The organism is Streptomyces sp. FIT100, from assembly GCF_024584805.1.
Taxonomy (GTDB): domain Bacteria; phylum Actinomycetota; class Actinomycetes; order Streptomycetales; family Streptomycetaceae; genus Streptomyces.
Genome location: NZ_CP075715.1, coordinates 2,896,335 through 2,953,013 on the forward strand (window position 1 = coordinate 2,896,335; position 56,679 = coordinate 2,953,013).

General features: G+C 70.8%; 52 protein-coding genes, 1 tRNA gene and 1 other RNA gene (2 of these 54 running past the window's edge). 11 read left to right on the forward strand and 43 right to left on the reverse strand.

Annotation, left to right across the window (positions count from 1 at the left end):
• On the reverse strand, nt 1–716 hold the beginning of the coding sequence (locus tag KK483_RS12635) for an immune inhibitor A (protein WP_262005331.1). Its footprint begins 1,705 nt before the window's first position; 716 of the gene's 2,421 nt are visible here — the first part of the coding sequence; the start codon lies at nt 714–716; its stop codon lies beyond the left edge, outside the window.
• 428 nt (nt 717–1,144) lie between these two features.
• On the opposite strand from KK483_RS12635, the gene KK483_RS12640 reads away from it, so the two are divergent.
• The gene (locus tag KK483_RS12640; protein WP_262005332.1) at nt 1,145–1,462 is read left to right on the forward strand and encodes a hypothetical protein; all 318 of its coding nucleotides are present in this window, start codon (nt 1,145–1,147) and stop codon (nt 1,460–1,462) included.
• Here the strand turns inward: KK483_RS12640 and KK483_RS12645 are convergent.
• Together KK483_RS12645 and KK483_RS12650 are read right to left on the reverse strand one after the other, a co-directional pair.
• Nucleotides 1,448–2,242: an RDD family protein gene (locus KK483_RS12645; RefSeq protein ID WP_262005333.1), complete on the reverse strand. Its 795-nt coding sequence runs from the start codon at nt 2,240–2,242 to the stop codon at nt 1,448–1,450. The two genes, KK483_RS12640 and KK483_RS12645, sit on opposite strands and share 15 nt — an antisense overlap.
• A gap of 85 nt (nt 2,243–2,327) precedes the next feature.
• A complete protein-coding gene (locus tag KK483_RS12650) occupies nt 2,328–3,818 on the reverse strand; it encodes an RDD family protein (protein WP_262005334.1) in 1,491 nt (496 codons plus the stop codon).
• A gap of 278 nt (nt 3,819–4,096) precedes the next feature.
• Here KK483_RS12650 and KK483_RS12655 point away from each other — a divergent pair, with 278 nt between their 5' ends.
• Nucleotides 4,097–4,525 carry an SsgA family sporulation/cell division regulator gene (locus tag KK483_RS12655; protein WP_262005335.1) on the forward strand — a complete coding sequence of 143 codons (429 nt, stop codon included), beginning with the start codon at nt 4,097–4,099 and terminating at the stop codon, nt 4,523–4,525.
• A 14-nt stretch (nt 4,526–4,539) separates the two neighbouring features.
• Here the strand turns inward: KK483_RS12655 and KK483_RS12660 are convergent, their stop codons facing one another.
• Nucleotides 4,540–4,920, reverse strand: coding sequence for a VOC family protein (locus KK483_RS12660; protein ID WP_262005336.1), 381 nt, complete (start codon nt 4,918–4,920; stop codon nt 4,540–4,542).
• A 150-nt stretch (nt 4,921–5,070) separates the two neighbouring features.
• Complete coding sequence (locus KK483_RS12665; protein ID WP_262005337.1) at nt 5,071–6,462, reverse strand: FAD-binding oxidoreductase; 1,392 nt, start codon at nt 6,460–6,462, stop codon at nt 5,071–5,073.
• A gap of 108 nt (nt 6,463–6,570) precedes the next feature.
• Here KK483_RS12665 and KK483_RS12670 point away from each other — a divergent pair, with 108 nt between their 5' ends.
• Nucleotides 6,571–8,298: a lipopolysaccharide assembly protein LapB gene (locus KK483_RS12670; protein ID WP_262005338.1), complete on the forward strand. Its 1,728-nt coding sequence runs from the start codon at nt 6,571–6,573 to the stop codon at nt 8,296–8,298.
• A gap of 72 nt (nt 8,299–8,370) precedes the next feature.
• Here KK483_RS12670 and hppD read toward each other — a convergent pair whose 3' ends face one another.
• Nucleotides 8,371–9,516, reverse strand: a complete 1,146-nt coding sequence (gene hppD, locus KK483_RS12675; RefSeq protein WP_262005339.1) for a 4-hydroxyphenylpyruvate dioxygenase — start codon at nt 9,514–9,516, stop codon at nt 8,371–8,373.
• A 121-nt stretch (nt 9,517–9,637) separates the two neighbouring features.
• Here hppD and KK483_RS12680 point away from each other — a divergent pair, with 121 nt between their 5' ends.
• Entirely contained in the window at nt 9,638–10,117 is a 480-nt protein-coding gene (locus tag KK483_RS12680; RefSeq protein WP_262005340.1) for an Lrp/AsnC family transcriptional regulator, read from the forward strand.
• A 251-nt stretch (nt 10,118–10,368) separates the two neighbouring features.
• Here KK483_RS12680 and KK483_RS12685 read toward each other — a convergent pair whose 3' ends face one another.
• From KK483_RS12685 to KK483_RS12710, 6 genes are all read right to left on the reverse strand, one after another.
• Entirely contained in the window at nt 10,369–11,163 is a 795-nt protein-coding gene (locus KK483_RS12685) for a S16 family serine protease (protein ID WP_262005341.1), read from the reverse strand.
• Between the two features lie 155 nt (nt 11,164–11,318).
• Nucleotides 11,319–11,960: an IclR family transcriptional regulator gene (locus KK483_RS12690; RefSeq protein WP_262005342.1), complete on the reverse strand. Its 642-nt coding sequence runs from the start codon at nt 11,958–11,960 to the stop codon at nt 11,319–11,321.
• A 606-nt stretch (nt 11,961–12,566) separates the two neighbouring features.
• A complete protein-coding gene (locus tag KK483_RS12695; protein WP_262005343.1) occupies nt 12,567–14,357 on the reverse strand; it encodes a DEAD/DEAH box helicase in 1,791 nt (596 codons plus the stop codon).
• A gap of 170 nt (nt 14,358–14,527) precedes the next feature.
• A complete protein-coding gene (locus tag KK483_RS12700; RefSeq protein ID WP_262005344.1) occupies nt 14,528–14,896 on the reverse strand; it encodes a type II toxin-antitoxin system death-on-curing family toxin in 369 nt (122 codons plus the stop codon).
• On the reverse strand, nt 14,896–15,093 hold the full coding sequence (locus tag KK483_RS12705; RefSeq protein WP_262005345.1) for an Arc family DNA-binding protein: 198 nt from the start codon (nt 15,091–15,093) through the stop codon (nt 14,896–14,898). Before KK483_RS12705 ends, KK483_RS12700 begins: the two co-directional genes overlap by 1 nt.
• A gap of 33 nt (nt 15,094–15,126) precedes the next feature.
• Complete coding sequence (locus KK483_RS12710) at nt 15,127–16,578, reverse strand: MFS transporter (RefSeq protein ID WP_262005346.1); 1,452 nt, start codon at nt 16,576–16,578, stop codon at nt 15,127–15,129.
• A gap of 213 nt (nt 16,579–16,791) precedes the next feature.
• Between KK483_RS12710 and KK483_RS12715 the strand changes: the two genes are divergently transcribed.
• A tRNA-Cys gene (locus tag KK483_RS12715) sits at nt 16,792–16,863 on the forward strand.
• A gap of 369 nt (nt 16,864–17,232) precedes the next feature.
• Here the strand turns inward: KK483_RS12715 and KK483_RS12720 are convergent.
• The 16 genes from KK483_RS12720 to KK483_RS12795 all read right to left on the reverse strand — a co-directional run bounded on the left by KK483_RS12720 (nt 17,233) and on the right by KK483_RS12795 (nt 36,009).
• Nucleotides 17,233–17,889, reverse strand: a complete 657-nt coding sequence (locus KK483_RS12720) for a hypothetical protein (RefSeq protein WP_262005347.1) — start codon at nt 17,887–17,889, stop codon at nt 17,233–17,235.
• A 1-nt stretch (nt 17,890) separates the two neighbouring features.
• Nucleotides 17,891–20,206, reverse strand: coding sequence for a hypothetical protein (locus tag KK483_RS12725; protein WP_262005348.1), 2,316 nt, complete (start codon nt 20,204–20,206; stop codon nt 17,891–17,893).
• 13 nt (nt 20,207–20,219) lie between these two features.
• Entirely contained in the window at nt 20,220–20,645 is a 426-nt protein-coding gene (locus tag KK483_RS12730) for a hypothetical protein (RefSeq protein ID WP_262005349.1), read from the reverse strand.
• 124 nt (nt 20,646–20,769) lie between these two features.
• Nucleotides 20,770–21,324, reverse strand: a complete 555-nt coding sequence (locus KK483_RS12735; RefSeq protein WP_262005350.1) for a hypothetical protein — start codon at nt 21,322–21,324, stop codon at nt 20,770–20,772.
• A gap of 12 nt (nt 21,325–21,336) precedes the next feature.
• Entirely contained in the window at nt 21,337–22,578 is a 1,242-nt protein-coding gene (gene mycP, locus KK483_RS12740) for a type VII secretion-associated serine protease mycosin (RefSeq protein WP_313878893.1), read from the reverse strand.
• Between the two features lie 12 nt (nt 22,579–22,590).
• Nucleotides 22,591–24,063 (reverse strand): WXG100 family type VII secretion target, encoded by a 1,473-nt coding sequence (locus KK483_RS12745; protein WP_262005351.1) that lies wholly within the window; start codon nt 24,061–24,063, stop codon nt 22,591–22,593.
• A 37-nt stretch (nt 24,064–24,100) separates the two neighbouring features.
• Nucleotides 24,101–24,643, reverse strand: a complete 543-nt coding sequence (locus tag KK483_RS12750) for a hypothetical protein (protein WP_262005352.1) — start codon at nt 24,641–24,643, stop codon at nt 24,101–24,103.
• Nucleotides 24,644–24,771: 128 nt separating this feature from the next.
• Nucleotides 24,772–27,105 (reverse strand): xanthine dehydrogenase family protein molybdopterin-binding subunit, encoded by a 2,334-nt coding sequence (locus tag KK483_RS12755; protein ID WP_399013979.1) that lies wholly within the window; start codon nt 27,103–27,105, stop codon nt 24,772–24,774.
• The gene (locus KK483_RS12760) at nt 27,102–28,514 is read right to left on the reverse strand and encodes a 2Fe-2S iron-sulfur cluster-binding protein (RefSeq protein ID WP_262005353.1); all 1,413 of its coding nucleotides are present in this window, start codon (nt 28,512–28,514) and stop codon (nt 27,102–27,104) included. The genes KK483_RS12755 and KK483_RS12760 overlap by 4 nt, the downstream gene beginning before the upstream one ends.
• Entirely contained in the window at nt 28,511–29,389 is an 879-nt protein-coding gene (locus tag KK483_RS12765) for a xanthine dehydrogenase family protein subunit M (protein WP_262005354.1), read from the reverse strand. The genes KK483_RS12760 and KK483_RS12765 overlap by 4 nt, the downstream gene beginning before the upstream one ends.
• Nucleotides 29,390–29,733: 344 nt before the next feature.
• Nucleotides 29,734–31,398, reverse strand: a complete 1,665-nt coding sequence (locus tag KK483_RS12770) for a beta-N-acetylhexosaminidase (protein WP_262005355.1) — start codon at nt 31,396–31,398, stop codon at nt 29,734–29,736.
• 4 nt (nt 31,399–31,402) lie between these two features.
• Nucleotides 31,403–32,254 carry a carbohydrate ABC transporter permease gene (locus KK483_RS12775; protein WP_262005356.1) on the reverse strand — a complete coding sequence of 284 codons (852 nt, stop codon included), beginning with the start codon at nt 32,252–32,254 and terminating at the stop codon, nt 31,403–31,405.
• Nucleotides 32,251–33,441 carry an ABC transporter permease subunit gene (locus tag KK483_RS12780; protein WP_262005357.1) on the reverse strand — a complete coding sequence of 397 codons (1,191 nt, stop codon included), beginning with the start codon at nt 33,439–33,441 and terminating at the stop codon, nt 32,251–32,253. The genes KK483_RS12775 and KK483_RS12780 overlap by 4 nt, the downstream gene beginning before the upstream one ends.
• A 3-nt stretch (nt 33,442–33,444) precedes the next feature.
• Nucleotides 33,445–34,749, reverse strand: coding sequence for an extracellular solute-binding protein (locus tag KK483_RS12785; protein WP_262005358.1), 1,305 nt, complete (start codon nt 34,747–34,749; stop codon nt 33,445–33,447).
• A 225-nt stretch (nt 34,750–34,974) separates the two neighbouring features.
• Nucleotides 34,975–35,259 carry a DUF3039 domain-containing protein gene (locus KK483_RS12790; RefSeq protein ID WP_242337145.1) on the reverse strand — a complete coding sequence of 95 codons (285 nt, stop codon included), beginning with the start codon at nt 35,257–35,259 and terminating at the stop codon, nt 34,975–34,977.
• Nucleotides 35,260–35,448: 189 nt separating this feature from the next.
• Nucleotides 35,449–36,009 (reverse strand): YqgE/AlgH family protein, encoded by a 561-nt coding sequence (locus KK483_RS12795; protein WP_262005359.1) that lies wholly within the window; start codon nt 36,007–36,009, stop codon nt 35,449–35,451.
• A gap of 286 nt (nt 36,010–36,295) precedes the next feature.
• On the opposite strand from KK483_RS12795, the gene murA reads away from it, so the two are divergent.
• Nucleotides 36,296–37,636, forward strand: coding sequence for a UDP-N-acetylglucosamine 1-carboxyvinyltransferase (gene murA / locus KK483_RS12800; protein ID WP_262005360.1), 1,341 nt, complete (start codon nt 36,296–36,298; stop codon nt 37,634–37,636).
• Nucleotides 37,637–37,790: 154 nt separating this feature from the next.
• Here murA and KK483_RS12805 read toward each other — a convergent pair whose 3' ends face one another.
• From KK483_RS12805 to KK483_RS12835, 7 genes are all read right to left on the reverse strand, one after another.
• Nucleotides 37,791–38,072, reverse strand: a complete 282-nt coding sequence (locus KK483_RS12805) for an HU family DNA-binding protein (RefSeq protein ID WP_004571953.1) — start codon at nt 38,070–38,072, stop codon at nt 37,791–37,793.
• A 310-nt stretch (nt 38,073–38,382) separates the two neighbouring features.
• Nucleotides 38,383–39,816 carry an NAD-dependent malic enzyme gene (locus KK483_RS12810; RefSeq protein WP_262005361.1) on the reverse strand — a complete coding sequence of 478 codons (1,434 nt, stop codon included), beginning with the start codon at nt 39,814–39,816 and terminating at the stop codon, nt 38,383–38,385.
• A 372-nt stretch (nt 39,817–40,188) separates the two neighbouring features.
• Nucleotides 40,189–40,422 carry a hypothetical protein gene (locus tag KK483_RS12815; protein ID WP_262005362.1) on the reverse strand — a complete coding sequence of 78 codons (234 nt, stop codon included), beginning with the start codon at nt 40,420–40,422 and terminating at the stop codon, nt 40,189–40,191.
• Between the two features lie 4 nt (nt 40,423–40,426).
• Entirely contained in the window at nt 40,427–42,703 is a 2,277-nt protein-coding gene (locus tag KK483_RS12820; RefSeq protein ID WP_262005363.1) for a UvrD-helicase domain-containing protein, read from the reverse strand.
• Nucleotides 42,704–42,809: 106 nt separating this feature from the next.
• Nucleotides 42,810–43,739, reverse strand: a complete 930-nt coding sequence (locus KK483_RS12825; protein ID WP_262005364.1) for an anti-sigma factor — start codon at nt 43,737–43,739, stop codon at nt 42,810–42,812.
• Nucleotides 43,736–44,323 carry a sigma-70 family RNA polymerase sigma factor gene (locus tag KK483_RS12830; RefSeq protein WP_242337160.1) on the reverse strand — a complete coding sequence of 196 codons (588 nt, stop codon included), beginning with the start codon at nt 44,321–44,323 and terminating at the stop codon, nt 43,736–43,738. Before KK483_RS12830 ends, KK483_RS12825 begins: the two co-directional genes overlap by 4 nt.
• 112 nt (nt 44,324–44,435) lie before the next feature.
• The gene (locus KK483_RS12835; RefSeq protein ID WP_262005365.1) at nt 44,436–45,017 is read right to left on the reverse strand and encodes an ABATE domain-containing protein; all 582 of its coding nucleotides are present in this window, start codon (nt 45,015–45,017) and stop codon (nt 44,436–44,438) included.
• An 80-nt stretch (nt 45,018–45,097) separates the two neighbouring features.
• Between KK483_RS12835 and KK483_RS12840 the strand changes: the two genes are divergently transcribed.
• On the forward strand, nt 45,098–45,337 hold the full coding sequence (locus KK483_RS12840; protein ID WP_262005366.1) for a hypothetical protein: 240 nt from the start codon (nt 45,098–45,100) through the stop codon (nt 45,335–45,337).
• Complete coding sequence (locus tag KK483_RS12845) at nt 45,334–45,729, forward strand: type II toxin-antitoxin system VapC family toxin (protein ID WP_262005367.1); 396 nt, start codon at nt 45,334–45,336, stop codon at nt 45,727–45,729. The genes KK483_RS12840 and KK483_RS12845 overlap by 4 nt, the downstream gene beginning before the upstream one ends.
• A gap of 20 nt (nt 45,730–45,749) precedes the next feature.
• Here the strand turns inward: KK483_RS12845 and KK483_RS12850 are convergent, their stop codons facing one another.
• The 6 genes from KK483_RS12850 to KK483_RS12875 form a co-directional block, all read right to left on the reverse strand.
• A complete protein-coding gene (locus KK483_RS12850) occupies nt 45,750–46,904 on the reverse strand; it encodes a uroporphyrinogen-III synthase (protein WP_262005368.1) in 1,155 nt (384 codons plus the stop codon).
• 108 nt (nt 46,905–47,012) lie between these two features.
• On the reverse strand, nt 47,013–48,365 hold the full coding sequence (locus tag KK483_RS12855; RefSeq protein ID WP_262005369.1) for a NarK/NasA family nitrate transporter: 1,353 nt from the start codon (nt 48,363–48,365) through the stop codon (nt 47,013–47,015).
• Between the two features lie 106 nt (nt 48,366–48,471).
• The gene (locus KK483_RS12860) at nt 48,472–49,674 is read right to left on the reverse strand and encodes an acyltransferase (protein WP_262005370.1); all 1,203 of its coding nucleotides are present in this window, start codon (nt 49,672–49,674) and stop codon (nt 48,472–48,474) included.
• Nucleotides 49,671–51,794, reverse strand: coding sequence for a bifunctional polysaccharide deacetylase/glycosyltransferase family 2 protein (locus KK483_RS12865; protein WP_262009458.1), 2,124 nt, complete (start codon nt 51,792–51,794; stop codon nt 49,671–49,673). Before KK483_RS12865 ends, KK483_RS12860 begins: the two co-directional genes overlap by 4 nt.
• 72 nt (nt 51,795–51,866) lie before the next feature.
• Nucleotides 51,867–52,613: a hypothetical protein gene (locus KK483_RS12870; protein WP_262005371.1), complete on the reverse strand. Its 747-nt coding sequence runs from the start codon at nt 52,611–52,613 to the stop codon at nt 51,867–51,869.
• A 159-nt stretch (nt 52,614–52,772) separates the two neighbouring features.
• Nucleotides 52,773–53,744 carry a LysR family transcriptional regulator gene (locus KK483_RS12875; RefSeq protein WP_262005372.1) on the reverse strand — a complete coding sequence of 324 codons (972 nt, stop codon included), beginning with the start codon at nt 53,742–53,744 and terminating at the stop codon, nt 52,773–52,775.
• Between the two features lie 84 nt (nt 53,745–53,828).
• On the opposite strand from KK483_RS12875, the gene KK483_RS12880 reads away from it, so the two are divergent.
• Nucleotides 53,829–55,094, forward strand: a complete 1,266-nt coding sequence (locus tag KK483_RS12880; protein ID WP_399013988.1) for an MFS transporter — start codon at nt 53,829–53,831, stop codon at nt 55,092–55,094.
• Nucleotides 55,095–55,108: 14 nt separating this feature from the next.
• Here KK483_RS12880 and KK483_RS12885 read toward each other — a convergent pair whose 3' ends face one another.
• A complete protein-coding gene (locus KK483_RS12885) occupies nt 55,109–55,243 on the reverse strand; it encodes a hypothetical protein (protein ID WP_262005373.1) in 135 nt (44 codons plus the stop codon).
• A gap of 290 nt (nt 55,244–55,533) precedes the next feature.
• Here KK483_RS12885 and KK483_RS12890 point away from each other — a divergent pair, with 290 nt between their 5' ends.
• Nucleotides 55,534–55,662 carry a hypothetical protein gene (locus KK483_RS12890; RefSeq protein WP_262005374.1) on the forward strand — a complete coding sequence of 43 codons (129 nt, stop codon included), beginning with the start codon at nt 55,534–55,536 and terminating at the stop codon, nt 55,660–55,662.
• Nucleotides 55,647–56,324 carry a hypothetical protein gene (locus KK483_RS12895; protein ID WP_262005375.1) on the forward strand — a complete coding sequence of 226 codons (678 nt, stop codon included), beginning with the start codon at nt 55,647–55,649 and terminating at the stop codon, nt 56,322–56,324. Before KK483_RS12890 ends, KK483_RS12895 begins: the two co-directional genes overlap by 16 nt.
• A 67-nt stretch (nt 56,325–56,391) precedes the next feature.
• Here KK483_RS12895 and ssrA read toward each other — a convergent pair.
• Nucleotides 56,392–56,679, reverse strand: a transfer-messenger RNA (tmRNA) gene (gene ssrA / locus KK483_RS12900); it runs 82 nt beyond the window's last position.

The window sequence follows — 56,679 nt, forward strand, 5'->3', positions numbered from 1 at the left end:
TTGCAGTTGGACTGGCCGCAGTAGTTGGAGCCGTAGCGGGCCTCGTTGTACTCGACCTTGACCCAGTCGGAGACCGTGCCCTGGACCGAGTAGCGGCCCGAGGAGGTGCGCTCGTAGTAGGTCTTCAGCGAGTGCTGGGGATTCCCCTGCTTGTCCTTGCCCTCGCCGAAGTACAGGTCCTGGAAGTGCGCCTGGTCGTAGTCCTTCTGCCAGGCGGTGGAGTTGTCGACCTTGCGGTCCGGCTCGGCTATCCGGTTGTGCAGCGGGCCGGGCGTGCCGCCGTACTTCTTGACGGGCGGCTTGGGGCCGGAGCCGTCCGGGTCGAACATCGTGGTGTCGTCGACCTTGTCGCCGAACTCCACGAGGATGGTGAAGATCTTGTCGGTCTTCTCGCGGCCGAGCTCGACGTACTTCTTGTCGTCGAGCTTGACGACCTTGGACGCGCCGCGCTGCTGCACGGTCGCGTCCCCGGATATGACCTGTTCCAGCGCCGCCTTGCGCTGCTGCTCCTGCTGCTTGCTGAACGGGCCCTCGAGGTCGTGGTCCACATGGGCCTTGTCGTGGTCCTGGCCCGGGGCCGGGTCGTGGCGCTCGATGCCGGCGGCCGTGCCGTGGTTCTCCGCCTGGGCCAGGGTGAAGGCCGAGGCCGTGGCACCGGTCGCGGCGAGCGCCACGAACACGGCCGACGCTCTCATCACCCGTCGTCTGCTGGTCACTTGAAGTGTCCTCCCCCGCGCCCGCGTCACCGCGGAACCAAGGATGTGGGGTGGATCCGCGGGCGGCTGCGCGTCACAAGTGACGACATTCGACCGGAGTTAAGGAAGAAAAGACAGACCTTGACTTGCACCAGTCAACTGCACTATGTAGTAGCGCAGTTCCGGAATGCGGACGCGACGATCCGCGCACCCGGCGCCGTGAGCCGTCTCCGCACCGTCCCCCACGCCCCCTCGTGAGCTGTCAATGGGCGCACCGAACCGTCCGGTCGGCGGGATGGATGACTCCATGCGCCCCCCATGCACCGGTACCGTTGGTTAGGTCACGCTTACTACCGGTTCCTCTCGGGCATCCACCGTCGTAGAGTCGCCGGACAGAGCGACCCGTTGCGAGACCAACGACATTGCCGCTTCGAGGGACGGAACCCGTCATGCCGCGTCTGACTGCCGCACAGCTCGCCTACGGTTCGGCCACCGTCGTCCTTTCGACCGTCGCCATGCTTCTGCTCTCCCGCACCACGACAGGCGTCGGTATCGCCGTGATCGGGGTCGCCGCCCTCGCGCTGGGCCTGCTGGTCGCCGTGACCGTCCCGCTGCCGGTCAGGGCCAAGGCGAAGGCGGCGCACACGGTCCGTACGAACCGTGGCGCCGCCGTCGCGTCTGCCGCCTCCGTCGTGGAGGCCGCCCGGGTCCCGGTCGCCCACACGGGCGCCGAGCCGCGGGTCGGCCAGCCCTCACTGCGTCGTTGACACCACCACCGTCTTGGCGGCCTTGTCGTGCAGGCCCTGCCGGTACGGCTTGTCCACCAGGATCATGATCAGCAGGATCAGCGGCCAGAGGCACGGGCAGCAGATCAGCTGCGGCAGCCACAGCACCGCGGCGCGCATCAGCGACGAGCCGGTGTCCGGGGTGCTCCCGTCCTGGAGCATCGCGACGCGCAGTTTCATCAGCTTCTTGCCGATGGTCTGGCCGGTCCTGCGGACCATCAGGGTGTCGTAGCCGACGTACGCGATGATCGAGATGATCTGGAAGATCCACTGGCTGCCGGTGTTGACGTTGGTCACCAGTTCGTCGAAGTCGTTGGACTGCTCCGTGATCCCGTCGTAGATCCCGAACGGGATGCCGATGAGCGCGAGCGGGATGAGGACGATCAGCCAGTCGATGATGCGGGCGAGGATGCGCTTGCCGGGGTCCGCAAGCGGCGGCATGCCCCGGAGCGGGTCGGCCTCCCCGCCGTACGGACTACTGCTGTAGGGGCCCGCGTCGTACGGCGGCGGGGGTGCACCGTACGGGGACCCCGGGGGCGGTGCCCCGTAGGGCGAACCGGGAGGCGGTGCGCCGTACGGACCTCCGCCTGGCGGGGGCGGGGATCCACCGGGCGGAGGCGTGGGCTCCTGGGGACCCCACGGTCCCTGAGGTCCCTGAGGTCCCTGGGTCCCAGGGGTCCCCTCGGGTCCCTGGGGCTCCTGCGGCTTCTTGCGGAACGGGTCGTCCTCGGGCGGCGGGCCGGGCGGCTGGTCGTTGCTCATGGGGGCAGTGCACCGCGCCGGGCAGGGCCCCGCAACGGCTCACCGCCGTTCGGGGGACCCTGCGGGCCGTAGGACTGACAGGACGTCAGCCGGAGACGAAGGTGCGCGCCGCCTTGTCGTGCCAGCACTGCCGCCACGGGTGGTCGAAGAGGCACCACAGCACGTTCACGACGCCGATGGCCAGGACGCCGAGCACCCCGTGCACCAGCCAGCGGCGCAGCGCGGCGGCGAAGCCGGGCGGCCCGTGCGACTCGATGTCCCGCACTTCCAGGCCGAGCAGCTTCTTGCCGAGCGTGCAGCCCCACTTGGCGGTCGGCAGCGCCTCGTACACCACACCGAGGAGCAGCAGCACGGCGAGCGCGATGCCGAACTGGGTGATCGTCGTGGCGTCGAGCAGCCAGACGGTGACCGTCTCGCCGGACATCTTCGCCGCCTGGATCTTCTCGTCGATGTGCGTCAGCGCACGGGAGACGAACGGGAACGACACCGCTCCGGCGATCGCGCCCAGCACGAGCGTGTCGATCAGCCGGGCCACGAGCCGCCTGCCGAGCCCGGCGGGCCGGGCCGCGGCCTGCGCCTGGGCGGCCTGGAGGAAGGGGTCGTCGACCGGAGGCTTCCAGGGCATGACGGGCTGCTGCGGCTGCGGCTCGGCCTGCCCCTGGGCGAGCCGGTGCACCTGCTGCGCCCAGGACGCGGCCCCGCCGCCGGCGCCTGCGCTCAGCGGCTGCTGCTGTGCGGGCACCTGCTGCTGCGGCTCCGCCGGGGCCTGGGCCCGAACCTGCGGCTGGGCCTGGGCCTGCGCTTGCCCCTGGGGCAGAGCCTGGGGCTGAGCGTGAGCCTGGGGCTGAGCCTGGGCCTGCGGCTTGGCCGCATGCGGGCCCAGCGAGCGGATCGCCATGGTGCCGTCGGAGGCCGGCTTCGCCTCGCCCCCCACGCTGCGGACACCCGGCAGCGCACCGCCGGTGGGGTCCACCGGCGCGGCGGCGTCGCCCGCGGAACGGGGGTCGGGGGCCGCACGCCCGGACGAGCGGTCGAGCCGGACGCCGGAGGAGCCGCCCGCGGCGGCACCGCCCGCGCGGGGGTCGGGCCGGGAGTCGCGGCCCCAGCCCTCGGCCGCTGCCGGGGCCGACGGCAGCCCCGAAGCCGCGCCCGAGCCCGGTCCGGACGCGGACGGGGCAGGGGCAGGGGCGGCGGCGGCGCCCCAGGAGACCCGTCGGTCGTGGTCGCCGCCGAAGCCCGACTGGCGGGACGCGTCCGCCTGCCACGCGGAAGCAGGCTCGGGGCGGGGGCCGCCGGACGGCTCGGGGTCCTCGTCGAGGAAGACGGGCCCGGTCTCCTCGACCGGCGGGGCGGACGGCGCCGGCACGGACGGGCCGGTCGTAGCCGCCCTTGTCGTGTCCGCGGCGGCCGAATGCGGCGGCGACGGCATCGCCTCGCCGTCCTTCGGCGCCGGCCGGCTCGTACCCGGCACCCACGCCACGCCGTTCCAGTACCTGACGTATCCGGGGATGGACGGATCTGGATAGAAGCCGGCAGCGGGGCTGCCGTCGCCGGTTGCCGGGGTTGGGGCGCTCATCACCGTGGTCCCGTATCTCCTGGAGGGCGTGGAGGGCATCGATTCATCGACTCATGACGCCGATTTGAAGGCTCCACATCTATCAGACCGCCGCTCCGCGCTGGGCCCGTCCCGCCGTAAGGCCCACTTTCCGGTGGTGCTGTGCCCCACCGGCACGGCCGGATCCCGCTGTCCTGAGAAGTTGTTGCCGGAAGTCGCGTAATAGTCGGCGGGGAAGGCGCTCTCTCCCTGCGTGGCCCGCTCCAGGGCCTCGTACCAGGAAAGGAAGTCGCACTCTCATGCACACCGTGGTGGAACGCGAGCTCGAGCTCAAGCTGGTGCTGTCGCCGGAGCGCAGCATCCCCGTACCGGCCCGGCTGACGTATCGCACGGACGATCCGTTCGCCGTGCACTTCACCTTTCACATCGGGTCAGAGCACCCCGTGCACTGGACCTTCGCCCGCGAGCTGCTGATCGAGGGGGTCTTCAGGCCGTGCGGACACGGGGACGTCCGGATCTGGCCGACCAAGGTCGACCGGCGCAGCGTCATCCTGATCGCGCTGTCGTCACCGGACGGGGACGCCCTGCTGGAGGCGCCCGCCGCGCAGGTCTCCGCCTGGCTGGAGCGGACGCTTCGTGCGGTGCCTCCAGGAAGCGAGGAGGAGCAACTCGGCATCGACGACGCACTGGCGGAGCTGCTGGCCCCGTCGCAGGACGGAGAGGCGTAGTCCCGGGCCCGGGACTACACGTAGGTGTGGGTGATGAACTCGATGGAGTGGCCGTCGGGGTCGTCGACGTACACCCCGCGGCCGCCGAAGCGGTGGTTGATCTCCTGCGGCCCGCCGTGCAGCGGGTCGGCCCAGTAGGGGAGCTCCCTCTCCTGTATCCGGCCGAAGATCTCGTCGAACTCCTGCTCGGAGACGAGGAACGCCAGATGCTGGGAGACGATCTCCCCGTCCGTCTGCTCGTCGGCGTAGTCGAGAGTGACCCCATTGGCGAGCGGGACGCTGGCGAACGGGCCGAAGGGTTTCGGCTCCGGCGCGTCGATCAGCCCGGTGAGCCAGCGGGCGGAGGCGAAGCGGTCGCGGCTGTGGACGATCGTGTGGTCAAGACGTGCGGGCACGGCTACCTCCTGCGTCGTCTGCGCCGTCTGCGTTGTCTGTGATGTCTGCGTTGACGGTGTTTCCGCACTTCCACGCTAGGTCGGGAACCGTGCCCGGGGCCATCGGACATGGGACCTAGGCCGGTACCCAGGACCCGAGCGTCGGCACGCTCAGAACAGCTTGCCCGGGTTGAGGATGCCGAGCGGATCGAAGGTCTGCTTGATCCCTCGCTGCAACTCGACGCCCACCGGGCCGAGTTCGCGGGCGAGCCACTCCTTCTTCAGCACCCCCACGCCGTGTTCGCCGGTGATCGTGCCGCCGAGCTCCAGGCCGAGCGCCATGATCTCGTCGAACGACTCCCTGGCGCGCCGGGATTCGTCGGCGTCGCTGTGGTCGAAGCAGACGACGGGATGGGTGTTGCCGTCGCCCGCGTGGGCGCAGACGCCGATCGTGAGGTCGTACTTCTCCGCGATCGCCGCCGTGCCGTCGAGCATCGCCGCGAGCTGGGAGCGCGGTACGCAGACATCGTCGATCATCGTCGCGGTCTTGACCTTCTCCAGCGCCGTGAGCGAGAGCCGGCGCGCCTGGAGCAGCATCTCGGACTCGGTCGCGTCCTCCGCGGGGACGACCTGGGTGGCTCCGGCGGCCGTGCACAGCTCGCCGACGGCGGCCAGATCGGCGGTCGGCTCCGGGGTGTCGAAGGCGGCGAGCAGCAGCGCCTCGGTGGTGTCGGGCAGGCCCATCTGCGCCATCTCATTGACGGCACGGATGGTCGTACGGTCCATGAGCTCGAGGAGCGACGGGGTGTGACCGCGCTCCATGATCGCGCAGACGGCGTCGCAGGCCGCGGCGGCGGAGGCGAACTCGGCGGCGAGGACGAGCTGCTCGGGCGGCTTGGGCCGGAGCGCGAGGACCGCTTTGACAACGATGCCGAGGCTGCCCTCCGAGCCGACGAAGAGCCGGGTGAGGTCGTATCCGGCCACGCCCTTGGCGGTGCGGCGGCCGGTGGTGAGGAGGCGGCCGTCGGCGAGGACGACGTCGAGGCCGAGGACGTACTCGGCGGTGACCCCGTACTTGACGCAGCACAGCCCGCCGGACGCGGTGCCGATGTTGCCGCCGATGGTGCACATCTCCCAGCTGGAGGGGTCCGGCGGGTAGCAGAGCCCGTGCTCGCCGACCGCGCGGCTCAGGGTGGCGTTGATGACGCCCGGCTCGACGACCGCGATCCGGTCGACCGGGCTGATCTCCAGGATGCGGTCCATCTTGGTGAGCGAGAGCACGATGCAGCCGTCGGAGGCGTTGGCGGCGCCGGAGAGCCCGGTGCGGGCGCCCTGGGGGACGACCGGCACCCGTAGCTCGCTCGCGGTGCGCATGACGTGCTGCACCTGCTCGACCGTGCGGGGCAGCACGACGACGGCGGGAGTGCCCGCGTCGCAGAAGCTGGCCATGTCGTTGGCGTACGAGGCCGTGACGTCCGGGTCGATGATCAGTGCTTCGTCCGGCAGGCCCGTGCGCAACCCGGTCACGAGCCGGGTGTGGAGGTCATCCTGGAGATCGTCCATGATCCCAGCCTCGCACCAGGGGCCATCGGTGTGAACCCGTCGACGATCCCGTTCGCTGCACCGGGTGTGCTCTTCGTATCGGCTGTTCACCGGCGCACAGTGTTCGCCATGAAGACCCGATACGCGCCAAACATCAGGAATGCCGTGATCGGCACGGTGGTCGCCGGCGGGCTCGTCGCCGGTTTCCTGCTCTTCGGGCCGGGTGCGGAGGGGCCGCCGCCCGACTCGGGCCCCGCCGCGCAGGCGATGCTGACGGCGGGCACCGGGGCGCCGGTCTCGGTCGGCGAGCTGTCCGTGCTGATCGAGGACCGCGAGCGCTGGCTGCGCTCGCACCCCGACGACGACGAGTCGTGGGCGGTGCTCGGCTCCGCGTACGTGGAACGGGGCACGGCGCGCGCGGAGTGGGCGTACTTCCCGAAGGCCGAGTCGGCGCTGAAACGTTCGCTCGCGGCGCGGCCCGGCAGCAAGGGGAACACGGCCGCCGAGCTGGGCATGGCGGCGCTCGCGAACGCACGGCACGACTACGCCGCGGCCAAGCGGTGGGGCGAGCGGGTCCGGGCGCGCTCGCCCAGGGAGTGGGCGGCGTACGCCCTGCTCATCGACACGTACAACGGTCTCGGCGACCTCAAGTCCGCCCACAAGGCCCTGGCGAGGCTGGAGCAGCTGCGACCGGGTGTGGCGTCGGCGCTGGGCCGGGCGGCCCTCGCGGACCGCGACCGCGGCCGGCGCGAGGACGCGGCGAGCAAGGCGTACGAGGCGATGACGCGCGCGGGCAGCCCGGCGGAGAAGGCGTTCACGCAGTACCGGCTGGGCGAGCTGGCCTGGGAGCGCGGCGAGCCGGCGGAGGCGCTGGGGCACTACGACGCGGCGCTGCGGATCGACGCCGGGCACCACCGGTCCCGGGCGGGCCGGGCGCGGGCGCTGGCGGGTCTCGGCCGTACGGACGAGGCGCTGCGCGACTACGACGCGGCGGTGAAGGCGCTGCCGCTGCCCCAGTACGCGCTGGAGGCGGGCGAGCTGTACGAGTCGGTCGGCCTCGACGGGGACGCCCGTACGCACTACGACGTGATGCGCAGGGAGGCGGCGAAGGCGCGGCGGAACGGGGTGAGCGAGGAGCTGGTGCTCGCCCGTTACGAGGCCGACCACGGCGAGGCGCGGTCGGCGGTGCGCCGCATGGAGCAGGAGTGGCGGCGCGGCCACCGGAGCGTGTACGCGGCGGACGTGCTCGGGTGGGCGCTGCACCGGGCGGGGCGGTCGGCGGAGGGCCTGAAGTACGCGAAGGCGGCCACGCATCCGGGGATGCGGAACGCGCTGTTCGTGTACCACCTCGGCGAGATCGAGCGGGCCAGGGACATGACGGGCGCGGCCCGCCGGCATCTGGCGGAGGCGCTGCGGATCAACCCGAAGTTCTCGCCGGTGCACGCGCCGAAGGCGGCGAAGATCCTGGCCGAGCTGGGTGAGCCCCCGGCGGGCGGGCCCGAGGACATCTGGGGCGAGGCCGAGCCGTGGGATCTGGACGGGACGCCGCCACCGCTGGAGACGCCGTTGCCGTCGCCGTCGGACGAGAACGATGACGATGACGGCGAACACGGGGACGGGGACGAGGACGCGGACGAAGGCGCGGACGGGGAGCGGGACGAGGCGCGGGACGAGGAGGGCCGTGCGCCCACGCCGGACGCGTCGGAGGCGAGGGCGTCGGAGCGGAGGGCCTCGGACGGGCCCGGCCCGTCGGGGGCCTCCGGAGCCTCGGAGACGTCGGAGCCCCGGGAACCCCGGGAACCCCGGAAACCCCGGGAAGCCTCGGACGCTCCTGACGCAAGCCCCTCGCAGCGCTGACAGCAGCCGGGAGGGGCGGCGGGCGCCGCCCCTCCCTGTGCTGCCGCCCGGACTACGAGCTGACCGGCGCGGTCACAGGTTGCCGCGCTTGTCCTGCTCGCGCTCGATCGCCTCGAAGAGAGCCTTGAAGTTGCCCTTGCCGAAGCCCATGGACCCGTGGCGCTCGATGATCTCGAAGAAGACGGTCGGACGGTCCTGGACCGGCTTGGTGAAGATCTGGAGCAGATAGCCGTCCTCGTCACGGTCCGCGAGGATCTTCAGCTCGCGCAGGGTCTCGATCGGCACACGGGTGTCGCCGACCCACTCACCGAGGGTGTCGTAGTACGAGTCGGGCGTGTCCAGGAACTGGACCCCTCCCGCGCGCATGGTGCGCACGGTCTCGACGATGTCGTTCGTCGCCAGCGCGATGTGCTGGACGCCGGCGCCGCCGTAGAACTCCAGGTACTCGTCGATCTGCGACTTCTTCTTCGCGATCGCGGGCTCGTTGATGGGGAACTTCACCTTGAGGGTGCCGTCGGCGACCACCTTCGACATCAGCGCCGAGTACTCGGTCGCGATGTCGTCACCCACGAACTCCTTCATGTTCGTGAAGCCCATGACCTTGTTGTAGAAGGCCACCCACTCGTTCATCCTCCCGAGCTCGACATTGCCCACGCAGTGGTCGATGGCCTGGAAGGTGCGCTTCGCCGGGGGCGCCACGATCGGCTCGGCGGCGACGAAGCCGGGCAGGTACGGGCCGTCGTAGCCGGAGCGGTCGACGAGGGTGTGGCGGGTGCTGCCGTACGTCGCGATGGCGGCGAGCACGACGGTCCCGTGCTCGTCCTTGACCTCGTACGGCTCCTCGATGCCGCGTGCGCCGTGCTCGACGGCGTACGCGTACGCCTTCCGCACGTCCGGCACCTCGATGGCGAGGTCGATGACGCCGTCACCGTGCTCGGCGACGTGGCCGGCGAGGAAGCGGCCCCAGCCGGTGGCGGGCTTGATGACGGAGGTGAACACGAAGCGGGCGCCGCCGTTCGTGAGGACGTACGACGCGGTCTCGCGGCTGCCGGTCTCCGGTCCGGAGTAGGCGACGAGCTTCATACCGAAGGCCGTGGAGTAGTAGTGCGCGGCCTGCTTGGCGTTGCCGACGGCGAAGACGACCGCGTCCATTCCCTTCACCGGGAAGGGGTCTGCCTGCCGGGCGGTGTCAGGGGTCTGATCCAGGATCTCAGTCATGGCGGCAGACTCCCGCCGATCCACAAGCTGCGCAATAGTTTGTGTTTCAGCTGGGCAAGCTGCCCATTCACTGCCCGTTTTGTGCGGGCGATCTGTACAGGATGACCATCGGGAGGCACTCGTGGCGATCGATCATCTGGACGGCAGGCTCATCGTGCTCCTCGCCCGCGAGCCGCGCATCGGTGTCCTGGAGGCCTCGCGCCGCCTGGGCGTGGCCCGCGGCACGGTCCAGGCGCGGCTCGACCGGCTCCAGTCGAGCGGGGTCATCCGAGGCTTCGGACCGGACGTCGACCCGGCGGCCCTGGGCTACCCGGTGACGGCGTTCGCGACGCTGGAGATCAAGCAGGGCCAGGGCACGGACGTCCGGGCCCATCTGGCCACCGTCCCGGAGGTGCTGGAACTGCACACCACGACGGGCCACGGCGACATGCTCTGCCGCCTCGTCGCCCGCTCGAACGCGGACCTCCAGCGGGTGATCGACCGGGTCGTCGGCTTCGAGGGGATCGTGCGGGCGTCGACGGCGATCGTGATGGAGAACCCGGTGCCGTTGCGGATCATCCCGCTGGTGGAGCAGGCGGCGGGGGACATGCGTGAGGGCTGAGGACGCGCCGCGGCCGCCCAGCAGAGCCTCCTCTTCGACGAGTCCCTGTACGGCGACCCGGATCCGGAGACGCGCGGGGCCGTGAACGTCTTCATGCACGAGGTCGCCACGATGCACACCCAGGAGCTCTCCACCTGGCTGGGCACCATGCGCGACTGGCCCGGCGCGTGGCCGAAGAGCGCGTACGGCGCGTACGGCGCGAACAGTGCGAACAGTGCGAACAGTGCGAACAGTGTCGGTCTAGTGCCGGGTCAGCAGGTCGGGACCTTGCTCTCGTCCTGGTCAAGGAGCCGCAGCGCGTCCACCGCTTCCTTCAGCGTCGTGACCGGGATCAGCCGCATCCCGTCGGGGAGTTCGGCCTGGGCGTCCCCGCACTCGGCCTTCGGCACCAGGAAGACGGTCGACCCGTCACGGGCGGCCGCCTGCGTCTTCAGCGCCACCCCGCCGACCGCGCCGACCTTGCCGTCCGCGGTGATCGTGCCCGTACCGGCGATGTCACGGCCGCCGGTGAGATCGCCGCCCGCGCCGTTGCCGTCGAGCTTGTCGATGATGCCGAGCGAGAAGAGCAGCCCCGCACTGGGGCCGCCGACGTCCGCGAGGTGGAGGGTGACCTTCACCTTCTCCGGGTCCTCGCCGAGGTAGCCCAGGGCGGCGTCCACGGCGCTGTCCTGGGACTTCTGCATCTCGGCGGTGTTGTGCTTCTGGATCTCCTTCTCGGACTCGCCGACGGGGTAGACCACGTCGCGCGGCAGCACCGCCCGGTCCGTGCGGAACCAGGCGTCCGCCACATCGCCGAAGTCGACCTCGGCGGTCGGCCCGGTGGCGACGATCGTCGTCATCCGCAGCGTCCCCTCCGTCTTGCGAGTAGGGGCACCGGTGATCGTGATCACCGGCTTCCCCTGGTCGTCCCCGAGCACGTTCGTGGCCTGACCCGGCTGGGCCAGGGTGAACGGCAGCGGCGCGAGCCCGGTGACCGCCAGCAGTGCGACGACAGGGAGGGCGCAGACGGCGAGAGCCCAGGGGCGCGAGAGGCGTGAGAGAAACACGCAGTCAATCTAGCGGTCCGCCCGCGCGCTCCTGCGCCGAGGCCACCCGCAGCGCAGCCGTACCGCAGCCTGTACCGCCCCGTACTACCAAGGCCCGTACCGCCGGGGTCCGTACCGCCGGGGCTCGTACCGCCTGCACCCCGTCCGGCAGCGCGTCAGCGCAGCGCGTCCGCCACCTCACGCGCCGCGTCGACGACGCGCGGGCCGACCCGCTCCGGTACGGAGTCGGCGAGCATGACGACGCCCACGCTCCCCTCTATGCCCGTCACCCCGATGAGCGGCGCGGCGGCGCCGCTCGCTCCCGCCTCCAGCTCGCCGTGGGTGAGCGTGTACGTGGGCTCGGTGAGTCCGCCCTGACGAGCGGCGAGGATGGCCCTGCCGGCGGCGCCGCGGTCCAGAGGATGGCGGAAACCGGCCCGGTACGCCACGTGGTAGTCCGTCCAGGTCGGCTCGACGACCGCGACCGCGAGCGCCTCCGCCCCGTCGACCAGGGTGAGATGGGCGGTGGCGCCGATGTCCTCGGCGAGCGAGCGCAGCGCGGGCAGCGCCGCCTCCCGTACGAGCGGGTGCACCTGGCGGCCGAGCCGCAGCACGCCGAGCCCGACCCGGGCCCGTCCGCCCAGGTCACGGCGGACCAGAGCGTGCTGCTCCAGTGTGGCGAGCAACCGGTAGACGACCGTCCTGTTGACGCCGAGCCGGTGGGAGAGCTCGGTGACGGTCAGGCCGTGGTCGGTGTCGGCAAGCAGTTTGAGGACACGCAGTCCCCGGTCGAGCGTCTGGGAGGTCTCCGCGGTCACGACGCCCTCTCCTTCGAGGTGAGTGGCGGCGGCGCTCCACAGGTCCAGCGGCACCGGTCCCATCGGCGACGCACTGAGAGGCCGCCGACAGGCCATGGCACACCGGCTGCGCTCCGCGGCGGCGCTGCCACGGGGCGTTGTCATTGCGGGGAATGTAGCGACCGTCTCCGCTCAGCGGAAGACCTCGTCCAGAATCCGGGCGCGGAGACTTTCGCGTACGACTGCCGGTGCGGTGCGTCCGCTGACCGGAGAACGCCGCCGGCGGGACCTGCGGACGTCACGGGTGACGGGCGGGAACGACCGCGTCCGGCTGCCGCTCAGCGCGGCCGAGGACCCGTCAGGCGCCGCACTCACCGATGGCCCGGCCACCGCGCCCGGACCCCCTGCACCCAGGACCCACCGGACCTCGGGACTCGCCGAACCCGGGGACCCACCGCGGCCCGAACCCACCGCGGCCCGAACCCACCGCACCCCGGGCCCCATTGCCCCCACCGGAGGCACGGCGCTCGCTCCAGGACCCGCTACTCCCGGGCACACGGCAGCGCGTCCCGGGCGGGGCCGCGCCGGCACGGCGCCCAGGGCCAGGGACCGGCCACTCCCCGGACTTCACCGCATCCGCGTGGCCCACTCCTGGACCTTCTTGATCCGCTCCCGGATCTGCCCCGCCGTCGCCTCCGCGCTCGGCGGCCCTCCGCACACCCGCCGCAGCTCGGTGTGGATGACACCGTGCGGCTTGCCGCTCTGATGGACGTACGCGCCCACCATCGTGTTCAGCTGCTTCCGCAGCTCCAGCAGCTCCTTGTGCGAGACCACCGGCCGCCGCTCGGCGGGCAGTTCGAGCAGATCCGCCTCCTCGTCCGGCTTCTTGCGGCTGTGCGCGATCTGCCGTGCCTGCCGCTTCTGGAGCAGCATCTGCACCTGGTCCGGCTCCAGCAGGCCGGGGATGCCGAGGTAGTCCTGCTCCTCCTCGCTCCCCGGGTGGGCCTGCATGCCGAACTCGGCGCCGTTGTACATCACCCGGTCGAAGACCGCGTCGGACTCCAGCGCCTCGAAGGGCAGCATGTCCTGTTCGCCGGTGTCCTCGTCCTGCTCCTTGTTGGCCTCGTCCATCTCCTTCTCGGACTCGGCGTAGGGGTCTTCCTCCCCCTCCTTCTTCGGCCGGTCGAGCACGTGGTCGCGCTCGACCTCCATCTCATTGGCGAAGCCGAGCAGCATGGGGATGGTCGGCAGGAAGACGGACGCGGTCTCGCCGCGCCGCCGGGACCGTACGAAACGCCCCACGGCCTGCGCGAAGAAGAGCGGTGTCGAGATCGTCGTCGCGTAGACGCCGACCGCGAGCCGCGGCACGTCGACGCCTTCGGACACCATCCGGACCGCGACCATCCACCGGTCGTCGTTGTCGCTGAACTCGTCGATCCGCTTCGACGCGCCCGTGTCGTCGGAGAGCACGACGGTCGCCTTCGTGCCGGTGATCTCGCGGATGAGCTTGGCATACGCGCGCGCCGAGTCCTGGTCCGAGGCGATGACGAGGCCGCCCGCGTCGGGAATCGCCTTCCTGACCTCGGTCAGCCGCTGGTCGGCGGCGCGCAGGACGTTCGGCATCCAGTCGCCACGCGGGTCGAGCGCCGTGCGCCACGCCTGCGAGATCGCGTCCTTGGTCATCGGCTCGCCGAGCCGGGCGGCGATCTCGTCGCCGGCCTTGGTGCGCCAGCGCATGTTGCCGCTGTAGGAGAGGAAGATGACCGGCCGGACGACGCCGTCGGAGAGGGCGTTGCCGTAGCCGTACGTGTAGTCGGCGGCCGACCGCCGGATCCCGTCGTTGCCCTCCGCGTACGTGACGAAGGGGATGGGATTGGTGTCGGACCGGAACGGCGTACCGGTCAGGGCGAGGCGCCGCGTCGCCGGCTCGAACGCCTCCAGGCACGCCTCGCCCCAGGACTTCGAGTCACCGGCGTGGTGGATCTCGTCGAGGATGACGAGGGTCTTGCGCTGCTCGCTGCGGTTGCGGTGCAGCATCGGGCGTACGCCGACACCGGCGTACGTGATGGCGATGCCGTCGTACTCCTTGCTGAGCGGGCCCGCGCTGTAGTCCGGATCCAGCTTGATGCCTATCCGCGCCGCGGCCGCCGCCCACTGCTTCTTCAGATGCTCGGTCGGCGCGACCACGGTGATCTGCTGCACGACATGGTGGTGCAGCAGCCACGACGCGAGCGTCAGCGCGAAGGTCGTCTTACCGGCGCCGGGGGTCGCCACCGCGAGAAAGTCGCGCGGCTGCTCCTGGATGTACCGCTCCATGGCCCCCTGCTGCCAGGCGCGCAGCTTGTTGGCCGTACCCCAGGGGGCACGGCCGGGGAAGGCGGGTGAGAGGTGGTGGGAGTGCGAGGCGGTGGTAGTCACGGTCTCCGGTCGCGGGCTCGGGTGCACGGGCTGTCCGTACGGCAACGGGCTGTCGCCACGACGGCGGGCCGTCCGTACGACAACCGGGCCACCCTATCGGTGGCCCGGCCGCGGATCGGGCCGTACGAGGCCGTATCCCCCGCGGGTGCGGCAAGCGTCACAGCGGCGGGTCAGCGCGCGAACCGCGGCAGCTGCGCGGCGATCTTGGGCACGTCGAGCGCCCCCTGGCAGACGTCCAGGACGAACTGCTCGGCGTCGTCCACGTCGAACCCCGCGTCCAGCGGATGACCGTTCATGTGCAGAAAGACCCAGGTGGCGTACCAGGCCAGGCGCTTGTTGCCGTCGACGAGGGCGTGATTGCGGGCGATCGACTCCATCAGTGCGGCCGCCTTCTGCCACACATCCGGATACGCGTCCTGGCCGAACACGCTCGATTGGGGGCGGGCGAGCGCCGAATCCAGCAGACCGTAGTCCCGCACCTCTGAGGCACCGAGCCGCTCGGCGAGATTGAGCAACTCGGGCAGCGTGAGGTAGTGCATCAGGCGAGCCTCCGGTTCAGCTCCTCACTCACCTTCAGCACATGCTCGGCCGCCTCGTTGAACAGCCGGGAGTGTTCGTTTATAGCCCTGATCACCGCGTCGTGGGCGAACGACTGCATGCTGCGGCCCTCCGCCTCGGCACGCTTGCGCAGGGCGTCCAGCTCTTCCTCGGAGAACCTCACGTTCAGACCAGCCATACTCCGTACGGTACCGCTTGGTACCACCCAGTGTCACCCGGCCACCGGCGCCGCCCGCAGCCGCGTCGCCACCCACGCCCCCACCAGCGCCACCCCCGCCATCGGCAGGAAGACGGCGGTGAAGGCGGCCGGGTGGGAGCCGCCCGTGGCCGACACCGCGTGGCCGCCCACCGCTCCTCCGCCGAGCGCGGCGAACGCCGCGCCGCCCGCCGCAAGGAGCAGGACGTTCGACAGTCCGTCGGAGATCTGGAGGGCGGCGGAGTTCGCGCCCTGTTCCTCCGGCGCCGACAGCTTCAGCAGCAGCACGCTCGTGGACGAGATCACCAGGCCCATGCCGAAGCAGCCCCACCCCCATGCGGCGGCCACGATCCACACCGGCACGGACGCGATCAGCACGCTCGGCGCGGCCGCGATCGCCGTCGCGACCAGCACCATGCCGAGGACGGTGAGCCGTTCCCGGTACGGCTCCACGCGCGGCCGGGACTGGACGTACGACCCGAGCGCCCACGTCGCCCCGCCCAGCGCGAGCGACAGACCCGCGAGCGTCGGCGACAGCCCGCGCTGGGTGACCAGCATCAGCGGTACGAAGGACTCGGCAGCGATGAAGGACCCGGCCGCGACGCCGCGCAGCAGGACGACCGAGGGCAGACCGCGGGCCGCCCGGTAGGTGCCCCGAGGCAGCAGCCCCAGCGTGGCGGGCACGAGCAGCGCCGCGCCCGCGACGGCCGGGAGCACCGACAGCCACCGCAGGTCCTGGCCGGCGTACTGGAGCAGCGCGGCCCCGGTCGATATCCCGAGCGCGAGCCGGATGCGCCGGGTGTCGAACGCCGGGGCCGGCGCCCCCGGGTCGACCGGCCCGGACGCCTTGCGCCGTATCTCGGGCAGCGCGAGCGCGAGCGGTGCGACGACCAGCACGGGGATGCCGATGAACACCCAGCGCCATCCAAGCTGTTCGGTGACGGTCCCGGCCGCCAGCGGACCCACCACGGACGGCACCACCCAGCTCGCGGCGAAAGCGGCCATGATCTTCGGCCGCAGCCGCTCCGGATAGGCGCGGCCGACCACGACGTACAACGCCACGATCACCAGCCCGCCGCCCAGCCCCTGCACGGCCCGCCCCACGATGAACGGCCACATCGCCCCGGCCGTCCCCGCGACCACCAGCCCCACCGCGAACGCCCCGATCCCGGCCCCGATAGCCCCCAGCGGCCCCCGCCGGTCGGCCCACTGGCCGGCCACCACCATCCCGAAGAGACTCGTCGTGAAGTACGCCGAGAACGCGAACGCGTACAGCTCCACCCCCCGCAGCTCCCGCGCGGCAACCGGCATGGCCGTCCCGACGGCAGTCGCCTCGAACGCGATCAGCAGAACGACGGACACGATGCCGATACTGAGAGAGCGATGCTCCCGGCCGAGGACGCCGCCGGGCACGCCGGCGTCTCTTTCGACGTCGCCGTCGGCCTGGTGTGTGCGGAGAGAGGGCATGGCCACCAGAGTAAGTGGCACACCACAGAATCGCCCCTGTCCGGGGACCGGGCTCAGCTCATCCTCTGGCCCTACGACCCGAGCACCCGAGCGCCCGGCGCCCGGCCGCCCATGAACGCGCGTGAACGGCGTATGGCAGTCGCATTGCAGCCCCGGCCATCCCCTTGAGCACGGCTGCGCGGCGCCCCTACGGTCGATGCGTACGACAGACACGGCCGTGTGCCCGAGTGGCTCAGGGACTCGCCTGCAAAGCGGGTTACGCCGGTTCGAATCCGGTCACGGCCTCTGGATGGACGTGGCCACCCTCGTAGCGCAGGGTGGTCACCTCCTCCCGACGATCAACCCGACGAGGCCGGTCCGCGCACCTCGTCGGCCTCAGTTCTCACGACGAGTGCTTGAGCGCGGGCGACGGTGCGCGAACCGCCAATCTTCGACGGCGCCGCCACAGCGCTCCCCCTCCGTCGCGGGGCTCGGCGGCCGCGTCACGGCGCTCTCTCAGTTGTCGCCGTCGCAGGCGATGGCTGTCCTCCAGATCAGAGTGGTGACTACAGCGCCGACTCCCTGTCATGGCGCCCTTCATCAAGAGCCCTCGACCTGGCAGGACTGGCGGAGAAGCCGATCATCGCTGTCTTCACGCGACGGAGGGGTTCTCACCTACTGACCGGGCTCCGGGGTCGGCACACCGCTCACCAGCTTGGTGTCGTTCTGGCAGCCGAGATCGGAGGCCACCTTGCGTGCGGCAGCATTGGCGACGGTGACCTGGTGAGCCCTGCGCTCCTTCTCCGGGACCTCGTTCACTCCCGGAGCTTCAAGCTGCGCCTGGATGAAGATCTCGTGAGCAGGATCTTTCATGCGGCAAGCGAAGAAGACCGACGCAAGACTGTCGGACGATGACGCCCTCTCGCCGGTGGTGAAATAGGTGACGGTCTCCTGGAGCCGAGTATCTCGTTCGGGAACACTCAAAGCCTCGCGGAACGTGACCTGCAAGTCCCACTCGCCACCCTTGGCGGGCAGAAGCCAGCAGAAGGGGATGGGCTGCGTACGCGTCTTCGCACCTTGATCCGTACGGGCGGCATCGCGCAGAGACCCGATCACCTTTTCCGGCTCAGAAAGGTCGCTGGTGAAGTTCCCTTCGCCCGCGATGGCCTTGAGTGCGGAAGAGGGCTGGGGTTCCTTTGCGAAGGCACCACAAACCTCGTCGGCCGGTAGGCCGCGGTCTTCCTCTCCGCCGTCAGTGCCGGAGGAGCAGCCGGCCGTCACCATCGCAACGAGTACGGCGGGCAGTACGATCCTTCTCAGAGTGGCCGACATGTCACTTCTTCTCATACGGGTCGGGGAGGGCGTTGTCCCGCGCATTCATGCGCGCATTCCTGACGTTTTCCACCAATTGCTCATCAAGGTAGTTGGAGTCCTTCTCGCTCCACCCCGGAGCATTGGCGTACGCAATTCCGGGCAGTAGTGCGTTGTCCTTGCCCATCGCCAGTGCCTCGTTCTTGAGGTCATCCGACTTCTTCTTGAGAAGCTCGTCCTTCTCGTACTTCTCCGCGATGTCAGCGGCCTCCATGCCGAGGAATGTCACCACGGCGCCTCCCGCTGTCTCTGCCGCGAGCGGGACGAGTGCGCCGCCAGCACCACCAGTAAGAGCTGCCACGCCGCCGGTAACCACGACACCCGTACCGAACTTGACCCATTCGGTGGTCTTGCCGACTGCCTTCTTGTGCTCCTCCGAGTCCTTCTCGTAATCCTTGTCGATCTGCGCCATACGCGACTGATCCATGATGCCTTGCGCCTCGCCGCCGATCCTCAGCGTGGTCCGTGCGTCGGTGAGATTCCGGTCGTCCGTCAGATCAGTGCCCGGCTTCGGGCCGACCTCGTCCAGGACACTGGTCGTGTACAGCATCTGCGCGGCGGACAACTGGCCATGGCCAACCTCGCTCTGCGAAACGATGCCCATGAAGTTGACCGCATCACCCCGGTTCCACAGCAGACCTGCGTTGAACTTCTCGCCGAACTTCGACGTGCCGTCCTCATTGCTGTATCCGAAGGGGGAGTTCTTCTTCTCCTCCATGATGGTGTCGCTGTCCTGCTCCAGTGATCGATTGAACTCATCGATGTAGGCTGCGCCCATCTTGCCCAGGCTGTCATCCATGCCCGGCTGCTCGTGCATGTGCTTCGGATCGCTGCCATAACGCTCGACGACCTTCTGCATTACTTCGGCATTCTCGCCCGTGCGTACGTCCTTGAGGCCGTCAGCCGGCGCATCGTACGGATGACCCGTGGTCGCAGACTCCAGGGCGTGTCCCAGGGCGTTGTAGCCTGGCTCCTTGCTCCTGTCTCCCTTGTCATTCACCTCCTCGGGCCATTCACGGTCCTTGGTGAAGTAGTCGAACGCGTCGAGCTTCTTGTTGTCCTTACTGTTGTCCGGGGTGAGATCGATGTTGCTGTTGAAGAATTCGGTCGAAGCCTTCGGGTTGTGGCCGAGCGCTTCCATGTAACCGACCACGGGATCCTGCCCGAGACCCCCACCAAGCCAGTTGAGATGGGACGGCTGCATCCGCTCCCAGGCACGACTGGCAGGCAGAGTGCCGTCGTACGTGAGCTTCCGCTCGGTGACAACGAGCGCGTTGCCGTAGTCACGCAGGAACTTGTCGTCGTAGTCCCCGACTCGCATCAGGTTGCTCATGACCTGGAATCCGTACGGAGACGAACCGCGCGTCTGGATCGGCTCGCTGCCGGCCTTGATGACATCGGCCTTCCACTGCTCCATCTCGGGACTGGTGGAGTGGGTCGCAGAGGCCAGCGTAAGGCCCCAGTTCTTCTGGAATTCTTTGAGCTTGTCACTGTGGTCAGCACCGAGGCGCGAGCCGTCGCTGGGGTCGCCCATGTCGGCCCAGTACTCCATCGAGCCCTTCGGGCCGACCTCCAAGGCGAAGCGCTCGGCGAAGAACCTGTCGTCCGCGTTGTCCTTGAACAGCCTGTTGAGCTTGTCGATCTCTTCCGGGGTTGCGTCGTCGCCCTTCTTGTACAGCTCGTAGGCGAGCCTCGCGTCCTCGGCGTCCTGTGTCTTCGCGGCGTCCTTCAGTCCGTCGAAGCTCGTGTCGGAGAAGTTGTGCTTGCCCTTGCCTGCCAGCGATCGCAGGGCGCGGGAGGCGACGTCGTCGGCTTCGTTGGCGCGGTCGACGGCCTTCTTGATCGCGGATCGCATGGCATCGAAGTCAGCCTGTTCCGGCTTTGGACCGTCGTAGTCCTTGCTCCGGCTGTCCGGATGGACCAGATAGCCGACCACGCCGTCGGCCCCGATTCTGATCCCCTTGCCCGGAGCGCTCTCGACCAGCTTCTCCAGGTCACCCTTCGCGGCCTGGAACTCGCCATGAACGTCCCTCAGGATATTCCTGATGCTGGTCGCTTCCTTGAGCGCGTCTCCGAACTCCTTGGCAGTCTTTGTCACGAACTCTCGGGTCACGCCTGCGTTTTCGCCGGCCCAGTCGGCTTTCTCGGCCTTTCTGCGAAGGCCGTCTACAGCCTTGTCCTCGGCCTTCTCCAGCTTGGTGATCACCTCGGACCAGTCCGTTACAGCTTCCTTCAGACTGCCGAGCCTGGCATGGAGGACCTGATCAAATTTCAGCATCTATGGCTCCTCCTCAGCTGAAGTGCTTGGTGATTTCGGACATGGAGAAGTTGGTCACCAGTACTTCCTCGTGGTTCGCATGACTGATGACCGTGTCCTCCAGATGATTGTGGATGTGTGCGCAAGCACTCAGCAGCGTCTCTGACTGCGTACGCCACGTATCCCAGAGAGTCCAGAGGGCTGATCCGGTCTGAAACCCGTCCTGATCGAGGCTGGTGGCAGCCGTGTCTGTCTGGGCCCCGGCATGAAAGGCATCCACTTCGAACCAGTGGTAGAGCTCCTGAGCCTCATTCCCGATGGCCTTCAGATCGGGTGAGGTGACTTTGTAGTCAGAAGCGCCCCCACCACTGGAGGAGCCTCCGTCCACCTGATTCAGACGCATGCCGACATTAGCTGTGGCCGCAGCGCGAGCTGATGTCCACTCTTCGTCGAACGACATGATTCCCCCTTGGTCGCAACCACCTGGAGCCGTGCAGTTCCGGCCGACATCACCCTAGGGGCGCACCCTGAGCAGCCCCGCGCCGATCGGACTTGAGCACGAAATACGCACAACAATCCGGGATTCAGCACCTGCCCTCGTCGACGGAGACCGCGAGAGCGTATTCGGGTACGACCGTGGTCGAGCCATCGGCCCCAGGGACCGCGAAGCCGCCGGACTCCGAGGACGTCATGCTGAGGCAGAAGGGGTGCTCACCGGTGTCGGTGGTCACCAGATAGCTGTCGCCGCCTGCCGTCTCCACGTGCAGTTTGTAGTAGGGCCCTTCCCCTTCGGCGGCATCGCGGAGGGCCTCTTCGACGAGGGACGCCCCGCCACTCGTGGAGTGGGTCTCGGCCTCGATCGACTCGGCAGCCGCCTCCACGACGTCACCCAGCTCGTCGCCGCTCCATGAGGAGTCGTCGGCGAAGTTCATCGCCCCGCACGCCGAGAAGAGCATGACGCCGGCGATGCCGAAGGCAAGGATGCGGCCGCGGTTGTAGGCGACGTCCGAGGGCTCGTTCGCTTCGGGGTTGCGGTAGCGCCAGGCGGTGAAGCGCCAGTAGAGACGGCGCTGATCGACGCAGCCGAGAACGACGAAGAAGGCGGTGAGTGCGAAGAACGTGACGATGACGCCGGTCACGGCGAGCCCTCCTCACCCACGCCGGGAACGGACCACGGGTACGGCGATTCCGGCACCGACGAGGACAGCCGCGCCGATGCCGATGCCGATCCAGAGGGTGGTGTTGTCGCCACCGGATGCCTGGGCCGCAGTGGTCGGCTTGTCGTCGGTCGCCGACTCCGAGCCGCCCCCTGGCTTGGACGCCTCAGGAGAAGGCGACTTGGGCTCAGCCGCTGCCAGGTCCGGGAGCGGATAGACGTCGGCAGGACCGGGGTCGCCGGGGGTCTTCAGGGCGCGGAGGGGGCGGACGGCGCCGTAACCGATGTAGTCGTTGCGCTTGTTGCCGCTTGTCGGGGCGCCGACCGTGTTGAGCATGACGCGGAGGACCTGGTTGTTGGTCCACTCCGGGTGCTTGGACCAGATCAGGGCGGCGGTGGCGGAGGCGAGGGCGGTGGCGTCGCTGGTGCCGTGGGTCCTGCAGATGCCGGTCGCACCACCACAGGCTGCGACCATCTCCTCCCCAGGGGCGGCGAAGTCCACTTGCGGTCCCCACTGGGACTCGTCCGTCTTCTTCAGGTCCTTGCCGATGGCGCCGACTCCGACGACTCCGGGGGTGCTGGCCGGGTAGCCCGGTGAGTCGTCTCCATCGTTGCCCGTACCGGCAAAGATCAATGAGCCTTTGCCCAAGGCATACTTCACCGCTGCAGTGAGCTCCGGCGACCCCTCAAGCACCTTCTGCGAGATGTTGATGACCTGGGCACCCTCATCGGCGGCATATCTGATCGCTTCAGGAGCAATGCGGTTGAATTCCTTGATCTTGGCTGGAGTGTTTCCTGCCCATTCCGCGTCGGGAAGGCGGATCGGCAGGATCTTGGCCCCCGGCGCAAGACCGTATGCGCCATCTCCCCCACCGCTCTGCCCCGTACCGGCGATGAGGCCCGCCATACCTGTGCCATGACCGTCATAGTCAGTGCGCTCGTCACCGGCTTCATCCGGAGCCAGGTCCTTACCCTTCAGCACCTGGCCCAAGAGGTCGCCATTCGTAGCGTCCACACCTGAGTCGACGACGGCGACGGTCACTCCCTTGCCGGTACTGACCTTCCAGATCTCATCTGCACCCATGGCGTCGAGATGCCACTGACGTGACCGGATTGAGTCGGCATGTGCTGGAATGGCAGCAGAACCGACCAGCAAGAGTCCAAGCGCCGCCGCAACGGAGGTGTGGGCTCGGCTCATGTGAAAGCTGCTGGCACGCATCCAGTTCCTCTTGCTCATGGTTGTGATGGGTCAGTCGACGACCGGAGGGACGACTCGGCGGCTGGTCTGCTGCCAGGTCTCCTCGTCCTCGGTGAGGTAGTCAGGACGCTCGCCTTGTGCGTCACGACGCGGCTCCTGACCACGTGATGTCCCGGCACCGCGTCCCGCCATGCCGGCCCCGTGTCCTGCTTCACCATGAGGAGTTGAGCGCACGAGGCCGGAACCACCAGGCGTGAACGGGCGAGCGCTCGTCCTTCCTGGCTGGGCGGGACGTCCGCCGACGATCCCACCCGTCTCGCCTGCGAGGCGTCGACCACCGGCAAGGCCACTCTGGCCTGCACTCGTTCCGCCCACGCCGCCGGCGCCTTGACCACTCATCGGCATACGGCCGTGCGTACCCTCGGCACCGATGACGGTGCCACGAGGGATCCCGCCCATCGCCTTACCGGATCCGGGCGGAACGGGGCGCCCACCCACGATGCCACCATCGCGCGGCATCCGGCCTGCGGAGCCTGTACCGGACGATCCTTGTCCGGGCAGGGTCGGGCCCATGCCTCCGACCGGCCGCGCTCCGCTCACAGGGCTCGTACCACCGAGTGCAGGCGGCAGCACCACGGGTGGCAGAGTCAGACCGCTGTCTGGTCGTCCCCCGGGGATCCGAGTATCGGCCGGACCGCTCACAGGAGCCGTCGCCGGAGGGAGAGTCGCCACGCTGTCGATCTCCATTGATGCGGGCTGCTCGGGTCGAAGGCTGCTCACGGAATGCGCCGACTTTTCAGCGCTGCTTGTCGGGGCGGAGTCGACTTCGCCCCTTGAGGCATACGCAACCGACCCTGCCGCGGCTGGTCCGGCTGCCCCACCAGCGCCGCCGGACCGCTGCTCGTTCAGTCCGCTGTCAACGCCCCTGTCATCCGGAACGAACCGCTTCGGCGGCGGCTGAAACGTCGGCACCTCCAACCCTCGCATCTGCGCCGACGACTCCTCGAAGTTCTTCCCGAGCCGACTCATCGTCTCGGCCGCTTCCAGGCGGTTCTTCTCCTTCGCCTCCGCGAAAGCCGCCAGCTCGGCCTGTGCCTTCGGTCCGATCGTCCGCGAGTCCGGGTCGTTCGGCGCGGACGCCGCCGCGTTCAGGTTCGCCTGTGCCTGTTCCTTGGTCGTGTAGCGCGGGATCGAGCTCTGGGCCTCGGCGATGGCGTTCGACGCGCGGCTCATCCACCGCGACGCCTCGTCGCTGTAGTCGGCCAGGCGCTGGGTGGCGCTCGCGAGGCTCGCGCCCCAGTCGATGAACGCCTGCTGGCCCTCGCCCTTCCACTCCACCCGCTCGGGGCGGAACTTCAGTTGCTGAGCGATCTCGCCGAGCTCGAACGACGCCGCGGCCAAGCGGTCGGACGCTGCCTGTACTTGGAAACTGCTGGCCTGGTCGAGCCACTCGAGCATCTCCTCGTGGGACATGCTGGAGAAGTTGGTCCTGCCCCCGCCACCGCCGCCGTCTTTCTGGGCCATTGCTTCGTCGCCTTCTATCCCCGTGGTTCCCGACCGGTTACTGCATACCGCCGGCGCCGGCGGTGTCCCCTTGCTGGCCTTCCGCGGCCGGTTGTTCGTGCTTGCGCCGGGCCGCTTCCTGGGCCCGCTCCCGTGCCAGCTGCTGGGCCACCGGGTCCTTGTCGAAGTCGTATTCGGCCTTCGTGCGCGTGCTGATGGCCACCATGCGGCGACGGACGTCCTCGTCCATGGCCTCGAAGCCGTCCTTGGACGCGACGACGGCGATGCCCATGCCCTCCATGGAGTCGGAGAGGAGCTGGGAGAGCTTCGTCAGCTGCTCGATGACGGTCCCGTACGCGCCGGACAGGCCGGCGGCCTCGGTCCACTTGCCGCCCCCGCCGCCGAAGTGTTCCGGGCTGGCGGCATCCGACTCCACCTGCTTGGGGCCGGCGGGGGAATCGCGGAGGTTGGTGAGCAGTTTGTCGACCCGCTTCTTGAACGACACCATCGACTCCGGGTCGTACAGCGCCGACGCCATCGCCGGATTGACCGCCCGTAGCGAACGCTCCTCACCCGACATCGCATCCCAGTCCGTCGCCATGCGCAACGACCCCTCCCCGTTCAACACACAAGTCTTCGGGGATCACTGTAGTCACCAGCACTGACACCGCGCACCTCGGCATTGCAGGTGCAACGTGGATCACACGGAGACGAATTGACCCAAACCGCTTACGAGTTGGACGGAACCGCCACCGCCGCCTGCGGCCGGATCGGGAGGCGGTTGACCGGGCGGCCCGTGGCCGCGCGGACCGCGGAGGCGATGGCGGACGGGGTGGTGACGACCGGGACCGCGCTGGCGGCCTTGGCGCCGAAGGGGGCCACCACGTCACGTTCCTCGACGAGTTTGACGATGCGGATGTCGGGGGCGTCGAGGGAGGTGGGGAGGGCGTAGCCGGTCAGGTCGGGGTGGCGGACGAGGCCGCGGGCGGTGCGGAGGTTCTCGGTGAGGGCCGTGCCGACGCCCTGGGTGATGCCGGCCTCGATACGGGCCGCCAGCTGGGCGGGGTTGAGGACGCGGCCGACGTCCTGGGCGACGGCGACCTCGACGACGCGGACGGAGCCGAGTTCGATGTCGACGTCGACGACCGCGCGGATCGCGCAGAAGGCGAGGCCGACGAAGGCGTCGCCCTGGCCGTGGTCGTCGAGGGGTTCGGTGGGGTGGGGGCGGCACTGGGCGGTGGCCCAGAGTTCCTTGCCGTCCATGGCCTCGGTGACCGTGGTGGACAGGACGCCGTCGTACGAGGTGATCTTGCCGTCGGTGATCTGGAGCAGCTCGGTGGACATGCCGAACTTGTGGGCCAGCGGCTGCAGAAGCTGCGTGCGGACCATCTTGGCCGCGCGCTCCACCGCTCCGCCCGAGACCCAGGTGTGGCGGCCGTGCGCGGCCGGGCCCGCCGGGGGCTGGTCGGTGTCGACCGGGGCGACGTGGACCTCGTCGATGCCCAGGGTCTCCTGGACGACCTGGCGGGCGAGGGTGGAGAAGCCCTGGCCGGTCTCGACGGCCGCGCAGATGACCGTCGCGACGCCGTCCCGGACCCTGACGGTCGCGGTGGCGACCTCGTCGGCGCCCTCGGCGCCTAGCATGTGGACCATGCCGAGCGCGTAGCCGACGCCGCGGCGCACCGCGCCCGGTTCGCCCGCGCCTTCGGGGCCGCCGGGGAGGAGCCAGGCTTCCTCGGGGGTGTCCATGGGGAGGTCCGGGAGGGGGAAGTCCCGTACGGCGGCGAGCAGTTCGGCCACCGGGGCGGGGCAGGTGACGGTCTGGCCGGTGGGCAGGATGTCGCCGGTCGCGAGGGCGTTGCGGAGGCGGAGCTCGACGGGGTCGAGGCCCAGTTTCGCGGCGAGCTTGTCCATCTGGGCCTCGTACGCGGCGCACACCTGCATCGCGCCCTCGCCGCGCACATGGCCGGAGGGCGGGTTGTTGGTGCGGACGGCCCAGCCCTCGATGAAGGCGTGCGGGACGACGTACGGGCCGCAGGCGAAGGCGACGGCCGCGGCGAGCGACTCCGAGGAGGCGTCGGCGTACGCGCCCGCGTCCAGCAGGATCTGGGCCTCCACCTTCACCAGGCGGCCGTCGGCGTCCGCGTGGTGGCGGTAGCGGAGCAGGGTGGGGTGGCGGTGGGCGTGGCCGAGGAAGGACTCCTCGCGGGTGGCCGTGAGCTTGACCGGGCAGCCGGTTCTCAGCGCCAGCAGGCCGAGGGGGATCTGGAAGCCGGGGTCCTCGCGGTCGCCCGTCGCGCCGGGGACGCCGGTGACGACCACCTTCACCTGCTCCGGCGGCAGTCCGAAGCAGGCGGCGGCCAGGTCGCGGTCGGTGTGGGGGTCGGTGGACGCGGTGTACAGCTCGACGCCGCCGTCGGGGCGCGGGACGGCGAGGCCCGCCTCGGCGCCGATGGGGGCCGGGTCCTGGCGGCCGATCCGGTACAGCCCTTCGACGACCGTCTCGCCTGCCGCCTCGGGGTCGCCGAAGCTGAGCGGGATGTGCCGGATCAGGTTGCCGTCGGGGTGCAGGGGGTCGGCGGCGAACGCCTTCTCGGGGTCGGTGACCGGTTCGAGCACCTCGTACTCGACGGTGATCGCGGCGGCGGCGAGCCGGGCCGTGTCGGGGTGGTCGGCCGCGACGGCGGCGATGGCCTCGCCGTGGTGGCGGACGGTCTCGGAGGCGAAGACGGGCCGGTCGGCGATCCGCCGGCCGTACGCGGTGTCGCCCGGGACGTCCTCGTGCGTGATGACCGCGTGCACGCCCGGCATGTCGGTGGCGCCGCTGGTGTCGAGGGAGGTGATACGGGCGTGGGGGTGCGGAGAGCGCAGGATCGCCGCCCACAGCAGGCCCTCGGCCCACAGGTCGGAGGCGTAGGGGAAGGTGCCCTCGGTCTTGGCGCGGGCGTCGGCCTGCGGGAGCGATGCGCCGAGGCCGTGGGTGGGCGGCTCCTGCCGGGGGTCCTGCTGGGTGCCGTCGCCCGCCTGGGGCGTCGTCAGGGTGGTGGCCGCGTCCTTGCTCACGCCATGCCTCCGTCGTGCGGGTGGGGCTGCACACTACCCGCACCCGGGGGCGCCTGGTGCGGGATACGGGCCTGCTCGGCGGTCTGCTCGTCGTCGGACTCGGCCGCCGCTGCCGCCGCCGCGGCGCTCGCCTCGCGCTCGGTGACGACCTCGCGCACGGCTTCGAGAACGCCGCGGTATCCGGAGCAGCGGCACAGGTTGCCGCAGAGCGCCTGGCGGGTCTCCAGCTCCGTGGGGGCGTGGTTGCCCTCCAGCAGGTCGTGGACGGTCATGGCCATGCCCGGGATGCAGTAGCCGCACTGGACGGCGCCGCACTTGGCGAGGGCGCGCTGGACGTCGGAGGGCTCGCCGTCGGTGGCGAGGCCCTCGACGGTGCGGACCTCGGAGCCGGCCGCCGTGGCGGCGGGTACGAGGCAGGAGGCGACGAGGCGGCCGTCGACCTGGACGTTGCACGCGCCGCACTCGCCCTGCGAGCAGCCGTCCTTGGCGCCGGCGAGGCCGAGGCGCTCGCGCAGCACGTAGAGGAGGGACTCGCCGACCCAGGCGTCCGTGACGGGGCGGTCCGCTCCGTTCACGCGGAGGACGTACGAGGTGTGGGGGTGCTCGTCGTTGACGGCGCGGGCGGTGGGTGCGGCGGGCTCCTCGGGCCCGGCCGCTTCCCCGGCGTCGGCCTCGGCCGCCTCGGGACCGGCGGCCTGTTCCGGTACGACCGCTTCCGGTCCGGCGGCGGCCTCGGGCGACCCCGCCCCGGCAGGCTCGTCCGGCACCGGCACCGGCACAGGCACCGGCGCCGGTTCGGGCGTCTCGGGCGCCGTCGCCCAGGGCGCGGGCGCCCCGCCGGGCAGCGTCGCCGGGTAGGCCGGCGGAGCGGAGGGCTCCGCGGGCGGTTCCGGGGTCTCGGGCGCCGTCGCCCAGGGCGCCGGCGCGCCGCCCGGCAGCGTGGCCGGAGGGGCGCCGCCGCCCCACTGGGAGGCCAGCACCGATGTCGTGAACTCGCCCGACTCGTCCGGAAGATCCCCCTGGGCCACCGGGATCGTCCACTGGCCGGTCAGCTCGCTCGGCCCGCCGGCCGCCGCTTCGGCCTCGGGGAAGCTCCAGTGACCCGTGGCGTGCGGGTCCTGGTCCTGCTGCCCGGCAGGCTCGGGCACTGGCTCGTGCTGCGGCGGCACCGTCCAGGAGCCCACCGCCGCCGGGTCCGTGCCCGCACCCGGAGCCTGCTGGGCGTGCGGCGTGAACTGCGGCGGTACGTACCCGTGGCCGGGTGCCGCGAGCGGTGTGTCCAGGGCGCCGTCCGGGGGCAGCTGGACGAAGGCCGTGGCGTCGGCGTCGTACTCGCCCTGCGGGATGGGCTGCCAGCCGCCCTCGTACTGCTGCCGCGAAGGGGCCGGGCCGTTCTCTTCGGTGCTCACGACAGCGCCCTCCCCAGTGCTCGTCGGGCCAGCGCGGCGACCGTGCGCCGCAGGTGCTGGATCGCGGGCGGCATCTGATCGTCGCCCTGCGGATCCGGGATGCAGGCAGCGGCCACATACTCCCCGAACGCCGCGAGCGCCTCGGCCGCGAGGCCGCGCTCGCCGTCCCAGTCGATCAGCGAGGCGATCCACCGCTCGGCCTCCAGCGGGCGCAGCGGCATGGGGGCGATCGCGCCGACCGCGCAGCGCACCCCGCGTCTGGCCGGGTCGAGGACGACGGCGACGGACGCCGTCGCGCGGCCGGGGCCGGTGCGGCCGGTGGCCTTGAGGAAGACCTGCGGGGCGTGCAGGAGCGGTACGCGGACGAAGCCGATCAGCTCGGCCGGGCCGAGCATCTCGCGGCCCGCGAGCAGATGGGAGACGGGGATCTCGCGGCGGGCGCCGCCCGGGCCCGCGATGACCAGGTCCGCCTCCAGGGCGGCGAGCACGGGCAGGGTGTCGCCGGTGGGGGCGGCGGTGGCGATATTGCCGCCGAGGGTGCCCGCGTTGCGGATCTGCGGGGGGCCGGCGGCGCGCGCGGAGGCGGCGAGGGCGGGGATGAGCGCGGCGAAGTCGGGGCGGCCCATCCGGGCGTGGGTGAGACCGGCGCCGAGCAGTGCGTGGCCGTCCTGGTACTGCCAGCCGCGGATCTCGTTGATACGGCCGAGACCGACGAGGCCGGCGGGCCGCAGCCGGCCCTTGTTGACGGCCGCCATCAGGTCCGTACCGCCCGCGACCGGCACGGCGGCGGGCATGGCGGTGAGCGCCGCCACGGCCTCATCGAGCGAGACCGGCAGCGTCACGGACTGCGCCGCCTGCGGTGCGTGCGTGGTCAACCCAGCTGCCCCTTCCCGGTGTCCCGGCTGTCCGCCTGTGTTGCCGTACCGTACGTGCTCACAGCCCGGACGTGGCAACTCTGGCACATCTTCCGACCGGTCCGACGCGAGGGTCCACGAAGGGCACATCCGTCCCGGAGCTCCCACGGAAGGGGAATCGTCCGGTTTTGTCGCACCTTTGCCGCACCCTTGCCCTCACATGCGGATTGGCGCTGCTCGGTGCGGCTTGTACGACTTTCCTCGTGGTGGCCCTCGGCCCCGGACGCCCCGAGGGGGCCCGTCGGTCCGAAGGCCCTCCACAGTCGCAGGGACCCGTACGCGTGACACCCCTCTCGGGGGCGGGCTCACACGATTGGGGGCGCCCCCTCGATCGGGCGTCCGAGCACCCCGGGGCGCCGCTGCCACGGCAAGGGGCCACCGGGCGGCCGGTAGTCGACGCCGAGCGCGTCAAGGCGCCGGTAGTGGGCCGCCATTCGCCGGTCGAAATCCGCGAAGTCGCGCTCGGCGGGGGCGGGGAGCGCGGACCAGGCGACCTCGGCGAAGGCCGCGAGGCGCGGGAAGACCTGGTAGTCGACGCGGGTGCGGTCCTGCATGACCTCGGTCCAGACGTTGGCCTGGGTGCCGAGGACGTGTGCGCCCGCGGGAGTTCCTGCCAGCTCGGGCGGAACGGGTTCGAAGCGGTAGACGTCCTCCAGTGTGCGGACGTATCCGATGGGCATCGGCTCGTCGTCGCCGGGTGCCTGCCGGTGGTCGAAGTAGACCTGCTGCTCGGGGCACATGACGACGTCGTGTCCGGCCCGTGCGGCGGCGATCCCGCCGGCATAGCCGCGCCATGACGAGACCGCGGCGCCGGGGGCAAGGCCGCCTTCGAGGATCTCGTCCCAGCCGATGAGGCGGCGGCCGCGGGCGGTCAGCCAGCCGTCGAAGTGGCGGATGAACCAGGACTGGAGCTCGTCCTCGTCGGCGAGGCCGAGTTCCTTGATGCGTGCCTGGGCGGCCGGTGACTGCTTCCACTGGTCCTTGAGGCACTCGTCGCCGCCGATGTGGACGAACGGGGAGGTGTCGGCCGGGAAGAGGTCGAGGACCTCCTCGAAGACGCCTTCGTAGAAGCGGAGGGTGGTGTCGGTCGGGGCGAGCACGTTCGCGCTGACGCCCCAGGAGTCCCTTGTCGAAAGGGAGGCCGTGTCGACGACGTCGGTGTTGCCCAGCTCCGGGTACGCCGCGATGGCGGCCTGCGAGTGGCCCGGGATGTCGATCTCGGGGACGACGGAGATGTGCCGCTCGGCGGCGTAGGCGACGATCTCGCGGATGTCGTCCTGGGTGTAGTAACCGCCGTGCGGTGTCTCGTCCCAGAGCTCCGACGCCCCGTGACCCCATTTCGTCCGCGAGCGCCAGGCGCCCGCTTCGGTGAGACGGGGAAAGCGCTTGATCTCGATGCGCCAGCCCTGGTCGTCGGTGAGATGGAAGTGGAAGACGTTGAGCTTGTGGGCGGCGAGGAGGTCGAGATAGCGGAGGACGTCGTCCTTGGGGAGGAAGTGGCGGGCGACGTCGAGCATGAGACCACGCCAGCGGAAGCGGGGTGAGTCCTCGACGGTGACCATCGGGACGTCCCGGTCCTGGCCGGCCGGGCCGATGGGCGCCCTGCGGTAGGCGTCGGGCCCCAGCAGCTGCCGGAGCGTCTGGGCACCCCAGAACACCCCTGCGGGGCTGCCTCCTTCGACGACGACGGCGACGTCCTCGACGGATCCGTCCGTGGACAGCCGGTAGCCCTCCGGGCCGAGCTCCCGCTCCACGTCCGCGCTGACACGCAGCAGAATGCTGCGCGGGCCCTCGCCGTCGGCGAGGGGCAGCCCCGTTGCCGCGCCGAGCGCGGTGCGCAGCCAGCGCGCCACGCCTTCGGTGCCCGGCCGTGCGTCCAGCCTGGTGTCCCCGTCGAGCGCGAGGCGACCGGGGCCGCCGGCCCGCCACTGGACCGCGTTCGGCGCCGGGATCAGATCCATGGAGGTCATGGCGTCAGTCTTTCACCGCTCCGCCCAGCCCCGAAACCAGGCGTCGTTGGACGAGGACGAAGAAGACGAGCACCGGGATCGTCATCACGGTGGACGCCGCCATGATGCCGCCCCAGTCGTTCTCGTCCGGCTTGAAGAAGACCAGCAGGGCCATCGGCAGCGTGGACTGCGAGGTGTCGCTGATGATGAACGACTTCGCGAAGAGGAAGTCGTTCCAGGCCGAGATGAACGAGAAGACGCTCGTCGCGACCAGGCCGGGGAAGACCAGCGGGAAGAGGATCTGCCAGAGGAAACGGGACCGGCTCGCGCCGTCGATGTACGCGGCCTCCTCCAGGGCTTCCGGCACCGCTTTGACGAATCCGCGGAGCATCCAGATCGCGAACGGCAGGGAGAAGGCGATGTGCGGCAGGATCAGCGCGCCGAGGGTGTTGAGCTGACCGAAGTCCCGCATCAGGAAGAAGAGCGGGATGGTCAGCGCCTCGACCGGCACCATCTGGGCGACCAGGAACATGATCAGCAGTGTGGTGCGGAACCGGAATCGGAATCGCGTCACCGCCGTCGCCGCGAGAAAGGCGATGAGCGCGGAGGCGAGCACGACCGAGCCGGCGACGAAGAGGCTGTTGAGGAAGTAGCGGCCGAATTCCTGCTGTTCGAAGACGCGGCGGAAGGAGTCGAGGGACGGGGCGAGCGTCCAGGGGCGGGGCTCGGTGGACTGGATCTCACCTGCCGGTTTGAGCGCGGAGAGGACCATCCAGTAGAGCGGGAAGGCGACGGCGGCCGCGACGGCGAGGGCGGTCGCCTCGGCGGCCAGACGCCATGGTCGGCGAATGCGGAAACGCGGGGAAAGCGCGTTCACAGTTCCTCCCCCTGACGGCGCAGCAGCCGCAGATAGACGAGTGTGACGGCGAGCAGAATCAGCAGCATGACGACGCCGATGGCGGAACCCAGGCTGTACTGCGAGGACGCGAACGCCTTTTGGTAGGCGTAGACGTTGAGGACGAGGTTCTGGCCGGCGATTCCGCCGCCGTTGGTCATCACATAGATCTGTGTGAAGACCTTGAAGTCCCAGATGACGGACTGGATCGTCACGACGACGAGGATGGGCCTCAGCATCGGCGCCAGCACGGAGCGCCAGATCCGCCACTGCGAGGCGCCGTCGAGCGAGGCCGCTTCGACGACCTCGCCGGGAACGGCCCTGATGCCGGCGTAGACGGTGACCATCACGAACGGGAACGAGCACCAGACGACCTCGAGGAGGACGAGGGCGAAGGCGCTGTAGCGGCCGTACGTCCAGGAGAAGTCGCCGAGTCCGAGCACCTTGTTGACGGGCCCGAAGTCGGGGTCGAAGAGGAAGACCCAGACGGTCGACCCGGTGACCGCGGGCGTCGCCCAGGCCCCGAGCGCGGCGAGCATGAGGGCGAGCCGGGGCAGGGCGCGGATCCGGGTGAGCAGTACGGCGAGGGCGCAGCCGACGGCGAGCGTGGCGGCGACGCACGCGGCGGCGAAGAGGACGGTGGCGAGGAGGACCTGCCAGAACCGGCCGTCGCCGAAGAGGGCGGTGTAGTTGCCGAAGCCCTGGAACGAGGTGGGCTCACCACCGCTGACCTGGGCCTGGGTGTACTCCAGGAAGGAGATCAGCCCGAGCTGGTAGATGGGGTACACGAGCAGCCCGCCCAGCACGGCCAGGGCGGGGGCCAGGTAGAGCCACGGCGTCAGTCCCGCGCGGCGCCCCGGCGCCCCCGCCCGCCGGGCACCACGCGCGTTCCCGGGTGCTGCAAGGGCCCGGTGCTCCGGCCGCAGGGCTTCCGCAGCGCCGGACAGGCTCGCAGGCGGGTCACCGGGCGACGCCGGTTCCGGTCGGGGTGCGGGCAGGCTCCGGTCTTCCGCCCGGGAGGGCGGCACATCCGGCTCGGGCACGGCCCGGCCGCGCGGGCCGGAACGCGCGGCCTCCGGTCCGGCGGGCTCGGGGGTGGCGGGCTCCGGTCCGGCGGGCTCCGGTCCGGCGGGCTCGGGGGCGGCGGCCCCCGGCGTGCGGTGCGTCATCGCTCAGCTCGCTGACGCGAACGCCGCGTCCATCTTCTTCGCCGCTTCGTCCGAGGCAGCGGCCACGTCCTTCTTGCCGCTGACGATCTCCTGGAACATCGTCGGCAGGACGAGGGACGCGTCGATCTGGCCCCAGCCGGGGGATGCCGGGACGAACCTGGTGCCGGCGGCGAGGGTGTCGATGAAGGGCTTCACGAAGGGCTCCTTCGTGGCCGCCTGCGCCCGCACGTCGGTGTACGTGGGCAGGAAGCCCATCGCGTCGAACAGCTTGCCCTGGGTCTCCTTGCCGGTCAGCGACTTCATCAGGTCCACGGCGAGCGTGCGGTGCGAACTGCTCTTGAGGACGCCGATGTTGTTGCCGCCCGCGAAGGCCGGGGCGATGGAGCCGGGCGTGTTGCCGGGCAGCGGGACGACGGCGTACTTGCCCTTCACCGAACCCGCCTCGACCGCCGCGTGGCTGAAGTCACCGCCGATCGCCATCGCCGCCTTGCCGGAGGCGAACGCCGTCACGGTCGCGTTGCCGCCCATCGACGCGCACTTGGCGGCCGGGCAGTTGTCGTCGCCGAAGAGCGAGGTGTACGCCTCGATGCCCTTGCGCGCCTCGGGGCTGTTGACGGCCGCCTTGTACGTACCGCCGCCCTCCGTGGCGAGTTCGCCGCCGTTCGCCCAGATGAACGGCATCGCGCCGTACGTGTACGCGCCGCCGACGGCGATCCCGTACAGCTCCGGCTTCGCCTTGTGGATCTTCCTGGCGGTGGAGGCGAGCTCGGCCTGGGTCTTGGGGGGCTGGACGCCGAGCTCCTCGAAGACGTCGGTCCGGTAGTACAGCGCGCGGATGCCGACGAGGAGCGGGGCGCCGTAGACCTTGCCGTCCACCGTGACGGACCGCTTCGCGGTCGGGTCGGTGTCCTTCGCCTCGTCCCAGGCGCTGAACTCCGCGCTGATGTCGGCGAGTCCGCCGTCCTTGACGTATCCGGCGGTGTCGGTGTTGCCGTACTCGATGAGGTCGGGCGCGCTCGCGGGGTCGTTGAAGGCCGCCTTGATCCGCTGGGCGCGGGTGTCGACGGGGATGTACTCGACCTCGACCTCGGTGTCCTTGTGCCGGGCGCGGAAGGAGGCGATCGCCGCGTCGACGACCTGTTCCTTGGGCTTGTTGCTGACCTCCTGGAAGAGCCATACGCGGAGCGTGCCGCTCTTCTCGTCGGCCCTGGCGCTGTTGTCGGAGGTCTGCGGGGCGCACGCGGTGGCGGTGAGACCGGCCAGGGCAAGTGCGGTGACCGGGGCTGCTATTCGGGCAGAGAGCTTCACAGGACGGGACCCCTCCCACTTGGCGTTGCAGCATGTGCAACGTTCGTTTCGCACTGCACAACAGGCGCGACACGCAGGAGGTTAGGGCCGCCCCAACACACCGACAAGAGGTCTCAACCACTCTGTGACCGGCCGGTGCAGCCCGTGCAACGGCGGACGGCCCCCGGGGCGCGCCGCAGCGCACCTCGGGGGCCGTCCGGATACGGAAAGGACCGGCTGACCGGGTTACTTGTCCTTGCCGCCCTTGTCCTTGTCGCCGCCGGGGCCCATGGACTCGTAGATCTCCTTGCACATCGGACAGACCGGGTACTTCTTGGGGTCGCGCCCCGGCACCCAGACCTTTCCGCACAGTGCCACCACGGGAGTGCCGTCGAGGGCGCTCGCCATGATCTTGTCCTTCTGGACGTAATGGGCGAAGCGCTCGTGGTCACCGTCGCCGTGCGACACCTGCGGTGTCGGCTCTACGAGGGTGCCCGTACCTGCCCCGCGCTCGGGCTCGAGAGTGCTCATAAGTGCCAAGGGTACTGAAGGGCGACGGGTGAGGGCACGGCAGCGGGCGGGGCGGGAAAAGGAGCGGGGCCAGGGCCGAGCACGGCAAGGCAGAGAAAGGAGCCATGGCGGAGCCATGGCGACTGACGACAACGCAGCCGGGCGACGGCCATGGGCCCGCGACGCCGCCCCGCCCACTGCTGTGCCCTCTCAATTGAGCGAAGGGTCGTCCGGGTACGTGGCGACCATCGCGAGCTCGTTCCGCTGGCGCCGCAGGACCGCCCGCCACAGGTTCTCGGGGCTCGGCGAGGACACGTCACCGGGCTCCGACTCGACCACGTACCACGCACCCTCGCCGAGCTCGTCCTCCAGCTGGCCGGGGCCCCAGCCCGCGTACCCGGCGAAGATCCGCAGGGAGCCGAGGGCGGCCGCGAGCAGCTCGGGCGGCGCCTCCAGGTCGACGAGGCCGATCGCCCCGTACACCCGCCGCCAGCCGAGCGGGCCCTCGTCGCCGGGGATGACGGCGAGGCCGAGGGCGGAGTCGAGCGAGACGGGGCCGCCCTGGAAGACCACGCCGGGCTCCCCGGCCAGGCCCGCCCAGGGCTCCAGGATGTCGCCGACACCGACCGGGGTGGGCCGGTTGAGGACCACGCCGAGAGAGCCCTCCTCGTCGTGGTCGAGGAGGAGCACCACCGCGCGGTCGAAGTTCGGATCCGCGAGGGCCGGAGTGGCGACGAGCAGCCGCCCTGTGAGGGAGGACACCTCGGTCATGGGAGACATGATCCCGCATCTTCGCCCTCCGCGGGGCGCGAGCGGCGGAGTGTGAACCGGCGCAGCTCAGGGCGCACTGCGGCGGCGGGAGGGCGCGGGACCGACAGCAAACGGACGGTAACCGTCCGCAAGCGCGCCGGAACGGAACGTATTGTGCCGAATTCATTACGCATGGCTGCCCCCCTTGGCCTTACCCAGCAGGGGTAGGTGGGCCTTAACCTTTTCCCTGGCCCTGCCCGACCTCCCCCTCGCCTCCGCTGGGGGGACCCTCCGGAACGCGAGATTCATGACCGGCACAGACGATGTACTGCTTGTCCACGGCGGAACCCCGCTGGAGGGCGAGATCCGCGTCCGCGGCGCCAAGAACCTGGTGCCGAAGGCTATGGTCGCCGCGCTGCTCGGCAGCGAGCCGAGCCGGCTGCGCAATGTGCCCGACATCCGCGACGTGCGGGTGGTGCGCGGACTGCTGCAGCTGCACGGTGTGACCGTACGACCCGGCGACGAGCCCGGCGAGCTGGTGCTCGACCCGACGCACGTCGAGAGCGCGAACGTCGCTGACATCGATGCCCACGCGGGCTCCTCGCGGATCCCGATCCTCTTCTGCGGCCCGCTGCTGCACCGGCTCGGCCATGCCTTCATCCCGGGTCTGGGCGGCTGCGACATCGGCGGCCGGCCGATCGACTTCCACTTCGACGTGCTGCGGCAGTTCGGCGCGAAGATCGACAAGCGGGCAGACGGACAGTACCTGGAGGCGCCGCAGCGGCTTCGCGGTACCAAGATCCGGCTGCCGTACCCGTCGGTCGGCGCGACCGAGCAGGTGCTGCTGACGGCGGTGCTGGCGGAGGGTGTCACCGAGCTGTCCAACGCGGCCGTCGAGCCGGAGATCGAGGACCTCATCTGCGTGCTGCAGAAGATGGGCGCGATCATCGCGATGGACACCGACCGGACGATCCGGATCACCGGCGTCGACAAGCTGGGCGGCTACAACCACAAGGCGCTGTCGGACCGCCTGGAGGCGGCGTCCTGGGCGTCGGCTGCGCTGGCGACCGAGGGCAACATCTACGTGCGCGGCGCGCAGCAGCGCTCGATGATGACCTTCCTGAACACCTACCGCAAGGTCGGCGGCGCCTTCGAGATCGACGACGAGGGCATCCGCTTCTGGCACCCGGGCGGCTCCCTCAACGCGATCGCGCTGGAGACGGACGTGCACCCCGGTTTCCAGACCGACTGGCAGCAGCCGCTGGTGGTGGCGCTGACGCAGGCGGCGGGGCTGTCGATCGTCCACGAGACGGTGTACGAGTCGCGCCTCGGCTTCACGTCCGCGCTCAACCAGATGGGTGCCCACATCCAGCTGTACCGGGAGTGCCTGGGCGGCTCGGACTGCCGCTTCGGCCAGCGGAACTTCCTGCACTCGGCGGTCGTGTCCGGCCCGACGAAGCTCCAGGGCGCGGATCTGGTCATCCCCGACCTGCGGGGCGGCTTCTCGTACCTGATCGCGGCGCTGGCGGCGCAGGGGACGTCGCGGGTGCACGGGATCGACCTGATCAACCGGGGCTACGAGAACTTCATGGAGAAGCTCGTGGAGCTGGGCGCCAAGGTGGAGCTGCCGCGGGGGGCGACGGTCTGAGGCCCGGGGTCCTGTCCGCGAGGGCGCCGGTCGGCTGGATCCAGCCGACCGGCGCCCTCGCGTTTCCGGGCCACGAGGCCCTGCCACGGCCTGTGCGAACAGCAAAGGGCGGCCACCCCCGTCCCGGGGTGGCCGCCCTGTCGCTCAGGGGCTCTTACTTGCCCTTGGCGGCTTCCTTGAGCTTGGAGCCCGCGGAGACCTTCACGCTGTAGCCGGCCGGGATCTGGATCGGGTCGCCGGTCTGCGGGTTACGAGCGGTGCGAGCGGCACGGTGGGTGCGCTCGAAGGTCAGGAAGCCGGGGATGGTGACCTTCTCGTCGCCCTTGGCGACGACCTCGCCGACCGTCTCGGCGAGAGCGGCCAGCACGGCGTCGGCGTCCTTGCGGGTCACCTCGGCGCGGTCGGCCAGCGCGGCCACCAGCTCACTGCGGTTCATGTTGTTACTCCCGTGTTCTTCTTGCCTGTGAGGCGTGAGATCGAAGCCGATGCTGCCAGGGCCCTCGGACAGTCCCCGGACCCGGGTCTGCTGTCAGACCCTCGCGCCCAATTGAGCATCCTGCCCCCACCAGCGGCGGGAAAGCCAATCCGGCACCCTCCGGAGTCACACGAAAAGCGCCACTGGCATCTTCTGGTGACGTTCCGTCGACTCGGCGGAGACGCCGCGGAGCCATGGGGCCGGTCGCGGGCTCATATGACGGCCACCCTAGAGGGGCATTCCTGAGCCCGCGACTTGCGACGCGCCGGGGTCAGACCGACGTGTTCACCGTCACGCCCGCGCCGGCCGCCCTCGCGGCGTCGCGCACGGCACCCGCGACCGCACCCGCCACCTTGTCGTTGAAGACGGACGGAATGATGTAGTTCGGGTTGAGCTCGTCCTCGGTGACGACGTCCGCGAGGGCCGTGGCCGCCGCGAGCATCATTTCCGTGTTCACCGTACGGGACTGTGCGTCGAGGAGCCCGCGGAAGACACCCGGGAAGACCAGCACGTTGTTGATCTGGTTGGGGAAGTCGGAGCGGCCGGTGGCGACAACTGCGGCCGTCTGGCGAGCGATTGCCGGGTCCACCTCGGGGTCCGGATTCGCGAGCGCGAACACGATGGCGTCCTCCGCCATCGCCGCGACGTCCTCCGCGCCGAGCACGTTCGGCGCGGAGACACCGATGAAGACGTCGGCGCCGCGCACGGCCTCCTTGAGGGTGCCGGTGACGCCCTCGGGGTTGGTGTTGTCGGCGATCCAGCGCAGTGGCGTGCCGGGCGCGGCGTCCACGAGGTCGGCGCGCCCCGCGTGCACGACGCCGTGGATGTCGGCGACGACGGCGTGCTTGACGCCCGCAGCCAGGAGCAGCTTCAGGATGGCCGTACCGGCGGCGCCGGCGCCGGACATGACGACGCGTACGTCCCCAACTGCCTTGCCCACCACGCGGAGCGCGTTGGTGAGCGCGGCGAGCACGACGATCGCGGTGCCGTGCTGGTCGTCGTGGAAGACGGGGATGTCGAGGGCCTCGCGGAGCCGCGCCTCGATCTCGAAGCAGCGGGGCGCGGAGATGTCCTCCAGATTGATGCCGGCGAAGCCGGGGGCGATCGCCTTGACGATCTCGACGATCGCGTCGGTGTCCTGGGTGTCCAGGCACAGCGGCCAGGCGTCGATACCGGCGAAGCGCTTGAAGAGGGCCGCCTTGCCCTCCATGACGGGCAGTGCGGCCTTCGGGCCGATGTTGCCGAGGCCGAGGACGGCGGAGCCGTCCGTCACGACTGCGACGGAGTTGCGTTTGATGGTGAGGCGGCGGGCGTCCTCGGGGTTCTCGGCGATCGCCATGCAGACGCGGGCCACACCCGGCGTGTAGACCATGGAGAGGTCGTCACGGTTGCGGATGGGGTGCTTGGACTGCATCTCGATCTTGCCGCCGAGGTGCATCAGGAACGTACGGTCGGAGACCTTGCCGAGGACGACGCCCTCGATGGAGCTGAGCTTTCCGACGATCTCGTCGGCGTGCGTCGTCGACGTGGCCGCGATGGTGACGTCGATACGCAGCTTCTCGTGGCCGGACGCCGTGACGTCGAGACCGGTGACCGAACCGCCGGAGGACTCGACAGCCGTGGTGAGCTGGGACACCGCGGTTCCGCTCGCGGGCACCTCCAGCCGGACCGTCATCGAGTACGAGACGCTGGGCGCCGTTGCCATGGCCGAGTTCCTCTGCTTTCCCTAGCTTCATTGCTGCATCGCCCGGCAGCGGCCGGGCGGGGCCATCCGATGGTCGCACCTACCAGCCAGTAGCTGGTAATAGTGGTCGTTTTGGTTTCGGAAAACTTTTTCCACCATACGAGAACCTGCCGGAAAACAGAAGAGGTCCGTGCCACCCAAGGGGTGACACGGACCTCTGCCGCACGAACTGAGTGGCACCGACCCGCCATGCTCGCCTCGCGGCAAGTGGTCCCTCTGAGGGACGAAGGTTGGGCCCGGGGGCTTGGATCGAGCCGGTGCCACAGCCAGGCTAACAAAGAGTCCTGGAAGGTGATTCCCCGTACGGCGAGTTGACCCCGAACGGACCTGTTCTCAGCTGCCGCGGGCGGCCGGCGCCGCCGCGACGAGCCGCCGCAGACCGGGACGGTCCAGGTCGTCGGGCGGCAGCCCCTTGGATCCGGCGTCGGTGCCGAAGCCGACACGGTCCTCGTCCGCCGTGACGACCGCGTCCGGGAACTCGGCCAGAAGCAGCGCGCAGGTCCTGCGTCCCAGCTCGGCGACGTGCGCGTCGGCGGCCGCCGGCACCCGCTCCGTCTCCTCGTCCATGGAGTCAGCTTCTCAGCAGATCGGGAACGCCGCCGGCGTCCGGCTCGTCCGCCTTGCCCGAGACCACCGTGAGCTGCCGGGTCGCACGGGTCAGCGCCACGTACAGCACCCGCAGTCCTGCGGAACTTTCGTCGGCGATCTCCGCGGGCGACACGACGACGGTCGCGTCGTACTCCAGGCCCTTGGCCTCCAGCGAACCCAGCGCCACCACCCGGTCGCCGAGCCCCGCCAGCCAGCGCGCCGCCTCGGCGCGCCGGCGCATCGCGACCACGACGCCGACCGTCCCGTCGACCTGGTCCAGCAGCCGTCTGGCCTCCTCCCGGACCGTCAGCTCGAGGTCGTCCCGTACGACCGTGAACCGCGGCCGTACGCCGGTCGACCGGACCGCGTGCGGGGCCCGCATCCCGGGCATCGCCAGGGCGAGGACGCGGGAGGCGAGCTCGGCGATCTCGGAGGGGTTGCGGTAGTTCACGGTCAGCTCGAAACGGCGCCGCGGACGGGTGCCCAGCGCCTCGTCGCGGGCCTCCGCCGCCTCGTCCGGGTCGGGCCAGGAGGACTGGGCCGGGTCGCCCACGACCGTCCAGGTGGCGTGGCGGCCGCGCCGGCCCACCATGCGCCACTGCATGGGGGTGAGGTCCTGGGCCTCGTCGACGATCACGTGGGCGTACTCGACGCGCTCCGCCGCCAGCCGCTCGGCCCGCTCCCGCTGGGTCTCCTCGCGCTGCGGCATCAGCTCCTCCAGACCGGTGAGCTGGTCCAGCGGGTCGAGCTCGCGCTTCCTCCTCGGGCGCGCCGGGGTGCCGAGCAGCATCTGCAGCTCGTCGAGGAGCGCCACATCGTGCACGGTCAGGCCCTCGCGTCTGAGGCTGCGGGCGACTCTGCGCACCTCGCCGGGGTTGAGGATCCGCCGCGCCCAGCGGCCGAGCCGCCGCTCGTCGGCCATCGCCTCGAGGACACCCCGTGGCGTGAGCTCGGGCCACCAGGCGTCGAGGAACACGATGAACGGGTCCTCGGACGCCACGTCCTCGTCGAAGGACGACCGCAGCTCGGCGGCGAGCTCGGGGTCGGTGTGCCGGGTCGCGGCGCCGGACTGCGCGTACAGCGCGTCCAGCAGCAGCCGGCGGGCGCGCGGCCGCAGCAGGTTCACGGGCGTGGTGCCGCCCAGCACGGCATGGCGGATCCGCTGGAGCTCCTCGCTCTCCAGCTCCAGACGCCGCCCGAAGGCCACGACCCTCAGCCGCTCGGGCGCCTCCCCCAGCTCCAGGGCACCGCGCGCGGCCTTGCGCAGCACCTTCAGCATCCGCGAGGAGCCCTTGATCCGGGCGACGGCCGGATCGTCGTACGCCGTCGCCTCCGCGCCGTCGACCAGGGAGCCGACCGCGCGGATCGCGACCTGGCCCTCCTCGCCGAGGGACGGCAGGACCCCCTCGGTGTACGCGACGAGCAGTGGCGTGGGCGAGACGACGAGGATGCCGCCCGCGTACCGCCGCCGGTCCTGGTAGAGCAGGTACGCGGCGCGGTGCAGGGCGACCGCCGTCTTCCCGGTGCCGGGGCCGCCCTCGACGTAGGTCACGGAGGCGGCGGGGGCTCGGATGACGACGTCCTGCTCGGCCTGGATGGAGGCCACGATGTCCCGCATGGTGTGGGTACGGGCCTGGCCGAGCGCGGCCATCAGCGCGCCGTCGCCGATGACGGGCAGCTCGGCGCCGCCGAGGCGGGCCGTCAGCTCCGGGCGCATCAGGTCGTCCTCGACGCCGAGGACCCTGCGGCCCTTGGAGCGGATGACCCGGCGGCGCACCACCCGGCCGGGGTCGACCGGGGTCGAGCGGTAGAAGGGCGCGGCGGCCGGCGCACGCCAGTCGATGACCAGCGGCGCGTAGTCGGCGTCGAGGACGCCGATGCGGCCGATGTGGAGGGTCTCCGCGATCTCGGCGGTGTTGTCGTCCCGTACGGCGTCGTCGGCGGGCTCGACCGAGGTGTACGCCCCGTCGGGGCCCTTCACACCGTCCTTGCCGCGCAGCAGGTCGATACGGCCGAAGAGGAAGTCCTCGAACTCGTTGTTGAGCCGGTTGAGGTGGACCCCCGCCCGGAACACCTGGGCGTCCCGTTCGGCGAGCGCGCCGGGCGTGCCGACCTGACCGCGTTTGGCGGCGTCCTCCATCAGGAACTCCGCCTCGTGGATCTTCTCCTCGAGACGTCGGTACACCTGGTCCAGATGTTCCTGCTCGACGCCGATCTCACGGTCCCGGACCGTGTCGACAGCGGCTTCCTGCGCGGCCACCGGGGCCCCCTTCTGACGTGCACTGGGCAGCCGTCAACCGTACGCGAAGGGGGCCGCTCGTGTCAGGCGGCGTGATCGGTCCGTGCCCGACCGGTGGCGGGGAGTGTCAGGCGTCGACCTCCACCAGCCGCCTGCCGTCGAAGGTGCGGACCTCGAAGTGATCGATGTCGTTCCGCTCCATGGCCGCGCCGCCGTGCACGTACAGCGGGTTCTTCGCCGACTCGTGCGTGCTGTTCGGGATGCCGTAACCCCACTTGGGGACCGCCCAGGAGGTGACGACCTCCTCCTCGCCGGTCTTGGAGACGGCGATCAGGTTGCACTTGAGCGGGCCCGTGACGTTCTTGAGCTCCAGGACCGTGTGGGTGCCCCAGCCCTTGCGCTCCATCCCGACGGTCGCGCTGACCTTGGTGGTCGCGTCCGTGGCCTGGACCTTCTCCTCCATATGGTGGAAGAAGGCGTCCTCGGCGGGGCTGGTCGGGTGAGGCCCCGCGACATTGCCCGCGCTGGCGTCGTCCTGGGTGACGACCACCGCGACGGCCGGGCCGCCGATGATCAGCACCGCGGATGCCGCGATCATGTACATGCTGCGGCGGCGCTTGCGGGCGCGCTTGACGGCGACCTCGCCGACGAGCCGGTCCAGCAGCTGCGGGCTGGACGCGGTCGGGGTCGGGGTCACCGGCGCGGCAGCGGCGGCGGCAGCCGTCCGGGGCGGGGGTTCCATGATCCTGCTCTCGAACGGCAGGGCGCCCGGCACCGGCGGTCCTGACCGCTGCCCCGGCACCTGCTGTCCGGGCGCCTGCTGTCCCGGCACCTGCTCCGCGGAGGGCTCGGCGAGCATGGCGAGCATCGGTTCCATGCCCGCGAACTCCTCGAGGTGGGCCGCGCAGATGTCGCAGCCCGCGAGGTGCGCCTCGAAGGCGGTGGCTTCCGCATCGTCCAGGATGCCGAGGACGTACGCCCCGACGGTTTCGTGGACGGAACCTTCCTCGGGCTGTCCGTACTGTCCGAACTGCCCGTACGGATCCTGCCTGTTCATGCCGTGACCCCCCTCTCCTCCAGAGCGAGCTTCATGGAACGCAGTGCGTAGAAAACACGGGACCGCACGGTCCCGCTGGGTATGCCGAGCGTTTCGGCGGCCTCATTGACCGTACGCCCCTTGAAGTACGTCTCGACGAGTACTTCCCTGTGCGCCGGGGTCAAATCGTCGAGCGCATCCGAAAGCGTCATCAGCCACAACGCCTTGTCGATCTCGTCCTCCGCGGGCATGACCTCCAGCGGCGACGGATCGACCTCCTGCGGCCGGGCCTGCCGGCTGCGGTGACCGTCGATGACGATGCGGCGTGCGACCGTCACCAGCCAGGGTCGGACAGAACCGGTGGCCCGATTGAGCTGACCGGCGTTCTTCCAGGCACGGATGAGCGTCTCCTGAACCACGTCCTCGGCCCGCTGGCGGTCACCGGCGACGAGGCGCAGAACGTAGGCGAGGAGGGGTCCGGCGTGCTCCTGATACAGCGCGCGCATCAGCTCCTCGTCCGGGACGGGAGTGCTGGTGCGCGGTGCAACGGCTCGATGCCGGGCCTGCCCTGAACGGTCATCGGCCACGGCGGCATCCTTGCGCACCTGAACCTCCCGGTCGAGACCCTGTCTGATGTCTGACTGCTTCCCTGTCTCGCATCAGTACGGAGGCGCGCGCCGTTGTGCTCAACGCGGCCGGGAAAACTTTCGGAATCCTTTATCCGGAGCGGCGAGTTCCGGCGCGGCGCCGGTGCCTGGCCACCCGTTCGCGGTTGCCGCACACCTCGCTGGAGCACCAGCGGCGCCGCCGCCCCCGCGAGGTGTCGACGTACACGCGCGGGCAGTTGTCGCCCTCGCAACGACGCAGCCTGGCGCGGGTGACGGGGTCGGTGAGCAGCTCCACGGCGTCGCGCGCGACGGCGGCGAGGAGTTCGTCGCGGCGGGGCGGGTCGAGCGGGGCGCGCACGAGGGTGCCGTCGTCGCCGCGTACGGCGCGAGGGGCGGGCGGAGCGGCCTCGGCGGCAAGGCGGTTGAGCCGGACCAGGGCGCCGTCGTCGGTCCTGCCCTCCAGCTCCGCGTGGACCAACCGGGCCACGCAGTCGCCGAGTTCGCGAAATGGCGGAATCCAGCTCACGGCCACCGCGTCGAGGGGCGTGCCGGGAGGCAGCAGCCCGGATCCCTTCAACCAGCCGGCGAGCAGCTCCGGCCGCTCCGGCGCCGCCGCCACGAGATCCAGGCAGACCCGCCCGGCCTCGAACCGCCACTCCCGCCACTCGTACGCGCCCATACCCATGGCCATGGGTTCAGAGTGCCCGTGCGGCCGGGCGACCGGAACCCCTCCGGCTTGCCCTCGACACCTCGCACATGCACAATGCATGCATGGTGGCATTGCAGATTCGTGATGTACCGGTCGAAGTCCGCGACATACTGGCCGGTCGAGCCCAGCAGCTGGGCCAGTCCTTGCAGGCATATCTCCTGTCGCTCGTCACGGCCGAGGCGCAGCGGGCGAACAACATCGCCTTGCTTCGCAGCTTCGAGAACCGCGCCGACGGCGCCTGCAGCACGGCGGCCGAGACCGCCGCGGAGATCGAGGCCGCACGAGCGCAGCGCGAACGTTGATCGTCGTCGACGCCTCCGCACTCACCGAAGCCCTGACCGGTGACGGCACAGCAGGCAAGGCCACCCGCGCGCGGCTCATGCGGGACACTCACTGGGCGGCGCCGGACCACCTCGTCGTCGAGACCTTTCACTCAGTCCGGGGACGGCTGCTCGGCGGCAAGATCACGCCCTCGCGCGCGGACGCGGCGGTTGAAGCCCTGTGCCAGGTCGCGCTGGAGACGGTCGCCGTGCAGCGGCTGCTGCCCCGCATGTGGGAGCTGCGTCAGAACGTCTCCGGCTACGACGCCGCGTACATCGCGGCAGCCGAGACCTTCAGCTGCCCGCTGATCACGGGCGACGCCCGGCTCAGCCGCTGCAAGGCCGCACGCTGCACCATCGAGGTCCTCGCCTGACGGCAGGGTCCCCAACCGCTCTACGCGTCCGCGTACTTCGTGTCCACCGCCGGGTCCAGCGCCAGCCGGTAGCCCCGCTTCACCACGGTCTGGATGAGGTTCGGCGCGCCGAGTGCCGCACGGAGCCGGGCCATCGCCGTCTCCACGGCGTGCTCGTCGCGGCCCGCGCCCGGCAGCGCGCGGAGCAGGTCGGCACGGGAGACGACCCAGCCGGGGCGGCGGGCCAGGGCGTTGAGGAGGGACATGCCGGCGGGCGGGACGGGGCGCAGCTCACCGTCGACGAGGACCGCGTGGCCCCGGATCTCCACCCGCCGGCCCGCGAGCGGCAGGCTGCGGGCGCGCGAGGGGAGTTCGACGCACAGCAGCTGGACGAGCGGGCCCAGCCGGAAGCGCTCCGGCTGGATCGTGTCGAGGCCGCGCGACTGGAGCGGCAGCGCGGTCACCGGGCCGACGCACGCGGCCATGACGTCGTGTCCGAGCGCGTCCAGCAGCCGCGGGAGCATCCCGCGTTGCTCGGCGCGCGAGAACAGCGACGCCGCGGCCGGTGCGCTGGTGAAGGTCAGCGCGTCGAGCGAGCGCGCCACCGTCGCGTCCAGCAGCCGGTCCAGCGGGGCCACGTCCTCAGGCGGCATCCAGCGGTAGACCGGTACGACGACGACCTCCGCGCCCCCGGCCCGCAGCGCCTCCACGAAGCCCGGCAGCGGCTCCCCGTGCAGCTGGAGGGCGATGCGCCGGCCTGCAACGCCCTCCGCGAGGAGCCGGTCCAGCACCTCCGCCATCGACTCGGAGGCCGGCGACCACTCCTCGGTCAGCCCGGCCGCCCTGATCGCGCCCTTCACCTTGGGCCCGCGCGCGAGGAGTTCGACGCCGCGCAGGCAGGCGAGGAGTTCTTCGCCGCAGCCCCAGCCGTCCGCCGCCTCCACCCACCCGCGGAAGCCGATCGCCGTCGTGGCGACGACGACGTCCGGGGCCTGGGCGATGAGCTCCTTGGTCGCCGCGAGGAGTTCGCCGTCGTCCGCGAGCGGCACGATCCGCAGGGCGGGGGCGTGCAGCACGGCCGCGCCGCGTCGCTGGAGCAGCGCGCCCAGTTCGTCGGCGCGCCGGGCCGCCGTGACCCCCACGGTGAAGCCGGAGAGCGGGCCGACGGTGGGGGTGCCGTGCTGTTCGTCGTACATGCCGTCCGAGCCTGGCAAGGGAGCATGACGGGCTCGGTTCGCGTGCGTTTCCTCGTCGTTACGGGAGGCGCGCCGGCTCACAGCGCATCACAGTTCGGCATGAGCGCATCACACTTCGGCATAGCTGAGCTGCGGCTTCGTCTCGGAGGTGGCGGCCGGTGCGGGGGCGGCCCCGGGGCGGCGAAGGTATACCGCCCAGGTGACCGCGAAGCACACCCCGTAGCAGAGGAGGAAGGCGACGAACGCGCTCGTCCCCGTCCCGGCCGTCAGGAACGACTGCCGGAAGGCCAGGTTGATGGCGAGTCCGCCGAGCGCGCCGACCGCGCCGATCAGCCCCATCGAGGCGCCGGACAGCCTGCGTCCGTACGCCTCCGCCGTCTCGCCCATCATGCCCTTGGCCAGCGCCTTGGCCTGGAAGATGCCGGGGATCATCTTGTACGTGGACCCGTTGCCGAGGCCGCTGAGGACGAACAGGGCGATGAAGCCGACGAGGAACACCGTGAGCGATTCGGCCATGGACGCGTGGACGACGACGCCCGTGGCCCCGGCCATCGCGGCGAACGTCCACAGCGTGATCCTCGCCCCGCCGAAGCGGTCCGCCAGCCATCCGCCGACCGGCCTGATGAGCGAGCCGAGCAGCGGCCCGGCGAAGGTGAGCGACGCGGCCTGCAGCGGGGTGCGTCCGAACTGGGTCTGGAGCACCAGCCCGAAGGCGAAGCTGTAGCCGATGAAGGACCCGAACGTCCCGATGTAGAGGAACGACATGATCCAGGTGTGTGCGTCCCTGACGGCCTCCTTCGCCGCCCCGGTGTCGTTCCTCACGGGTGCGAGGTTGTCCATGAACAGCGCGGCGCAGAGCGCGGCGATCGCGATCAGCGGGATGTAGACCCCGAGCACGACCCGCGGGTGCGCGGCGCCCGCGACACCGATGACCAGCAGTCCGACGAGCTGCACCACGGGCACGCCGATGTTGCCGCCGCCCGCGTTGAGCCCCAGCGCCCAGCCCTTCTTCCGCAGCGGGAAGAAGGAGTTGATGTTCGTCATGGACGAGGCGAAGTTCCCGCCGCCGACCCCGGTGAGCGCCGCGACCGCCAGGAACGTCCCGTACGAGGTGCCGGGCTCCATCACCAGGTACGCGGCCCCGGTCGGCAGGAGCAGGAGCAGCGCGCTGAAGACGGTCCAGTTCCGCCCGCCGAACCGCGCGACGGCGAAGGTGTACGGCACCCGGATGACCGCGCCGACCAGGGTCGCGGTGCCGATGAGGAAGAACTTCCCGGCCGGGTCCACCCCGTACTCCGGCCCCATGAACAGGACCATGACCGACCACAGGGTCCAGACCGAGAACCCGATGTGCTCGGACAGGACGGAGAAGGCCAGATTCCGCCGGGCGATCCGCTCCCCCTGCTCCTTCCAGAAGAGTTCGTCCTCCGGGTCCCACCGCTCGATCCACCTGCCGGCCATGGCCGCCTCCCTAGCTGCGTCGGGTAGTGCGGCCGACGCTAGGGACGACGGGTTTCAGCCCTGTGGTGCGACGTGACCGGCGTGGAACCTTGCTCTCACCCGGGGGTCAGGGCTGCTGTGAGCGCCTCTTCGCACGCGGTGCGTCGCCGTTCGGCCACAGCCGGGGCCTGCGCCTGGCGGCGAGGTCCTCCGCCCAGCCGAAGAGCACGATGCACCCCGCGATCAGCGCCCAGGCGAGCACCAGCACCGGCACCCAGCTGTCCAGCAGCCAGGAGAACCGGTCCTCCAGGAACCCGATGTCCCAGAGCTGGTCCCAGAGCGTCGCGGCCATGAGGATGCACACGTTGCTCCACAGATAGACCGTGACCGCCCGCGAGTTGAGCAGGGTGACGGTGCTGTCCCAGGCGCGCAGCCGCGGCGGCCATGCGGACCAGGAGGGGCTGAGGTGGAGCAGCAGGAGCACGGCCCCGAACGACCACAGGGCCTGTGCCACCGGGATGCTGTCGAGGTCGAAGCCGGTGCGGAAGCCCTCGTGCACGGCCCACCACAGGCCGCCGGCCATGACCACGGGGGCGACCGACGGGACGATGTAGCGCGGCAGACGGCGCAGGACGCCTTCCTGGTGGGCCATGCCGAGGAGCCAGCAGGCGCCGAAGGTGCTGAAGTCGGTGAGGGCGGAGTCGATCCGCTCGGGCAGGGACAGGACCTCGGCGGCGAGGACGGCGGAGAGCGCGAGCGGCGCCACGAGCGTCACCAGGGGCGCCTTCCGCAGGGCCCGCAGCAGGAACGGGGAGAGCAGGACGTACCAGAGGTACGCGCGGATGTACCAGAGCGGGCCCGCGAGGTCCTCGGCCCAGGCTCCGCCCAGCAGGCCCGGTACGCCCGTGAGCCCCTCGGCGGCGTAGGGCGGGTCGCTGACCGGGACGATCCAGAACAGCAGATGCGTCCACCACCAGCCGGGGTGGCCTTCCGCGTCGGGCCCCCAGCCCTGGAGCACCATGCCCGTCACACCGACCGCGCCGAGCACCCACAGCGGCGGCAGCAGTCGCCGCATCCGGCCCCGGACCACCTGGACCGCGGGGCGCTTGAGGGAGCGGGCCATCAGATTGCCCGCCAGCGCGAACATGACGCCCATGGACGGGAAGACCAGCGGCAGCCAGGCCCAGCCGACCAGGTGGTAGAGGACGACCCGGAAGAGCGCGATCGCGCGCAGCAGGTCGAAGTAGCGGTCCCGGCCCGGGGCGGGACCGGGCTCGGGAGGCTCCGCCCTGTGACGGGCGGAGGGGGCTGCGGTCGTTCCGGTCGTCACGCGACGGGCCTCCGGTCATCGCTGCCGCGCCGCGGAGCCGGTATCGCCCCGGGCGCCTCGACCACGCCCGTCCTGCGCAGCTTCTGCCAGCGCAGCCGGCCGCCGGTGAGCGCGGTGATCCAGGACTGGAGCAGCACCACGTACATGAGCTGGCGGTAGAGGATCTGCTGGAGGGGCAGCGAGATCAGGTGCACCATGCGCTCCTTGTCGAGCCGGAACGCGTACGCGGCGCACACCGCCTGGACGGCGAGGACGCCGAGCCAGGCCGCGACGGTCTTCTGGGTGGGTCCGAAGACCAGTCCGTACAGGAGGAAGACGTCGATCAGCGGGGCGAGCAGCGGGAACAGCACCATGAAGAGGGAGACCAGCGGCAGTCCGACCCGGCCGAAGCGGCCGGAAGGGCCGCTCTCGATCAGGGACCTGCGGTGCTTCCAAATGGCCTGCATGGTGCCGTACGACCAGCGGTAGCGCTGGGACCACAGCTGCTGCACGGACTCGGGAGCCTCGGTCCAGGCGCGCGCCCGCTCCGCGTAGACGACGCGCCAGCCGTCGCGGTGGATCGCCATGGTGATGTCGGTGTCCTCGGCGAGGGTGTCGTCGCTCATGCCGCCGACCCGGTCCAGCGCCTGGCGCCTGAAGGCGCCGACCGCGCCCGGGATGGTGGGCATGCAGCGCAGCACGTCGTACATCCGGCGGTCGAGGTTGAAGCCCATCACGTACTCGATGTGCTGCCAGGCCCCGATGAGGGAGTCGCGGTTGCCGACCTTGGCGTTTCCGGCGACCGCGCCGACGCTCGGGTCGCCGAAGGGCTGGACGAGCTCGCGGACGGTGGACGGCTCGAAGACCGTGTCGCCGTCCATCATCACGATGATGTCGTGACGGGCGTTGCGGATCCCGTTGTTGAGGGCGGCGGGCTTGCCCCCGTTGGTCTGCCGGACGACCCGGACGCTGGGCAGCCACATGTCGTCGACGAGGTCCGCGGTGCCGTCGGTCGAGCCGTCGTCGATGACGATGACCTCGATCGGATGGTCGCTCTCCATGAGCGAGCGCACCGTGTTCTCGATGCACTCCTTCTCGTTGTACGCGGGCACGAGCACCGTCACCGGTTCGGTGACCGCCGGACCCCAGCGGAAGCGGCGGCCGCGTACCTTGCGCGCGTGCCCGAAGGAGAGCAGCAGCATCAGTCCGAAGCGGGCGAGGACGAGGACGCCGATCACGGCGAGGCCGACGGTCAGGGCACTGGTGGTCTTCTCCGACACGGCGACCGCCGCGACCCAGGCCCTGCCCTTCCACAGTTCGACCCCGGTGACGGGGGTGTGGGCGCTGGGGGCGCCGAGCGCCTCGGTGAGATGGACGAACCGGTAGCCGCGCTGCTGCATCTGCGGCAGGAAGCGGTCCAGCGCGGCCACGGTCTGCGAGCGGTCGCCGCCGGAGTCGTGCATCAGCACGATCGAGCCCTTGGTGCCCTGCGGCGTCGCGCGCTTGATGATCGCCTCGGCTCCGGGGCGCTTCCAGTCCTCGCTGTCGGTGTCGTTGAACGCCGTGATGTAGCCGCGGCTGCCGATGTACTCCGTGACCGGCCAGGACTTGTTGTCCAGCGCGGCCGAGAACGACGAGTACGGCGGGCGGAACAGGGAGGTCCGGATGCCTGCGGCCCCGGCGAGCGCCAGCTGGTTCTGCGAGAGCTCCCAGTCGATGCGGCGCTGCGTCTGGAAGGCCAGATCGGGGTGGTTGAAGGTGTGCAGCCCCACCTCGTGGCCCTCCCTGACCATCCGCTCCACCAGATCGGGGTGGCGGGAGGCCATGGTGCCGGTCACGAAGAAGACGGCGTGCGCCTCGTACTGCTTCAGCTTGTCGAGGACCTTCGGTGTCCACACCGGGTCGGGGCCGTCGTCGAAGGTCAGCACCAGGTTCCGGTCGGGGACGCTCAGCGCCTTGGGCGCGCCCGGGATGCGGGCGTCGACGACCGGGCCGCCGCCCAGGATGTCCTCGGGGACCAGGTCGGTCGGGGCCGGGGGCCGTACGCGGTGGTCGGCGAGGATCTCGCTGTGCACGTACCCGCGCAGCATCAGCATCACGAGCAGCGCGACGAGGAAGAGCGAGGGCAGCAGATAGCGCATGGGCAGTCTGCGCCGCACGGCGGGCTGCCCGCCGCGCGGCCGCTGACGGGCCGGTCTGCCGGAGGAACTCATTTACGGTGTGCCTTCCCCGGCGAGCTGCCGGCCGCCCGGCAGTCCCGGGATGTCGATGGGTGGCCCTGTCTCCGTGGGGGTCGTCGAGGGGGCGGGGCTGGTGGACGGCTGCTCGCCGCCGGAGCCGCCGGACGCGCCCGTACCGCCGGTTGCGTCGGTGCCGCCCGCGTCGCCCGCGGAGGTGCCGGGCGTGCTGGACGCGGTGGTCTGGGGGCCGTCGGTGGCCCCGCCCGTGTTCCCGGCGCCGGTGGAGGTGTCCGCTCCGGCGGCCGCGTCCGCGGAGGCGCTGGGCCGGGCGTCCGTGCCCGGCTCGCCCGCAGCGGCGGCCGGATCCCCCGAGGGCAGGTCGGCGGCACCGCTGGGGGACGGGGCGCCGGTGACCTCCGCGGGTGCCGCGGTGGCGGAGGCATCCGAGACCGGTGCCGGCGACACCTCGACCGTGGTGGCCTCCTCGTCCGCCCCGCCGGGTATCAGCAGCGACGGCGCGTTGGAGTTGCCGCCGATGAGGGCGATGACGAGGGTGACGGCGTAACCGGCGCAGGCGAGCGCCAGGATCCATCCGATGCGCCGGAACTTCTTGCTGCGGCGGCCGCTCTCGTCGACGAACACGGGGCCGTCGGAGCCTTCTTGGGCGTTCGGCTGGGTGCGGAGCTCCGAGAGCTGCCGCCCGAGGCCGTCGATCTGGACCGTGACCTCGTTGGGGTCATGGGTGTGCCCTGTCCGGGCGTTTTCTCGCCAATTTTCCACTGCTGTACGCACATCCCCCACTGAACGGAGAAGCGGGTGCGCGTCGACCGACCGGATACGTGCCGTCGGACCGGGTCCCCACCCCTGTCCGAGCGCCCCCTACCACGCTGCACCCGGAGCACGAATGTAGCGCACGCCAACCAGAGCCGTACGCGTGTATCAGCAGTTGTCCGGCATGAGCTCCCTGTCGGTCTCCGGGAGCCAGCTGCCCGGGGGGATTTCCAGCCATCCCTCCGCCGCCGCGAGCCCCGCGGCGCACGCCCGCAGCGCGTCCAGACCGGGGTGCCGCAGCCCGCGCCGCCACACCAGCGAGACCGGTGACAGCGGTACGGGGTCGACCAGGGGCCGTACGACCATGCCCGGCACCGCGATGAACTCCGTGCTCGCCAGCACCGACCAGCGCTGCTTGCGCACCACCCGGACGAACTCCGCCTCGCCGGTGATCTCCGGGAAGGGGGCGGCCATGGCGATCCCCCGGCCCGCGAAGAGCCGGGCGGCCAGGTCCGTCCACTCGGCGGTGGCCGCGTTGCCCGCGCCCGCGTAGAGGGTCTCCCCCGCCAGGGCGTGAAGCGGCACTTCCGGCAGCGGGGCGAGGGGATGGTCGTCCCTCAGCAGCACGGCCATCCGCTCGTGGCGGACCGGCTGATGGGCCAGACCGTCGCGCAGCGCCGGGTCGAGACCGGCGATCCGGCCGTAGGAGACATCGAGCCGTCCGGCGACGAGCTCGGCGGCGGCGCCGGTGAGACCGCTGAGGTAGCGGGCGACGAACTCCAGGGCGGGGGCCGCCCGTCGGGTCTCCACCAGCACCCGGTGACCGGTGCCGACGGGGGCGCCGATGTCGACGAGCAGCGGCCGGTCCGTGTCCGCGAAGGCCGCGGCCAGCTCGTCCTGGGCGTCCAGGACCCGGCGCGCGTACGGCAGCAGCCGCCGGCCGTCCGCCGTGAGCGTCACCTGCCGGGTGGTCCGCACGAACAGCTCGGCGCCCAACTCCCGCTCAAGGCGGCGGATGTCGCGGCTGAGCGCCTGCTGGGCCACGAACAGCCGGGCGGCGGCGCGGGTGAAGTGGAGCTCGGCGGCGACGGTGGCGAAGGCGCGCAGCAGCCGGGGCTCGATGTCCTGGACCGGGGGCATGGCGCCGAATTTACAACAGGGGTGCGTCAATCGGTGCCGAACAGGTGTTGGACCGGTGCGGGCGCCGGCACCGAACCTTGATCCATGCCGCAGACGACTTCGCAGATGACCACGTCCGGCGGGACGCTGGTCCTGGCGCCCGGATTCGAGGAGCCGGGCCCCGTTCGCCCGCCCGGCCCGTACGCCCGTCTCTTCCGCATCCCCGGCGCCCGGGCCTTCACCGCCGGGAACCTCATCGCCCGTCTCCCCATGGGGATGTTCGGCGTGAGCGCCCTCATCATGATCGCGGGTACCCGCGATTCGTACGCGCTCGCCGGAGCCGTCACCGCGACCGGGCTCGCGGCCACCGCCCTCGTCGCCCCGTGGACCGCCCGGCTCGTCGACCGCCACGGCCAGGCCCGCGTCGCCGTCCCCGCCACCGTCGTCGCCGTCCTCGGCGAGCTGGCGCTGCTGCTGTGCGTCCGGCACGGCGCACCGGACTGGACGCTCTTCGCCGCGTACGCCGCGACCGCCACCATCCCCAACACGGGCGGGATGTCCCGGGCCCGCTGGGCGCATCTCCTCAAGGGCGACCCCGCCGCGCTCCACACGGCCAACGCCTTCGAGCAGGCCGCCGACGAGCTGTGCTTCATGCTCGGCCCGGTGCTTGCGGCGCTGCTGTGCTCGGCGCTCTTCCCCGAGGCGGGCACGCTCGCCGGGGCGCTCCTGCTGCTGGCGGGCGTTCTGGTCTTCGCCGCCCAGCGCGCCACCGAGCCACCGGTGTCCGCCCCGGCCCCGGGGCGGTCGCACTCCCCGCTCCGTACGCCCGGGATGGCCCCGATGCTCGCCGTCTTCCTCGCGACCGGCGCGGTCTTCGGGGCGATGGAGGTCGTCACGATCGCGTTCGCGGACGGTCCCCTCGCGGGGCCCGTACTCGCGTTGCAGGCCGCGGGCTCGTGCCTCGCGGGACTGGTGTACGGAAGAGCCCGCCGCCGCGCGGGACTGCGCAGCTGCCTCGCCGCGATGACGGCCCTGATGGCCCTGCCGCTGCTCGCCGCGACCACGGCCGGCTCGCTGCTCGCCCTCGCGGGCGCGCTCCTGGTCGCGGGGATGGCGACGGCCCCGACGATGGTGACGGGCATGTCCGTGATCCAGCGCCTCACCCCTGCGGGCCGGTTGAACGAGGGCATGACCCTGGCCGTCACGGCCCTGCTCGCGGGCATCGCTGCCGGCTCGGCGGCCGGCGGCTGGGCGGCGGACCACGCGGACCCGGCGTACGGGTACGTGCTCCCGGTGACCGCTGCCGCCGTGGCCCTGCTCACGGCGGCAGCGTCGCACCGGACACGCCCTTGGCTCCGCCCGAGCGGCTAACTCTGCCCGAGCGGCTAGTTCTGCCTGAGCGGCGGCATCGGGACCGGCACCGAGTACGCCGTCGCGCCCGCGCCGCCCCCGCCCTCGCAGCTGTCCGGCGGCTGGGTGCCGAGCCCTCGGTCGGACGGCTTCTCGGCGGCCCAGAACATGTAGCCGAGCATCCCCGCCGTCGCCCCCGGCCCCGTTCGGCGCGAGGTTCTGCACCAACGGCCCGGTCGCCTTCTGCAGCGAGTTCGCGAAGTCCGTGCACTCGGGCAGCGGGCTGCGCCCGTAGGCGATGTACAGCCCGCCCGTGAACTTGGCCGGCGCCAGCGGCGGCACCGGCGGGGCGTACTGCGGCTTGCCGTCCACGTGCTCCTGCCAGTTGGCGGTCGCGCTGCTGAGGGAGGGCTGGCGCGCCGGGACCATCGCGTTGGCGTAGTCGAGCACGGGAGCGTCCGTGCGCAGCCAGTCGGCGGTCGCCTTGCGGTTGATGTCGATCAGCCAGCGGTCGCCGGGCGCCGTGTCGATGGTCAGCCGCGCCGCGGGATCGCTCCCGGTGGCGTCGTACGGGTGCTGGGAGCGGTAGGCGTCGATGAAGGACTGCAGCCCGGCCAGGTCGGGGTCGGTGTTCTGCTCGTAGTCGATCTCGATGCCGACACCGAGCTCGTCGGCGACGGCCGCCGCGTTCAGCCCGAGCTGGGTGGGGTTCTCGGCGAGGGCCGCGTCCCATTCGTCGGTGTAGGTGATGCCTCCGACCGAGAGCATCACGCGGATGCCGTGCGAGGTGAAGTACTGCACGATCTCGGGTGTCATGCCCCGCGGGATCCCGTTCACCGTGGTGGCGTCGTTCGTGCGGTGCAGGAGCTTCAGCGGCTCGACGAAGCTGAGGACGACGAGGTTGACGGAGGGCCTTCCGTCACCGCGGTCGATCAGCCAGTGGTTCATCGAGTCGAACTCGGCGACGCTGCGCACGCGCCCCCAGGGCAGAAGTCGTCGCCGCAGTGCCAGGCGCCGTACACCTGGAGCGGTGTGGCGGCCGCGGCCTGCGGCGTGGTGGCAGTGGTGGGGACGAGAAGGCCGATCAGGAGCCCGAGTACCGCGACGAATCTGTGGCGCATACATGCCTCCGAGGAGGGAGCGGCCGATGGGAAGCGGGGGATGGCGCCACGCAGCGTCGCAGGCCCATACCAATCCGACAAGAGCCCGAACACTCCGGAGCCGGGCATGACGAAGGCCCGGCTGCCGTGACGGCTGCCGGGCCTTCGCCCACATGGGGTGAGCGGGCTGGGGGCCGTAACCCCCCAGGGACCACTGCTGGTGGAGATGGCGGGAATCGAACCCGCGTCCAACGGTGCGGAATCAGGGCTTCTCCGTGTGCAGTCCGCTGCGATTTTCTCGGCCCCGGAGATCACGCGGACAAGTCTCCGACGGGCTCAGCCACTGTTTGATTTCCCTCTACACCCCGTGACCGGGTCTAGAGGTTTAGTTCCCTAGCTGATGCCAGGATCCGGGTCGGGAACAGCCCCGGGCTGACACTTCGCAAGTCGCTACTTAGGCAGCGAGGGCGAAGGAATCGCGCTTGGTGTTGGCGATTATTGGTTGC

Bases quoted from the DNA above. Each gene is read 5' to 3' on its own strand.
- KK483_RS12640 (WP_262005332.1), top strand. From the start codon at position 1,145: ATGCCGCGTCTGACTGCCGCACAGCTCGCCTACGGTTCGGCCACCGTC.
- KK483_RS12645 (WP_262005333.1), bottom strand. From the start codon at position 2,242: ATGAGCAACGACCAGCCGCCCGGCCCGCCGCCCGAGGACGACCCGTTC.
- KK483_RS12650 (WP_262005334.1), bottom strand. From the start codon at position 3,818: ATGAGCGCCCCAACCCCGGCAACCGGCGACGGCAGCCCCGCTGCCGGC.
- KK483_RS12655 (WP_262005335.1), top strand. From the start codon at position 4,097: ATGCACACCGTGGTGGAACGCGAGCTCGAGCTCAAGCTGGTGCTGTCG.
- KK483_RS12665 (WP_262005337.1), bottom strand. From the start codon at position 6,462: ATGGACGATCTCCAGGATGACCTCCACACCCGGCTCGTGACCGGGTTG.
- KK483_RS12670 (WP_262005338.1), top strand. From the start codon at position 6,571: ATGAAGACCCGATACGCGCCAAACATCAGGAATGCCGTGATCGGCACG.
- hppD (WP_262005339.1), bottom strand. From the start codon at position 9,516: ATGACTGAGATCCTGGATCAGACCCCTGACACCGCCCGGCAGGCAGAC.
- KK483_RS12700 (WP_262005344.1), bottom strand. From the start codon at position 14,896: ATGCACTACCTCACGCTGCCCGAGTTGCTCAATCTCGCCGAGCGGCTC.
- KK483_RS12705 (WP_262005345.1), bottom strand. From the start codon at position 15,093: ATGGCTGGTCTGAACGTGAGGTTCTCCGAGGAAGAGCTGGACGCCCTG.
- KK483_RS12710 (WP_262005346.1), bottom strand. From the start codon at position 16,578: ATGCCCTCTCTCCGCACACACCAGGCCGACGGCGACGTCGAAAGAGAC.
- KK483_RS12720 (WP_262005347.1), bottom strand. From the start codon at position 17,889: ATGTCGGCCACTCTGAGAAGGATCGTACTGCCCGCCGTACTCGTTGCG.
- KK483_RS12725 (WP_262005348.1), bottom strand. From the start codon at position 20,206: ATGCTGAAATTTGATCAGGTCCTCCATGCCAGGCTCGGCAGTCTGAAG.
- KK483_RS12730 (WP_262005349.1), bottom strand. From the start codon at position 20,645: ATGTCGTTCGACGAAGAGTGGACATCAGCTCGCGCTGCGGCCACAGCT.
- mycP (WP_313878893.1), bottom strand. From the start codon at position 22,578: ATGAGCAAGAGGAACTGGATGCGTGCCAGCAGCTTTCACATGAGCCGA.
- KK483_RS12745 (WP_262005351.1), bottom strand. From the start codon at position 24,063: ATGGCCCAGAAAGACGGCGGCGGTGGCGGGGGCAGGACCAACTTCTCC.
- KK483_RS12750 (WP_262005352.1), bottom strand. From the start codon at position 24,643: ATGGCGACGGACTGGGATGCGATGTCGGGTGAGGAGCGTTCGCTACGG.
- KK483_RS12770 (WP_262005355.1), bottom strand. From the start codon at position 31,398: ATGACCTCCATGGATCTGATCCCGGCGCCGAACGCGGTCCAGTGGCGG.
- KK483_RS12780 (WP_262005357.1), bottom strand. From the start codon at position 33,441: ATGACGCACCGCACGCCGGGGGCCGCCGCCCCCGAGCCCGCCGGACCG.
- KK483_RS12790 (WP_242337145.1), bottom strand. From the start codon at position 35,259: ATGAGCACTCTCGAGCCCGAGCGCGGGGCAGGTACGGGCACCCTCGTA.
- KK483_RS12795 (WP_262005359.1), bottom strand. From the start codon at position 36,009: ATGACCGAGGTGTCCTCCCTCACAGGGCGGCTGCTCGTCGCCACTCCG.
- murA (WP_262005360.1), top strand. From the start codon at position 36,296: ATGACCGGCACAGACGATGTACTGCTTGTCCACGGCGGAACCCCGCTG.
- KK483_RS12805 (WP_004571953.1), bottom strand. From the start codon at position 38,072: ATGAACCGCAGTGAGCTGGTGGCCGCGCTGGCCGACCGCGCCGAGGTG.
- KK483_RS12810 (WP_262005361.1), bottom strand. From the start codon at position 39,816: ATGGCAACGGCGCCCAGCGTCTCGTACTCGATGACGGTCCGGCTGGAG.
- KK483_RS12815 (WP_262005362.1), bottom strand. From the start codon at position 40,422: ATGGACGAGGAGACGGAGCGGGTGCCGGCGGCCGCCGACGCGCACGTC.
- KK483_RS12825 (WP_262005364.1), bottom strand. From the start codon at position 43,739: ATGAACAGGCAGGATCCGTACGGGCAGTTCGGACAGTACGGACAGCCC.
- KK483_RS12835 (WP_262005365.1), bottom strand. From the start codon at position 45,017: ATGGCCATGGGTATGGGCGCGTACGAGTGGCGGGAGTGGCGGTTCGAG.
- KK483_RS12840 (WP_262005366.1), top strand. From the start codon at position 45,098: ATGGTGGCATTGCAGATTCGTGATGTACCGGTCGAAGTCCGCGACATA.
- KK483_RS12850 (WP_262005368.1), bottom strand. From the start codon at position 46,904: ATGTACGACGAACAGCACGGCACCCCCACCGTCGGCCCGCTCTCCGGC.
- KK483_RS12855 (WP_262005369.1), bottom strand. From the start codon at position 48,365: ATGGCCGGCAGGTGGATCGAGCGGTGGGACCCGGAGGACGAACTCTTC.
- KK483_RS12865 (WP_262009458.1), bottom strand. From the start codon at position 51,794: ATGCGCTATCTGCTGCCCTCGCTCTTCCTCGTCGCGCTGCTCGTGATG.
- KK483_RS12875 (WP_262005372.1), bottom strand. From the start codon at position 53,744: ATGCCCCCGGTCCAGGACATCGAGCCCCGGCTGCTGCGCGCCTTCGCC.
- KK483_RS12880 (WP_399013988.1), top strand. From the start codon at position 53,829: ATGCCGCAGACGACTTCGCAGATGACCACGTCCGGCGGGACGCTGGTC.
- KK483_RS12885 (WP_262005373.1), bottom strand. From the start codon at position 55,243: ATGTTCTGGGCCGCCGAGAAGCCGTCCGACCGAGGGCTCGGCACCCAG.